Origin of the sequence: Pseudomonas sp. SO81 (genome assembly GCF_030374125.1) — a bacterium.
Lineage (GTDB): Bacteria > Pseudomonadota > Gammaproteobacteria > Pseudomonadales > Pseudomonadaceae > Aquipseudomonas.
The window spans coordinates 4,540,403-4,593,471 of the sequence record NZ_CP126126.1 but is presented as its reverse complement, the minus strand read 5'-3'; the positions used below and the strand labels follow the sequence as shown (position 1 = coordinate 4,593,471).

General features: G+C 65.7%; 61 protein-coding genes and 5 tRNA genes (2 of these 66 running past the window's edge). 37 read left to right on the top strand and 29 right to left on the bottom strand.

The features are described 5' to 3' along the window. A protein-coding gene (locus OH686_RS22015) for an acyl-CoA dehydrogenase (protein WP_289535227.1) crosses the window boundary here: on the top strand, positions 1-971 show its 3' portion. It extends 1,474 nt beyond the left edge of the window; the window shows 971 of its 2,445 coding nt (coding positions 1,475-2,445); the start codon falls outside the window, past its left edge; the stop codon is at positions 969-971. A 72-nt stretch (positions 972-1,043) separates the two neighbouring features. Next, positions 1,044-1,454 carry a PA2817 family protein gene (locus OH686_RS22010; RefSeq protein ID WP_137971950.1) on the top strand — a complete coding sequence of 137 codons (411 nt, stop codon included), beginning with the start codon at positions 1,044-1,046 and terminating at the stop codon, positions 1,452-1,454. A gap of 107 nt (positions 1,455-1,561) precedes the next feature. On the opposite strand, the gene OH686_RS22005 is transcribed toward OH686_RS22010, so the two are convergent. The 4 genes from OH686_RS22005 to OH686_RS21990 all read right to left on the bottom strand — a co-directional run bounded on the left by OH686_RS22005 (position 1,562) and on the right by OH686_RS21990 (position 1,989). Next, a tRNA-Gly gene (locus OH686_RS22005) sits at positions 1,562-1,637 on the bottom strand. 19 nt (positions 1,638-1,656) lie between these two features. Then, positions 1,657-1,732, bottom strand: a tRNA-Glu gene (locus OH686_RS22000). 103 nt (positions 1,733-1,835) lie between these two features. Further along, positions 1,836-1,911 (bottom strand) — tRNA-Gly (locus tag OH686_RS21995). A gap of 2 nt (positions 1,912-1,913) precedes the next feature. Then, positions 1,914-1,989, bottom strand: a tRNA-Glu gene (locus tag OH686_RS21990). Positions 1,990-2,210: 221 nt separating this feature from the next. On the opposite strand from OH686_RS21990, the gene OH686_RS21985 reads away from it, so the two are divergent. Continuing rightward, on the top strand, positions 2,211-2,975 hold the full coding sequence (locus OH686_RS21985; protein ID WP_289535226.1) for a hypothetical protein: 765 nt from the start codon (positions 2,211-2,213) through the stop codon (positions 2,973-2,975). 22 nt (positions 2,976-2,997) lie between these two features. After that, positions 2,998-3,660 (top strand): glutathione S-transferase family protein, encoded by a 663-nt coding sequence (locus tag OH686_RS21980; RefSeq protein ID WP_289535224.1) that lies wholly within the window; start codon positions 2,998-3,000, stop codon positions 3,658-3,660. A 57-nt stretch (positions 3,661-3,717) separates the two neighbouring features. Here the strand turns inward: OH686_RS21980 and msrC are convergent, their stop codons facing one another. Then, positions 3,718-4,200, bottom strand: a complete 483-nt coding sequence (msrC, locus tag OH686_RS21975) for a free L-methionine (R)-S-oxide reductase MsrC (RefSeq protein ID WP_289535222.1) — start codon at positions 4,198-4,200, stop codon at positions 3,718-3,720. Then, positions 4,197-5,087, bottom strand: a complete 891-nt coding sequence (locus OH686_RS21970; protein WP_289535220.1) for an ATP-binding protein — start codon at positions 5,085-5,087, stop codon at positions 4,197-4,199. Before OH686_RS21970 ends, msrC begins: the two co-directional genes overlap by 4 nt. 91 nt (positions 5,088-5,178) lie before the next feature. On the opposite strand from OH686_RS21970, the gene OH686_RS21965 reads away from it, so the two are divergent. Beyond that, positions 5,179-7,497, top strand: coding sequence for a response regulator (locus OH686_RS21965; protein ID WP_289535219.1), 2,319 nt, complete (start codon positions 5,179-5,181; stop codon positions 7,495-7,497). Here the strand turns inward: OH686_RS21965 and OH686_RS21960 are convergent. From OH686_RS21960 to msrB, 3 genes are all read right to left on the bottom strand, one after another. Continuing rightward, positions 7,481-7,948 (bottom strand): MarR family winged helix-turn-helix transcriptional regulator, encoded by a 468-nt coding sequence (locus OH686_RS21960; RefSeq protein ID WP_289535217.1) that lies wholly within the window; start codon positions 7,946-7,948, stop codon positions 7,481-7,483. The two genes, OH686_RS21965 and OH686_RS21960, sit on opposite strands and share 17 nt — an antisense overlap. Next, positions 7,945-8,430 (bottom strand): glutathione peroxidase, encoded by a 486-nt coding sequence (locus tag OH686_RS21955; RefSeq protein WP_137971943.1) that lies wholly within the window; start codon positions 8,428-8,430, stop codon positions 7,945-7,947. Before OH686_RS21955 ends, OH686_RS21960 begins: the two co-directional genes overlap by 4 nt. 127 nt (positions 8,431-8,557) lie before the next feature. After that, on the bottom strand, positions 8,558-8,950 hold the full coding sequence (gene msrB / locus OH686_RS21950; protein ID WP_137971942.1) for a peptide-methionine (R)-S-oxide reductase MsrB: 393 nt from the start codon (positions 8,948-8,950) through the stop codon (positions 8,558-8,560). Between the two features lie 169 nt (positions 8,951-9,119). Between msrB and OH686_RS21945 the strand changes: the two genes are divergently transcribed. The 6 genes from OH686_RS21945 (at position 9,120) to OH686_RS21920 (ending at position 13,645) form a co-directional block, all read left to right on the top strand. Further along, positions 9,120-10,331 carry a pyridoxal phosphate-dependent aminotransferase gene (locus OH686_RS21945; RefSeq protein WP_289535215.1) on the top strand — a complete coding sequence of 404 codons (1,212 nt, stop codon included), beginning with the start codon at positions 9,120-9,122 and terminating at the stop codon, positions 10,329-10,331. 5 nt (positions 10,332-10,336) lie between these two features. Continuing rightward, positions 10,337-10,789, top strand: a complete 453-nt coding sequence (locus OH686_RS21940; protein ID WP_289535214.1) for a hypothetical protein — start codon at positions 10,337-10,339, stop codon at positions 10,787-10,789. Between the two features lie 88 nt (positions 10,790-10,877). Continuing rightward, positions 10,878-11,753: a protease HtpX gene (gene htpX, locus OH686_RS21935; protein ID WP_289535213.1), complete on the top strand. Its 876-nt coding sequence runs from the start codon at positions 10,878-10,880 to the stop codon at positions 11,751-11,753. 124 nt (positions 11,754-11,877) lie between these two features. After that, a complete protein-coding gene (locus OH686_RS21930; protein ID WP_289535211.1) occupies positions 11,878-12,279 on the top strand; it encodes a helix-turn-helix domain-containing protein in 402 nt (133 codons plus the stop codon). A 95-nt stretch (positions 12,280-12,374) separates the two neighbouring features. Next, entirely contained in the window at positions 12,375-13,142 is a 768-nt protein-coding gene (locus OH686_RS21925) for a DODA-type extradiol aromatic ring-opening family dioxygenase (RefSeq protein ID WP_289535209.1), read from the top strand. A gap of 101 nt (positions 13,143-13,243) precedes the next feature. Then, positions 13,244-13,645 (top strand): hypothetical protein, encoded by a 402-nt coding sequence (locus OH686_RS21920; protein ID WP_289535208.1) that lies wholly within the window; start codon positions 13,244-13,246, stop codon positions 13,643-13,645. A 52-nt stretch (positions 13,646-13,697) separates the two neighbouring features. On the opposite strand, the gene OH686_RS21915 is transcribed toward OH686_RS21920, so the two are convergent. The 3 genes from OH686_RS21915 to OH686_RS21905 all read right to left on the bottom strand — a co-directional run bounded on the left by OH686_RS21915 (position 13,698) and on the right by OH686_RS21905 (position 17,446). Further along, entirely contained in the window at positions 13,698-15,395 is a 1,698-nt protein-coding gene (locus OH686_RS21915; protein ID WP_502942757.1) for a DEAD/DEAH box helicase, read from the bottom strand. A 330-nt stretch (positions 15,396-15,725) separates the two neighbouring features. Continuing rightward, positions 15,726-16,481, bottom strand: coding sequence for a spermidine synthase (locus OH686_RS21910; protein WP_137971934.1), 756 nt, complete (start codon positions 16,479-16,481; stop codon positions 15,726-15,728). Next, on the bottom strand, positions 16,478-17,446 hold the full coding sequence (locus OH686_RS21905) for an AraC family transcriptional regulator (protein ID WP_289535206.1): 969 nt from the start codon (positions 17,444-17,446) through the stop codon (positions 16,478-16,480). The genes OH686_RS21910 and OH686_RS21905 overlap by 4 nt, the downstream gene beginning before the upstream one ends. A 98-nt stretch (positions 17,447-17,544) precedes the next feature. On the opposite strand from OH686_RS21905, the gene OH686_RS21900 reads away from it, so the two are divergent. The 9 genes from OH686_RS21900 (at position 17,545) to OH686_RS21860 (ending at position 26,663) form a co-directional block, all read left to right on the top strand. After that, the gene (locus OH686_RS21900) at positions 17,545-18,885 is read left to right on the top strand and encodes a flavin-containing monooxygenase (protein WP_289535204.1); all 1,341 of its coding nucleotides are present in this window, start codon (positions 17,545-17,547) and stop codon (positions 18,883-18,885) included. After that, entirely contained in the window at positions 18,866-19,783 is a 918-nt protein-coding gene (locus OH686_RS21895) for a bile acid:sodium symporter family protein (RefSeq protein WP_289535202.1), read from the top strand. The genes OH686_RS21900 and OH686_RS21895 overlap by 20 nt, the downstream gene beginning before the upstream one ends. Continuing rightward, positions 19,780-20,562 (top strand): SDR family NAD(P)-dependent oxidoreductase, encoded by a 783-nt coding sequence (locus tag OH686_RS21890; RefSeq protein WP_289535201.1) that lies wholly within the window; start codon positions 19,780-19,782, stop codon positions 20,560-20,562. The genes OH686_RS21895 and OH686_RS21890 overlap by 4 nt, the downstream gene beginning before the upstream one ends. Beyond that, positions 20,562-21,302: a sulfite exporter TauE/SafE family protein gene (locus OH686_RS21885; RefSeq protein WP_289535200.1), complete on the top strand. Its 741-nt coding sequence runs from the start codon at positions 20,562-20,564 to the stop codon at positions 21,300-21,302. The genes OH686_RS21890 and OH686_RS21885 overlap by 1 nt, the downstream gene beginning before the upstream one ends. Then, a complete protein-coding gene (locus OH686_RS21880; protein WP_289535198.1) occupies positions 21,299-23,086 on the top strand; it encodes an N-acyl-D-amino-acid deacylase family protein in 1,788 nt (595 codons plus the stop codon). The genes OH686_RS21885 and OH686_RS21880 overlap by 4 nt, the downstream gene beginning before the upstream one ends. A 418-nt stretch (positions 23,087-23,504) precedes the next feature. After that, positions 23,505-24,848, top strand: coding sequence for a class II 3-deoxy-7-phosphoheptulonate synthase (locus OH686_RS21875; RefSeq protein ID WP_289535197.1), 1,344 nt, complete (start codon positions 23,505-23,507; stop codon positions 24,846-24,848). Positions 24,849-24,991: 143 nt separating this feature from the next. Beyond that, positions 24,992-25,336 (top strand): hypothetical protein, encoded by a 345-nt coding sequence (locus tag OH686_RS21870; protein ID WP_289535195.1) that lies wholly within the window; start codon positions 24,992-24,994, stop codon positions 25,334-25,336. A 126-nt stretch (positions 25,337-25,462) separates the two neighbouring features. Beyond that, positions 25,463-26,215 carry a metalloprotease LoiP gene (loiP, locus tag OH686_RS21865; RefSeq protein WP_289535194.1) on the top strand — a complete coding sequence of 251 codons (753 nt, stop codon included), beginning with the start codon at positions 25,463-25,465 and terminating at the stop codon, positions 26,213-26,215. Between the two features lie 49 nt (positions 26,216-26,264). Next, entirely contained in the window at positions 26,265-26,663 is a 399-nt protein-coding gene (locus OH686_RS21860; RefSeq protein WP_289535193.1) for a lysozyme inhibitor LprI family protein, read from the top strand. On the opposite strand, the gene OH686_RS21855 is transcribed toward OH686_RS21860, so the two are convergent. From OH686_RS21855 to OH686_RS21845, 3 genes are all read right to left on the bottom strand, one after another. Continuing rightward, the gene (locus OH686_RS21855; RefSeq protein WP_289535192.1) at positions 26,660-27,853 is read right to left on the bottom strand and encodes a winged helix-turn-helix domain-containing protein; all 1,194 of its coding nucleotides are present in this window, start codon (positions 27,851-27,853) and stop codon (positions 26,660-26,662) included. The two genes, OH686_RS21860 and OH686_RS21855, sit on opposite strands and share 4 nt — an antisense overlap. A 29-nt stretch (positions 27,854-27,882) precedes the next feature. Further along, complete coding sequence (locus OH686_RS21850) at positions 27,883-28,341, bottom strand: DUF3291 domain-containing protein (protein WP_289535191.1); 459 nt, start codon at positions 28,339-28,341, stop codon at positions 27,883-27,885. A 98-nt stretch (positions 28,342-28,439) separates the two neighbouring features. Beyond that, positions 28,440-28,676: a DUF1127 domain-containing protein gene (locus tag OH686_RS21845; protein ID WP_354005266.1), complete on the bottom strand. Its 237-nt coding sequence runs from the start codon at positions 28,674-28,676 to the stop codon at positions 28,440-28,442. Positions 28,677-28,770: 94 nt separating this feature from the next. Here OH686_RS21845 and OH686_RS21840 point away from each other — a divergent pair, with 94 nt between their 5' ends. Continuing rightward, complete coding sequence (locus OH686_RS21840; protein ID WP_289535190.1) at positions 28,771-29,625, top strand: LysR substrate-binding domain-containing protein; 855 nt, start codon at positions 28,771-28,773, stop codon at positions 29,623-29,625. A 21-nt stretch (positions 29,626-29,646) separates the two neighbouring features. Here the strand turns inward: OH686_RS21840 and OH686_RS21835 are convergent, their stop codons facing one another. Beyond that, complete coding sequence (locus OH686_RS21835; protein ID WP_289535189.1) at positions 29,647-30,399, bottom strand: sulfite exporter TauE/SafE family protein; 753 nt, start codon at positions 30,397-30,399, stop codon at positions 29,647-29,649. A 99-nt stretch (positions 30,400-30,498) separates the two neighbouring features. Between OH686_RS21835 and OH686_RS21830 the strand changes: the two genes are divergently transcribed. Next, positions 30,499-31,455, top strand: coding sequence for a LysR family transcriptional regulator (locus OH686_RS21830; protein ID WP_289535188.1), 957 nt, complete (start codon positions 30,499-30,501; stop codon positions 31,453-31,455). Between the two features lie 62 nt (positions 31,456-31,517). Here the strand turns inward: OH686_RS21830 and efp are convergent, their stop codons facing one another. From efp to OH686_RS21815, 3 genes are read right to left on the bottom strand one after another with little or no spacing between them, the layout of a single operon-like run. Further along, positions 31,518-32,093, bottom strand: a complete 576-nt coding sequence (gene efp / locus OH686_RS21825; RefSeq protein WP_137971918.1) for an elongation factor P — start codon at positions 32,091-32,093, stop codon at positions 31,518-31,520. A gap of 34 nt (positions 32,094-32,127) precedes the next feature. Next, positions 32,128-33,273 carry an elongation factor P maturation arginine rhamnosyltransferase EarP gene (earP, locus tag OH686_RS21820; protein ID WP_289535187.1) on the bottom strand — a complete coding sequence of 382 codons (1,146 nt, stop codon included), beginning with the start codon at positions 33,271-33,273 and terminating at the stop codon, positions 32,128-32,130. Between the two features lie 12 nt (positions 33,274-33,285). Continuing rightward, complete coding sequence (locus OH686_RS21815) at positions 33,286-34,212, bottom strand: LysR family transcriptional regulator (RefSeq protein ID WP_289535185.1); 927 nt, start codon at positions 34,210-34,212, stop codon at positions 33,286-33,288. Between the two features lie 100 nt (positions 34,213-34,312). Between OH686_RS21815 and OH686_RS21810 the strand changes: the two genes are divergently transcribed. Next, positions 34,313-35,155: a type 1 glutamine amidotransferase domain-containing protein gene (locus OH686_RS21810; protein WP_289535183.1), complete on the top strand. Its 843-nt coding sequence runs from the start codon at positions 34,313-34,315 to the stop codon at positions 35,153-35,155. Between the two features lie 44 nt (positions 35,156-35,199). On the opposite strand, the gene OH686_RS21805 is transcribed toward OH686_RS21810, so the two are convergent. Both OH686_RS21805 and OH686_RS21800 read right to left on the bottom strand, forming a co-directional pair. Then, entirely contained in the window at positions 35,200-35,445 is a 246-nt protein-coding gene (locus OH686_RS21805; RefSeq protein WP_256662119.1) for a DUF6021 family protein, read from the bottom strand. 61 nt (positions 35,446-35,506) lie between these two features. After that, entirely contained in the window at positions 35,507-36,472 is a 966-nt protein-coding gene (locus OH686_RS21800) for a DMT family transporter (protein ID WP_289535181.1), read from the bottom strand. Between the two features lie 99 nt (positions 36,473-36,571). Between OH686_RS21800 and OH686_RS21795 the strand changes: the two genes are divergently transcribed. Together OH686_RS21795 and OH686_RS21790 are read left to right on the top strand one after the other, a co-directional pair. Then, positions 36,572-37,456 (top strand): LysR family transcriptional regulator, encoded by an 885-nt coding sequence (locus tag OH686_RS21795; RefSeq protein ID WP_289535180.1) that lies wholly within the window; start codon positions 36,572-36,574, stop codon positions 37,454-37,456. Positions 37,457-37,579: 123 nt separating this feature from the next. Beyond that, the gene (locus OH686_RS21790) at positions 37,580-37,795 is read left to right on the top strand and encodes a hypothetical protein (RefSeq protein ID WP_289535179.1); all 216 of its coding nucleotides are present in this window, start codon (positions 37,580-37,582) and stop codon (positions 37,793-37,795) included. Between the two features lie 114 nt (positions 37,796-37,909). On the opposite strand, the gene OH686_RS21785 is transcribed toward OH686_RS21790, so the two are convergent. Further along, positions 37,910-37,999 (bottom strand) — tRNA-Ser (locus tag OH686_RS21785). 92 nt (positions 38,000-38,091) lie between these two features. Beyond that, positions 38,092-38,292 (bottom strand): hypothetical protein, encoded by a 201-nt coding sequence (locus tag OH686_RS21780; protein WP_289535178.1) that lies wholly within the window; start codon positions 38,290-38,292, stop codon positions 38,092-38,094. Positions 38,293-38,485: 193 nt separating this feature from the next. Between OH686_RS21780 and OH686_RS21775 the strand changes: the two genes are divergently transcribed. The 3 genes from OH686_RS21775 to OH686_RS21765 all read left to right on the top strand — a co-directional run bounded on the left by OH686_RS21775 (position 38,486) and on the right by OH686_RS21765 (position 41,087). After that, a complete protein-coding gene (locus tag OH686_RS21775) occupies positions 38,486-39,175 on the top strand; it encodes a crotonase/enoyl-CoA hydratase family protein (RefSeq protein WP_289535177.1) in 690 nt (229 codons plus the stop codon). A gap of 168 nt (positions 39,176-39,343) precedes the next feature. Next, complete coding sequence (locus OH686_RS21770; protein ID WP_137971909.1) at positions 39,344-40,066, top strand: 1-acylglycerol-3-phosphate O-acyltransferase; 723 nt, start codon at positions 39,344-39,346, stop codon at positions 40,064-40,066. Between the two features lie 52 nt (positions 40,067-40,118). Continuing rightward, on the top strand, positions 40,119-41,087 hold the full coding sequence (locus OH686_RS21765) for a magnesium and cobalt transport protein CorA (protein WP_137971908.1): 969 nt from the start codon (positions 40,119-40,121) through the stop codon (positions 41,085-41,087). Here OH686_RS21765 and OH686_RS21760 read toward each other — a convergent pair. Further along, positions 41,084-42,178, bottom strand: a complete 1,095-nt coding sequence (locus tag OH686_RS21760; RefSeq protein ID WP_289535176.1) for a sensor domain-containing diguanylate cyclase — start codon at positions 42,176-42,178, stop codon at positions 41,084-41,086. The genes OH686_RS21765 and OH686_RS21760 overlap by 4 nt on opposite strands. A 127-nt stretch (positions 42,179-42,305) precedes the next feature. Beyond that, positions 42,306-43,025 carry an amidotransferase gene (locus tag OH686_RS21755; RefSeq protein WP_137971906.1) on the bottom strand — a complete coding sequence of 240 codons (720 nt, stop codon included), beginning with the start codon at positions 43,023-43,025 and terminating at the stop codon, positions 42,306-42,308. 227 nt (positions 43,026-43,252) lie between these two features. Between OH686_RS21755 and OH686_RS21750 the strand changes: the two genes are divergently transcribed. Both OH686_RS21750 and ptrC read left to right on the top strand, forming a co-directional pair. Next, a complete protein-coding gene (locus tag OH686_RS21750; protein ID WP_289535175.1) occupies positions 43,253-43,354 on the top strand; it encodes a PA2485 family small membrane protein in 102 nt (33 codons plus the stop codon). Positions 43,355-43,388: 34 nt separating this feature from the next. After that, the gene (ptrC, locus tag OH686_RS21745) at positions 43,389-43,598 is read left to right on the top strand and encodes a type III secretion system co-regulatory protein PtrC (RefSeq protein WP_289535174.1); all 210 of its coding nucleotides are present in this window, start codon (positions 43,389-43,391) and stop codon (positions 43,596-43,598) included. A gap of 36 nt (positions 43,599-43,634) precedes the next feature. On the opposite strand, the gene OH686_RS21740 is transcribed toward ptrC, so the two are convergent. From OH686_RS21740 to OH686_RS21730, 3 genes are all read right to left on the bottom strand, one after another. Then, positions 43,635-44,411, bottom strand: coding sequence for a substrate-binding periplasmic protein (locus tag OH686_RS21740; protein ID WP_289535173.1), 777 nt, complete (start codon positions 44,409-44,411; stop codon positions 43,635-43,637). A gap of 103 nt (positions 44,412-44,514) precedes the next feature. Continuing rightward, positions 44,515-46,674, bottom strand: a complete 2,160-nt coding sequence (locus OH686_RS21735; protein ID WP_289535172.1) for a 3-hydroxyacyl-CoA dehydrogenase NAD-binding domain-containing protein — start codon at positions 46,672-46,674, stop codon at positions 44,515-44,517. Positions 46,675-46,690: 16 nt separating this feature from the next. Further along, entirely contained in the window at positions 46,691-47,896 is a 1,206-nt protein-coding gene (locus OH686_RS21730) for an acetyl-CoA C-acetyltransferase (protein WP_289535171.1), read from the bottom strand. A 641-nt stretch (positions 47,897-48,537) separates the two neighbouring features. On the opposite strand from OH686_RS21730, the gene OH686_RS21725 reads away from it, so the two are divergent. The 6 genes from OH686_RS21725 (at position 48,538) to OH686_RS21700 (ending at position 52,233) form a co-directional block, all read left to right on the top strand. Next, entirely contained in the window at positions 48,538-48,891 is a 354-nt protein-coding gene (locus OH686_RS21725) for a rhodanese-like domain-containing protein (RefSeq protein ID WP_289539114.1), read from the top strand. 1 nt (position 48,892) lies between these two features. Beyond that, positions 48,893-49,711: a c-type cytochrome gene (locus tag OH686_RS21720; protein WP_289535170.1), complete on the top strand. Its 819-nt coding sequence runs from the start codon at positions 48,893-48,895 to the stop codon at positions 49,709-49,711. A gap of 36 nt (positions 49,712-49,747) precedes the next feature. Further along, a complete protein-coding gene (locus OH686_RS21715) occupies positions 49,748-50,323 on the top strand; it encodes a hypothetical protein (protein WP_289535168.1) in 576 nt (191 codons plus the stop codon). Positions 50,324-50,978: 655 nt separating this feature from the next. Then, positions 50,979-51,287 (top strand): NIPSNAP family protein, encoded by a 309-nt coding sequence (locus tag OH686_RS21710; protein ID WP_289535167.1) that lies wholly within the window; start codon positions 50,979-50,981, stop codon positions 51,285-51,287. A 359-nt stretch (positions 51,288-51,646) separates the two neighbouring features. Further along, positions 51,647-51,805 (top strand): DUF2986 domain-containing protein, encoded by a 159-nt coding sequence (locus tag OH686_RS21705; RefSeq protein ID WP_192400358.1) that lies wholly within the window; start codon positions 51,647-51,649, stop codon positions 51,803-51,805. A gap of 26 nt (positions 51,806-51,831) precedes the next feature. Continuing rightward, positions 51,832-52,233: a GFA family protein gene (locus tag OH686_RS21700; RefSeq protein WP_289535164.1), complete on the top strand. Its 402-nt coding sequence runs from the start codon at positions 51,832-51,834 to the stop codon at positions 52,231-52,233. Positions 52,234-52,311: 78 nt separating this feature from the next. On the opposite strand, the gene OH686_RS21695 is transcribed toward OH686_RS21700, so the two are convergent. Then, positions 52,312-52,959, bottom strand: a complete 648-nt coding sequence (locus OH686_RS21695) for a TetR/AcrR family transcriptional regulator (RefSeq protein ID WP_289535162.1) — start codon at positions 52,957-52,959, stop codon at positions 52,312-52,314. Positions 52,960-53,033: 74 nt separating this feature from the next. Here OH686_RS21695 and OH686_RS21690 point away from each other — a divergent pair, with 74 nt between their 5' ends. Next, on the top strand, positions 53,034-53,069 hold the 5' portion of the coding sequence (locus OH686_RS21690) for a DUF2855 family protein (RefSeq protein ID WP_289535161.1). The gene runs 1,071 nt beyond the window's last position; only the first 36 of its 1,107 coding nucleotides appear in the window; the start codon lies at positions 53,034-53,036; its stop codon lies beyond the right edge, outside the window.

Sequence of the window (53,069 nt, the reverse complement as noted above, 5' to 3'; positions counted from 1 at the left end):
GGGTGCCGGTGTCGATCACGGTCGAGGGCGCCAACATCCTCTCGCGCAACCTGATGATCTTCGGCCAGGGCGCCATCCGCTGCCATCCCTTCGTGCTGGACGAAATGGCCCTGGCCGGCCGCGAAGACCATGAGCAGGCTCTGCTGGAGTTCGACGATCTGCTGCTCAAACACGTGGGCTTCGCCGTCGGCAACGCCGCCGGCGCCCTGCTGCATGGCCTGACCCTGAGCCGCTTCGGCAACGTGCCCGGCGACAACCTCAGCCGCCCCTACTTCCGCGCGCTGAACCGCCTGGCGGCGGCCTTCGCCCTGCTGGCCGACAGCAGCATGATGCTGCTCGGCGGCGAGCTGAAGCGTCGCGAACGCCTGTCCGCACGCCTCGGCGATGTGCTCAGCCACCTCTATCTGGGTAGCGCCGCGCTCAAGCGCTACCACGACCTGGGCAATCCCGAACCGCTGCAACCGCTGCTGCGCTGGGCGCTGGAGGAAAACCTCGGCCTCGCCGAGCAGGCGCTGGATGAGCTACTGAGCAACTTCCCCAACCGCCTGTTCGGCTGCCTGCTGCGCGTCCTGGTGTTCCCGCTCGGCCGCCGGCACAAGGGCCCGGACGACGAACTGGACGCCGAGGTCGCCGCCATCCTCGGCCGCCCGCGCGGCGACCTGGCGTTGGAGAGCCTGCTCGACGGCTGCTATCGGCCACAGGGCGCCAACGATCCGATCGCCGCCCTGCAGCAGACGGTCGATCTGCTCGACGGCGCCTCAGCCGTCCGACAGAAACTGCACAAGGCGCTCAAGGCTGGCCTGCAGCTGCAGCCCGGCGAGCATGAAATAGAGGCCGCCCTGCGTGAGCAGCAGCTGACTGCCGAGGAGGCCGAGCAGCTGCGCCAGGCCGAAGCGGCGCGGCGCCGAGTGATCGACGTGGACGACTTCGCCAAGGACGACATCAAGCTGAGCGACGGCAAGGTCCGCTGACCCCCCGTTCGGGACAGCACGGGCGCGGAGCCTTATACTCCGCGCCCGTTTTCGTTTTACAGGACATCCCTCATGGCCACTGCCTACCTCGACCACCACCTCGCCCTGCTCGCCCATCTGCGCGGCATCCTGGTCGCCCTGGGCGAGGCCGAGCAGGTGGAAGACGACACCCACGCCCTGTTCCTCGAGCGCTTCGACGAGCTGCTGGCGCAGCTGCCGGCAGATCCGGAGAGCAGCCAGTACCTGGGCCAGGACATCATCAGCCAGGTGTTCCACCGCTACCCGCAGATCGCCCATCTGGTCCCGCGCGACCTGCTGTGGTTCTTCGGCGGCGACTGCCTGCATTTCATGCCGGATGAAGAGATCGAACTGTTCCAGCGCCTCGACGAACGCCGCTTCGAGGCCGAGGAGAATGACGAGCCGTTCGACTGGAACCGCGAGAAGCAGCTGCTGGCCCTGCCGGACGACAGCGCCAAGCACTGAGTCGCCAGTAAACGAAAAGGCCCGCACGGCATCGCTGGCGGGCCTTTTTCATGGCTGAATCGCGCGCAAACGAAAACGCCACCCGATGGGGTGGCGTTTCGTGAATTTGGAGCGGGAAACGAGACTCGAACTCGCGACCCCGACCTTGGCAAGGTCGTGCTCTACCAACTGAGCTATTCCCGCGTGCAACTTGGTACAAAAATGGCGTCCCCTAGGGGACTCGAACCCCTGTTACCGCCGTGAAAGGGCGGTGTCCTAGGCCACTAGACGAAGGGGACGTGGCCCGGAGCTTACAACAGCTTCCCGGTGTTTCCAGCCGATGTTACCACCGGCCTTGGAACTCTAATCAAAACGCCGCTCGGTGAGCGGCGCTTCGTAAACTGGAGCGGGAAACGAGACTCGAACTCGCGACCCCGACCTTGGCAAGGTCGTGCTCTACCAACTGAGCTATTCCCGCAATGGCGTCCCCTAGGGGACTCGAACCCCTGTTACCGCCGTGAAAGGGCGGTGTCCTAGGCCACTAGACGAAGGGGACGTGGCCAGGAGCTTGTAACAGCATCCCAACTTCCCTCGAATCGGCTTTCGCCAACACGCTGAAAGTGGCGCGCATTCTATGGAGCCTTGGCCAGAGCGTCAACCCTCAATCAAAACTTTTTCTAAATCAAAGACTTCGCTTCAGAAACTCATACAGTGCTATCAGCATGATGGCTAACGCACTACACTCGGGTAAATAAGAAGCGTACGGGAGTTTTCCAGGTGTCCCCAATCGTCATCACTGCGCTAGTAGTCGCCGGCATCGTGGTGCTGTTCCTGATCGGTTACATCAACCATATGGTCGAGAACAGCAAGCTGGAGAAAGCCCGCCTGAAGGCCGATCTCAATGACCGGGTACGGCGTAGCCGTGACGTTTCCGAGAACATGCCGGGCCAGTTGATGAGCCCTGCGCTGAAACTCCTGCTCAGCCGCTTCGAGCTGCAGTTCGGTGAGCGCCTGCTGCAGCTGGACAAGCAGAACACCAACCTGAGGAACCGCCTCACCGAGCTGCGCGAGGCGGTGGCCAAGGGCGAAGCCATCCCGGTGCGCAACCCGCCACAGCAGATACTGACCGAGGCCAAGGCCAAGGACATCCGCTTCCTCCTGGAAAACTTCCACAGCCAGATCACCCGCGCCGCCCAGGAAAACCTGCTGCCGGCCAACGAGGCCAAGCGCTGGCTCGGCGAGATCCGCCACATGCTGGTGCAACTGCACTTCGAGTTCTTCAGCAACCTCGGCCAGCAATCCATGCAACAGGGCCAGCCCGGCCAGGCCCGTCTGGCCTATGAGCGTGGCGTGCAGTACCTGCGCAAGCAGTCCGACCCGGCGCGTTACCAGAACCAACTGCAGCAACTGGAAGAGCTGCTGGCCCGCGCCAATGCGGTGGTACTGGAAAAGGCCAAGCCCGCCGAGGAAGCCAGCGAGCTGACCGAAGGCCTCAAGTCCCTCGGCGAAGACGAGTGGAAGAAGAAGAACGTCTACGACTGATCTGCCCCCTACAAGGAATCCCATGAGTCTGATCGTCTACGGCGCGCCGCTATCTCCGTTCGTGCGCAAATTGCGCCTGTGCCTGATCGAGAAGGGCCTGGACTACCAGCTGGAGATCGTCACTCCGTTCGGCCAGCCAGACTGGTATCGCGAGCTCAACCCGCTGGGGCGCATTCCCGCCTTCCGTGACGGCGACCTGACCCTGGCCGACTCCAGCGTGATCTGCCAGTACCTGGAAGAACAGTACCCGCAGCGCCCTGCCCTGTTCGGCCAGGGCGCCGCACAGAAGGCCAAGGTGCGCTGGCTGGAGAAGTACGGCGACTACGAGCTGGCAACGCTGTGCACCTTCAGCGTGTTCCGTAACCGCCTGCTCAAGCCCATGCTGGGCCAGAGCTGCGACGAAGACGCCGTGCAGAGCGCCCTCCATGCCAAGCTGCCAAAGCATTTCGACTACCTGGAACAGACCCTGGGCGATGCCCCGTACTTCGTCGGCGACGGCCTGACCCAGGCGGACCTGGCTATCTACACCCAGCTGCAGAACATGGAGCACGGTGACGAACCGCTGAACGACCAGCGCTGGCCACGCCTGGCCGCCCACTACCGGCGCATCCAGGCACGCGAATCCGTGCAGAGCATATTGCCCGGCGAACGCAAGGTGATCGCTAAGATGACCGCCAAGGCCTGATTCACCCGTCCACAAAAAAGCCCGGCCAATGCCGGGCTTTTTGCTGAGCGTGAAAGATCAGCACTCGCTCAGGCGCAGGAAGATCGCCGCCAGTCGCTCGATGCCGAGCTGATCTTCCACGGCGAAGCGCGCCAGGCGTGGACTGTCCAGATCCAGCACGCCGATCAGCCGGCCGTCCTTGACCAGCGGCACCACCAGCTCGCTGTTGGAGGCGCTGTCACAGGCGATGTGCCCCGGGAAGGCATGCACGTCCTCGACCCGCTGGGTCTGCCGGCTACTGGCCGCCGCGCCGCACACGCCGCGACCGAAGGGAATGCGCACGCAGGCCACCTTGCCCTGGAATGGCCCCAGCACCAGTTCCTCGTCTCGGTTCAAATAGAAACCCGCCCAGTTCAGCCCTTCCAGCTCATGGAACAGGAAGGCCGCGAACTGCGCGGCGTTGGCGATGAAGTCACGCTCGTCGGCCAGCAATGACTCCAGCTGGGCCGCCAGCAGGTCATAGCCTTCGCGACCCTGCCCGGCCTGTTGCAGATCGATCATGGCGCCACCTCCAGCAATTGCTGGCCGACCCAGCTGCGCGCGAACTGGTAGGCGCAACGGCCGTTGCGATTGCCGCGCCCCAGAGCCCAGCGGATGGCGAGGATTTCCAGCTCGTGGCTCCACTGCCATTGCAGGCCGGCCTGGCCCGCCAGTACCTCGATCCAATGGCGCACCACGGCGAGGAAATGATCCTGGGTAAAGGGGTAGAAGGAGATCCACAGGCCGAAGCGATCGGACAGCGCGATCTTGTCCTCCACCGCCTCGTTGGGGTGCAGCTCGCCGTCGACCATCTGCCAGTGCTCGTTGTCGCTCTCCTTCTCCGGCATCAGGTGGCGACGATTGGAGGTGGCGTACAGCAACACGTTGTCCGGCGCGCGCTCCAGGGAGCCATCGAGCACGCTCTTGAGCACCCGGTAATCTCCCTCGCCGGACTCGAACGACAGGTCGTCGCAGAACAGCACGAAGCGTTGCGCCAGCCCGGTCAGGGCCTCCACCACCCTGGGTAGGTCGGCCAGATGATCGCGCTCGATCTCGATCAGGCGCAGACCTGCACCGGCGTGTTCGGCCAATAGCGCGCGCACCAGCGAGGACTTGCCGGTGCCGCGCGCACCCCACAGTAAGGCATGGTTGGCCGGCAGGCCAGCGACGAACTGGCGGGTGTTGCGCGCCAGCTGCGCGCACTGCGCATCCACCCCGACCAGGTCGGACAGTTGCAGGTCGAGACTGACCCGCAGCGGCTGCAGATAACCGGTGCGCCCCTCGCGCTGCCAGCGCGCGGCGATCACGGTATTCCAGTCCAGCGCCACCCGCGGCGCCGGCAACAGGGGTTCGAGGCGCTCCAGCACGGCATCGGCGCGCTGTAGAAAGCTGTTCAAGCGAGAATCCACGACTTACTCCTCATATCCGCCACTGCCGATCATCCGGCGCTATGGGCTATGCTTGGCAAGGCCAGAAACCAAGGACTCAGCCGCCGCACCGATGGATATTTCCCTGACCCATCGCCTGTCGTACAAGCAGGCCAGATTGACGGTGCTGGTAGCCTTCATCCTGGGTACCCTGCTGAGCCTGATCCAGGTCGGTCTGGATTATGCCAGCGAAGACGCCTCCATCGACCGGGAAATCCACTCCCTGCTGGAAATCAGCCACAACCCGGCGGCGCGCATCTCCTACAACATCGACGCCGAACTGGCCCAAGAACTTGTCTTGGGCCTGCTACGCTCACCGGCGGTGATGCGCGCCGAGATCATCGACAACAGCGGCCTGGTGTTGGCCTCGGTGGATCGCCCGCCGGTGCAGAGCCGCTACCGGGTATTCAGCGACTTCCTGTTCGGCGAGCGCCGCCACTTCGAAGATCCGCTGTTCGTCAACCACGCCCCGGAAGAATCCCTCGGCATCCTGCGCCTGGAGGTGGACACCTACGCCTTCGGCAGCCACTTCCTGCGCCGCGCCCTGCTCACCCTGGTCACCGGCTTCGCCCGCAGCCTGCTGCTGTCGCTGATCCTGCTGGTGCTGTTCTACGCCATGTTGACCAAGCCGCTGGTAGGCGTGATCCGTGCCCTCAGTGACCGCGACCCGCGCCGCGACTTCTCCCCCGTGCCCTGCCCTCCCGGCCATGAGCGCGACGAGATCGGCACCCTGGTGGCGGTGACCAACCAGCAACTGACCAATACCCACCAGGAGATCAGCCAGCGCCGCGAAGCCGAGGACCGTCTGACCCAGTACCTGGCCGAACTGGAGAACATCGTCTCGGCGCGCACCGCCGAACTCAAGGCGACCAACGCCCGCCTGACCCAGTCCAACCGCGAACTGGAACAGGCCCGTAGCACCGCCCTGGAAATGGCCCAGGCCCGCGCCGCCTTCCTGGCCAACATGAGCCACGAGATCCGCACCCCGCTCAACGGCCTGCTGGGCATGCTTGCACTGTCCCTGGACGGCCCGCTCAACAGCGAGCAGCGCCAGCAGCTGTCGATCGCCCATGACTCGGGCAAGGTGTTGGTCGACCTGCTCAACGACATTCTCGATCTGTCCAAGTTCGAGGCCGGGCAGCTGGAGTTGGAGCGCATCCCCTTCGATCTCGGCGCCCTGGTCGAGGAAACCGCCAGCCTGCTGTCGCAGAACGCCGGCCCGCACGTGGAGCTGACCTGCCTGATCGACCCGCAGTTGCCGGCCCTGGTGCTCGGCGATCCGACGCGGGTGCGCCAGGTGGTCAGCAACCTGTTGTCCAACGCCCTCAAGTTCACCCGCCAGGGCCGCGTCGACCTGCGCGTCACCCCCAGTGCCGGCGGCGTGCGCATCCTGGTCAGCGACACCGGCATCGGCATCGCCGAAGATGCCCAGACCCGCATATTCCAGCCCTTCACCCAGGCCGGCGCCGGGATCGCCCGCCAGTTTGGCGGCACCGGCCTGGGCCTGGCGCTGACCCGACGTCTGTGCGAAGCCATGAACGGACAGCTGACCCTGAGCTCGCAGGAGGGTGTCGGCAGCCAGTTCAGCGCGACCCTGCCGCTGCCAATCCATGCGCCCGCCGCACGCTGGCCGGCGCTGCCGGGGCAGATCGTGGCCTTCTGCGCAGCCGGCAGCGGCCTAGAGGAGCTGCTGGACAGCTGGTTGCCAACCTGGGGCCTGAGCTATCGGCGCCTGGATGAAAGCGCCATCAGTGCCGAGTTGCAGGCCGATCTGCTGATCTGCGACGACCCGAAACGCCTGCCGCGCCTGCGCCAGCAGCTCACCAGTCCGCTGCTGCTGGTCTCGGCCTACGGCACCTTCATCTCCGGCGAGCAGGCTGGCGCGCTGATCCCCTTCGAGCAGCTGCCGCGCCCGCTGGCCCGCGCCGCGCTGTACCAGGCCCTGCAACGTCTGCTGGCGCCACATCAGACGCAAGGCGTCGAGCCGGCCGCCAAGGTGCCGAGCCGCCCGCACCAGGCGCGCGTGCTGCTGGTCGAGGACAATCAGGTGAACCAGATGGTGGCCAAGGGCATGCTCAGCAAGCTGGGTTGCGAGGTGGCCGTCACCGCCCACGGCGGCGAGGCCATCGCCTATCTGGAGAAGCACCCGGTGGACCTGGTGCTGATGGACTGCAACATGCCGGTGATGGATGGCTACGAGGCGACCCGGCGCATCCGCCAGAGCGGTCGCTGGCCGAGCCTGCCGATCATTGCCCTGACCGCCAACGCCCTGCCGGATGAGCGCGAGCGCTGCCAGGCGGCCGGCATGAACGACTACCTGGCCAAGCCCTTCCGCCGCGAAGACCTGGCAGCCCTGCTGGACAGCTGGCTGCCGCTCACGACCGAGCCGTGACCAGCGCCAGCAGCTGACCCAGGCTCTGCCGCATACCTTCCAGCTCGCCCAGATCGACGCCGTGCTCGCAGAGCAGGCGGCTCTTCAGCGGCAACACCCGCTCACGCAACGCCAGCCCCGCCTCGCTCAGCGCCAGACGCAGCTCGCGCTCGTCGGCGCTGGATCGGCTGCGCCGCACCAGGCCGAGCTGCTCCAGACGCTTGAGCAGCGGCGTCAGGGTGCCGGAGTCGAGCATCAACCGCTCGCCCAGCGCCTTGACCGTGGCCTGCTCCGGCGGCGCCGCCTGCCACTCCCACAGCACCAGCATGGCCAGATACTGCGGGTAGGTCAGACCGAGCTCGTCGAGCATCGGCTTGTAGGCGCGGATCACCGCCCGCGAGGCGGCGTAGAGCTTGAAGCACAACTGGTTGTCCAGCAGCAGCTGCGCCTCGAGGTCATGCGATGCGGTCATTTCAGCAGCGCTTCGATCTCGGCGGTCAGCTCTTCCGGCTTGGTGGTCGGGGCGAAGCGCTTCACCTCGCTACCGTCGCCACTGATCAGGAACTTGGTGAAGTTCCACTTGATGCCCTGGCTGCCGAGCAGGCCCGGCGCGCGCTTCTTCAGCTGCACGTAGAGCGGGTGGGCATCGCTGCCGTTGACGTCGATCTTCTTGAACAGCGGGAAGCTGACACCGAAATTCAGCTCGCAGAACTCGCTGATGGCGCCCTCGTCACCCGGCTCCTGCTTGCCGAACTGGTTGCAGGGGAAGCCCAGCACCACCAGCCCCTTGTCCTTGTACTGCTGCCAGACGCTTTCCAGGCCCTTGTACTGCGGGGTGAAGCCGCACTTGCTGGCGGTATTGACCACCAGCACGGCCTTGCCGCCGAAGTCCTTGAGGGTCTTCTGCTCGCCCTTGATGGTGGTGACGGGGATATCGAAAAGCTTGTCGCTCATGGTCTGCGGCTCCGTTGCGGATGGAAAGTGAGGCGAATATAGCGAGCAATTAAATTGCACACAATTTATATGCAGCAAAATAAGGCCCGCTTGTCGGCGGGCCTCGCTTTGGTCGGGGAGCCTGGCCTTACCTGGGCACCAGCTTGAGCGATACCGAGTTGATGCAGTAGCGCAGCCCGGTAGGCCGCGGGCCGTCCGGGAAGACATGCCCCAGATGGGCGTCGCACTTGCCGCACTTGACCTCGATGCGGTGCATGCCGTGGCTGAAGTCCTCCTTCTCGGTGATCACCTCGCCGCTCACCGGCTGGAAGTAGCTCGGCCAGCCGCTGCCGGAATCGTACTTGGCGTCGGAGTCGAACAGCGCCTCGCCGCAGCAGGCGCAGTGGTAGATGCCGGGCACCTTGCTGTCGTGGTATTCGCCGGTGAAGGCACGCTCGGTGCCACCCAGACGGCAGACATGGAACTGGGCGTCGGAGAGCTCGTCGCGCCAGGCTTCCAGGGGTTTATCGATCTTTTCCATGGAGCACACCTCAGGGGCAGAAAAAAGCCCGACCTGTACCTTTTCCGGGCATCGGGCCGCACGTATCATGCGTCCCTCTTTGGACGCCAGTCTTTATGCCGCGTTACAGCCGGCAAGGACGAATTTTCCCTGCGCCGCCAGCGGCATCTTCACATCGGGACACAGCATCATGCAGGTCAGCAAATCGAACAAGCTCGCCAACGTCTGCTACGACATCCGCGGGCCGGTGCTCAAGCACGCCAAACGCCTGGAAGAGGAAGGCCAACGCATCCTCAAGCTGAATATCGGCAACCCGGCGCCGTTCGGTTTCGAAGCCCCGGAGGAAATCCTCCAGGACGTGATCCGCAACCTGCCCACAGCGCAAGGCTACAGCGACTCAAAGGGCCTGTTCAGCGCGCGCAAGGCGGTGATGCAGTACTACCAGCAGAAGAACGTGGAAGGCGTCGGCATCGAGGACATCTACCTCGGTAACGGCGTGTCCGAGCTGATCGTGATGGCCATGCAGGCCCTGCTCAACAACGGTGACGAGGTGCTGATCCCGGCGCCCGACTACCCGCTGTGGACCGCATCCGTGGCCCTGGCCGGCGGCAAGCCGGTGCACTACCTGTGCGACGAGCAGGCCGGCTGGTTCCCCGACCTGGCCGATATCAAGGCCAAGATCAGCAGCAACACCAAGGCCATCGTGCTGATTAACCCGAACAACCCGACCGGCGCCGTGTATTCCAAGGAAGTGCTGGAAGGCATCGTCGAGCTGGCGCGCCAGCACAACCTGGTGCTGTTCTCCGACGAGATCTACGACAAGATCCTCTATGACGACGCCCAGCACATCTGCACCGCCTCCCTGGCGCCGGACGTGCTGTGCCTGACCTTCAACGGTCTGTCCAAGTCCTACCGCGTGGCCGGCTTCCGCTCCGGCTGGGTCGCCATCTCCGGGCCCAAGCACAAGGCCACCAGCTACATCGAAGGCATCGACATCCTGGCCAACATGCGCCTGTGCGCCAACGTGCCGAGCCAGCATGCGATCCAGACCGCCCTCGGCGGCTACCAGAGCATCAACGACCTGGTGCTGCCGCAAGGCCGCCTGCTGGAGCAGCGCAACCGCACCTGGGAGCTGCTCAACGACATTCCTGGGGTAAGCTGCGTCAAGCCAATGGGCGCGCTGTACGCCTTCCCCAAGATCGACCCCAAGGTCTGCCCGATCCACAACGACGAGAAGTTCGTCCTCGACCTGCTGCTCTCCGAGAAGCTGCTGATCGTCCAGGGCACCGCCTTCAACTGGCCGTGGCCGGATCATTTCCGCGTGGTCACCCTGCCCCGCGTCGACGACCTGGAGCAGGCCATCGGCCGCATCGGCAACTTCCTCAAGTCCTACCGCCAGTAAGTCGCATGGACCTGCAGATCGACGAGTTCTACAAGGATGCCGCCAGCGGCATGCTGGCGCTCTACCAGGCCTTCCCGCGCAAGGTGGCGCTGTATGTGGAAGACCTGATCGGCCGCGAAGAACCCGACGAGTTCGGCCTGCCCAGCAAACGCCACCAGGCGTGCCTGGGCGCCCTGCTGTGGCTGGCCGAGGAAGGCTATGTCCGCTTCGAGTCGACCATCGCCTACGACGCCCTGGACCAGGCGGTCCTGACCGAGAAAGGCTTCATGCGCCTTTCCCGCGGCATTCCCCACGCCCTGCCGGACGGCGAGAGCCAGACCGCCAGTGTGCGCCGGGTACGTGGCACCCTCGCCTGGCAGCTGCGCGAAGCCCTCGGCCAGCACAACAGCGAGAAGGTCGCGCGCCTGACTCGCCTGCTCTTCGAAAGCACTCTCAATCAGACCAGCGACATAGTTTGAAATAGAGCCTCGGTTGAAGGCGGTGCGAGCGAACCTTATATAGCTCGCATACTTAGAACGTCTCTCGCCTGAGGAGAAGCTTCCTACCATGATGCGTATCGTGTTGTTCCTGGCCACCAACCTGGCGGTGCTGCTGATCGCCAGCGTTACCCTGAAACTGCTCGGGGTGGATCGATTCACCGGCCAGAACTACGGCAGCCTGCTGGTCTTCTGCGCCGTATTCGGCTTTGTCGGCTCCTTCATCTCGCTGTTCCTGTCCAAGTGGATGGCGAAGATGAGCACCGGCACCGAGATCATCACCCAGCCGCGCACCCGCCACGAACAGTGGCTGCTGCAGACTGTCGAGGAGCTGTCGCGCAACGCCGGCATCAAGATGCCGGAAGTCGGCATCTTCCCCGCCTACGAGTCCAATGCCTTCGCCACCGGCTGGAACAAGAACGACGCCCTGGTGGCCGTCAGCCAGGGCCTGCTGGAGCGCTTCTCGCCAGATGAAGTGAAAGCCGTGCTGGCCCACGAGATCGGCCATGTGGCCAACGGCGACATGGTCACCTTGGCCATGATCCAGGGCGTGGTGAACACCTTCGTGATGTTCTTCGCACGCATCTTCGGCAACTTCGTCGACCGCGTGGTACTGAAGAACGAAGGTGAAGGCCATGGCATCGGCTACATAGTGGCGACCATCTTCGCCGAGCTGGTCCTGGGCATCCTGGCCAGCATCATCGTCATGTGGTTCTCTCGCCGCCGCGAGTTCAAGGCCGACGACGCCGGAGCCCGTCTGGCTGGTACCGGTGCGATGATCGCCGCCCTGGAGCGCCTGCGCGCCGAACAGGGTGTGCCGGTGCAGATGCCCAGCAGCATGACCGCCTTCAGCATCAACGGCGGCCTAAAGAACGGCCTGGCCGGCCTGCTGATGACCCACCCGCCGCTGGAAGACCGCATCGAGGCCCTGCGCCGCCGCGGCTAAGCATCACCCGCCTCACGAGAAGGCGATCTACGGATCGCCTTTTTGTTGCCCGCGAAAAACCTCGAACCTTGGCCGACCGACACCAGTCGGAACCTGTAAGCCCAACGCCTACGGGAGAATCGCCATGGCTGTGTACCACTGGGACCTGATCGAACGCCTGCTGCACGAGGCGCAGAACTCCGCCGGCAAGCCCTTCGCCCCGCGCCATTACGCGGAGGAGCTGGCCGATGAACTGGGCCGCGCCGGCGAACAGGTGGAGAACCTCGACCACTTCCGCGCCGAGGCCACCCGCTACGAGTCGCTGCTGGTGGAGAACGGCTTCATCGTCACCCGCCCCGAGGAAGAAGGCGGCAACGGCGAGAACTTCGTGCTCACCCCGCGTGGCGCCCAGCTGCTGAGCATGCTCGACAGCAGCATCCCGGGCAGCGAACACCCGCGCGAAGTGCTCGACGCCGCCGGCGAGGCAGCGTTGACCCCCGAGGTGTTCGACGATATCGCGCCCAAGGCCAACCTCGAGACCGAGTGATCGAACGAGCCAGCCGATCGATATCACCTGAAAGTTATATTGGATATCGATAGGTCGGCCGGTCACCATGGCAGCATCATTTGGAGGAATCCTCGATGCTGCCCGCCCTGTTCATTTCCCACGGCTCGCCCATGCTCGCTCTCGAGCCCGGCGCCAGCGGCCCGGCCTTGGCCCGGCTGGCCGCAGAGTTGCCCCGCCCCCGGGCGATTCTGGTGGTATCCGCGCATTGGGAGAGCGACGAACTGCTGATCGGCAGCTCGGCGCAACCTGCTACCTGGCACGACTTCGGTGGCTTCCCCGCCCCGCTCTACGCCGTGCAGTATCCCGCACCGGGCGCCCCGGACATCGCAGAACAGGTGCAGCGCCTGCTGGCCGCCGCCGACCTGCCCAGCCGCCTCGACCCGCAGCGCCCGCTGGACCACGGAGCCTGGGTGCCGCTGTCGTTGATGTACCCGCAGGCCGATATCCCGGTGCTGCAGCTATCGCTGCCCAGCCATGCCGGCCCGGAACTGCAGGTGCGAGTCGGCCAGGCGCTGGCGGCCCTGCGCGAACAAGACGTGCTGCTGATCGGCTCGGGCAGCATCACCCACAACCTCGGGGAGCTGGACTGGCGCGCCAGGCCCGACGTGATCGAACCCTGGGCCGGCGAGTTCCGCGACTGGATGGTGGCGAAGCTGCAGGCCGGCGACCGCGCCGCCCTGCTCGACTACCGTCGCCAGGCACCCCATGCACGGCGTAGCCACCCCAGCGAAGAGCACCTGCTGCCGCTGTACTTCGCCGTCGGCGCCGGCAGCGCCTTCCGCATCGAGCACAGCAGCTTCACCTATGGCGCTCTGGGCATGGATATCTACAGCTTCGCCTGACCCAGGTCGCCTGCGAGCACGAACTCGGGCCCAAGGAATCCCGCTGCGCTTTGCCCAGCCAGCCGTTAGAGTAGCGATACCCTCCCAACAAGGACTGTTGCATGCTCGCCAAACTGCTGGTCACCGTAGGTATCGCCTTCTACGCCGTCGTGGTGCCGATCTTCGAGATCAACGCCAGCCATGTGTTCAACCCGGGCTGGGAAGCCCACGCCCGCCTGCACGAGGTCTGGCAGCTGGCGACCAACTGTGCGCTCGGCGCCTTCAGCCTGTGGCTGGTCTGGCGGAGGGGCGAGATACGCCTGAGCAGCCTGCTGACCCTGTTCGTCACCGGCGGTTTCCTCCTCGCCTACGCCCTGCGCGACAGCTACGGCGGCTCCATGGTGCTGTCCGACGGCTCGGAGAAGATGGTCTTCGGCATCAACCTGGGCCTGTTCGCCTACAGCCTGGCCATCGCCTTGGCCGCCGTCGCGGTGCTGCTCGACAGACGCCACACGAAACCCTGAACCGGCAACGAAAAAGCCCCGCAAATGCGGGGCTTTTTCTGATACGCGACGATCAGTCTTCGCGGTAGCGACGCAGCTTCAGGGCCTTGCCGGCGACGCGGGTGTCCTTGAGCTTGCTCAACAGGCGCTCGAGGCCGTCTTCCGGCAGTTCGATCAGGCTGAAGGTCTCGCGGATCTGGATGCGGCCGATGGCGTCGCGCTGCAGGCCACCCTCGTTGAGGATGGCGCCCAGCAGGTTCTTCGCGGCGATGCCGTCGCGAGCGCCCAGGGCGGTGCGGCAGCGTGCCTTGCCTTCGCTCGGTGCGGCCATCGGGCGGCGCTCGCGGACTTCGCCACGGTCACCACGATCGTAGGAACGCTCGGGACGGTCGCCGTCACGCTCGCGACGCTCGCGCGGGGCACCGACGCTCGGCACCAGCGGCTGCTCGCGCTCGACGCTGGCCAGATCCAGGGCCTGGCCACCGGTTGCCTTCTTCAGCAGGGCCGCGGCCAGGGTGCGCGGGCTGCAGCCGATGTCGGCGATCAGGCGGTCCAGCAGGGCGCCGTGGCTGGCTTCGGCGTCGGCGATCAGCGGGGTAAGGCTGGTGGTCAGCTTCTTGATGCGGGCGTCCAGCACCTGCTGCGGGTTGGGCAGCTTGACCTCGCCGACCTTCTGCCCGGTGACGCGCTCGATCACCTGCAGCATGCGGCGTTCACGCGGAGTCACCAGCAGCAGGGCGCGGCCATCGCGGCCGGCACGGCCGGTACGGCCGATACGGTGCACGTAGGACTCCGGGTCGTACGGCATGTCGACGTTGAGCACGTGGGTGATGCGCGGCACGTCGATACCACGGGCGGCCACGTCGGTGGCGACCACGATGTCCAGGCGGCCGTCTTTCAGCGATTCGATCACACGCTCACGCTGGTTCTGGGCGATGTCGCCGTTCAGCGCAGCGGCCTTATAGCCTTTGGCTTCCAGGGCGCTGGCCAGGTCCAGGGTGGCCTGTTTGGTACGCACGAAGGCGATCAGGGCGTCGAAGTCCTCGACTTCCAGCAGGCGGGTCACGGCGTTGATCTTCTGATCGGCGTGGATCATCAGATGCGCCTGCTCGATGCGCGACACGGTCTGGGTCTTGGCCGCGATCTTGACGTGCTTGGGCTCGCGCAGGTGCTTCTCGGCGATCTCGCGGATCGAGTGCGGCAGGGTCGCGGAGAACAGCACGCTCTGGCGGGTGGCCGGCATGGCCTGGAAGATCACTTCCAGGTCGTCCATGAAGCCGAGCTTGAGCATCTCGTCGGCTTCGTCCAGCACCAGGTGGCGGATGGTCGACAGCAGCTGGTCGTTGCGGCTCAGGTGATCGACCAGGCGGCCCGGGGTGGCCACGATGATCTGTGCGCCCATGCGCAGGGACTTCAGCTGCGGGCCCATGGGCGCACCGCCGTAGACAGCCACCACGGACACGCCGGGCATCTGCTTGGAATAGGTTTCGAAGGCGGTGGCCACCTGCAGGGCCAACTCGCGAGTCGGCGCCAGGATCAGCGCCTGGGGCTCGCGCTTGGCCGGGTCGATCTTGGACAGGATCGGCAGGGCGAAGGCGGCGGTCTTGCCGGTACCGGTCTGGGCCTGGCCGATCATGTCGTGGCCGGCCAGGATCATCGGAATGGCCTGGGCTTGGATGGGGGACGGCTCTTCGTAACCGACTGCGGTCAGCGCAGCGAGAATGGAAGGATGAAGGCCGAGATCGGCAAAGGTGCCGGTTTCCTGAGTCATGGGTCTGCCTCTATGTGCATCCGCAAAAACCCAGGAACAAAGGCTGCGCGCGCCGTGAAGGACCTTGTGGGTCACCCTGGCAGCCAATCAGCGGGTAGTTGCGAAAACGTGATGAATGAAACGTCAAGGGTAGTCCGCATGGCGGACCAGCAGCGAAGCCGTGCTTCGTGAATTGACGAGGCCAGTTTTGGCCGGGCGCGAATCATACAGGAAAAGCCGAACCGCTGGGCAGGTTTTTTGCTAGAAAGGGACGACGGGCCGTCCCGAGATGCCCGAGCGTCCATTACCCGCCTGAGCGGCCCATCTCTCGGGTGCCAAAACTACGGAGCCTCAGCTGGCCGGACGTAGCTCATCCAGCAATGGCTGCAGCGAATAACCCAGCCGCGGTGCAAGTGCCTCGGCGCGGGCCTTGAGGCCGTCGAAGTCGAGTTGCTGGTCGAGGTCGGCCGGCACCAGCAATGTGACGTTGCCCTCCTTCACCGGAATCTCCCAGTAGTGACGGTGGTAAAGGCCACGCAGCAGTGCGGCGCCGAGCGGCCGGCCGTCGTCGGTGCCCCACTGGTTGATCACCAGCCAGCCACCGGGGTTGAGGCGCTTCTGGCAGTTTTCCAGAAAGCGCCAGGCCAGGTGCCCGGCGGCCGGACCGGTATCGGTATAGAGGTCGACGAAGATCAGGTCGGCGGTCTCGGCGCTGTCGAGCAGCTCCAGGGCATCGCCGATGCGCATGGTTAGGCGCGGGTCGTCGGCCAGCCCCAGGTACTGCATGGCCAGGCGCGGCACGTCGGGGCGCAACTCGATGACTTCGACGTCATCCAGTTCGAGGAACTTCAGGCAGGCCTGGGTCAGGGTGCCACCGCCCAGACCGAGGAACAGCGCCGACTCCGGCGCCTCGTGGCACAGCGCGCCGATCAGCATGGCGCGGGTGTAGTCGTACTCCAGCCAGGCCGGGTCGCGGGTATAGGTGCAGCTCTGCTCGATGGCCTCGCCGAATTCGAGGAAGCGGTAGTCGCCGATTTCCAGCACGCGGATCACGCCCCAGGCGTCGCGCACCTCTTCCAAGAGGATTTCCTCGTGATCCAGGTTCATCCGTCCAGCCCCTGGCGGAACTGTCCCGGCGTGGTGCCGCTCCAGCGGCGGAAGGCCTTGGCGAAGGCACTCTCGTCGGAGAAGCCGAGCCGCTCCGCCACTTCGGCCAGGCGCGGCGACTCGCGCAGCAGCTGTTCGGCCATCTGGTACAGCACCTGGTCACGCAGCAGCTTGAAGCTGGTGTCCTCCTCGGCCAGCTTGCGGTTCAGGTGGCGACCGCTCAGTTCCAGCTGCTCGGCGACGCGCTCCTTGCCCCAGCGCGGCTGGGCGCGCAGCAGCTGCTGCACGCGCACCGCCAGGCTCTGCTGGCCGAGGCGCTCGAGCAGGCTGTCGGCCAGGCCGCGCAGGTGCTCGCGCATCGGCGCGTTGGCCTGGATCAGCGGCATGGCCAGGTCGGCGCGATCGAACAGCAGGCCATTCTCGCCGGCGGCGAATTGCAGCGGGCAGCCGAGCAGCTCGATGTAGCGTGCCTCGGCCGCACGCGCCGCATGTTCGAAGCGTAGTTCCAGCGGCTGGATGCGCTCGCCGGTGATCCAGCGCGACAGGTGCACCAGGCTGCCCAGCACCGCCTCCACCCGCTCCTCGCGGCGCGTCTGGTAGTGCGGCTGGTAGGCCAGGCACAGCTGGCCGCCCTCGTCGCACAGGGCGAATTCGCCGCCCTCGCCGACGATGGGGTAGTACTCCAGCAACGCTTCCAGCGCCTCGCCCAGAGTCTCGCAGCTCATCAGCAGCGCGCCGACCATGTCCAGGTGGCCGACCTGCAGGGCATTGCCCAGGCGCAGGCCGATCAGCGGGTCCTGGGCGGCGGCGCAGAAGGCCTCCCACAGGGCGTCCTGGCGCGCCAGGGGAATACGCGCCTCCTGGCCCAGCTGGCGCAGTTCAGCAGGCAGCGGCAGGGCCAGGCGCTCAGCGGCCTGGAGGATGGCCTGGGCGTAGTGGACGGTGACCGATGGGGTACTGCTCATGGAGTCCTGAATTAACCGGAAGTGGTCCTGTTTGAGCCGTTACGGCATGCAGGGGGCTGCATATGCTTGCGGAACATAACCAGAAAGACAAACCTTGCATGCATGCCATCATCGGAGCCGGTCCCATGGGGCTGGCCGCTGCGCGCCAGTTGCAGCGCCATGGTATCCCCTTCGTCGGCTTCGAGCTGCATTCCGATGTCGGCGGACTGTGGGATATCGCCAACCCGCACAGCACCCTGTACCAGTCCGCGCACCTGATCTCCTCGAAAGGCGCCACCGCCTTCGCCGAATTCCCCATGCCGGACGCGGTGCCGCCCTACCCGCACCATAGCCAGATCGGCCAGTACTTTCGCGACTACGCCGAGCACTTCGGTCTGCGCCAGCACTACCAGTTCAACACCCGCGTGGTGCGCCTGGAACGCCTGAGCCAGGGCTGGCGCCTGGTCAGCGAGCAGGATGGCACGCTGCGCGAGTGGCAGTTCGAGGGCGTGCTGATCGCCAACGGCACCCTGCACAGGCCCAACCAGCCGGCGCTGCCCGGCCGGTTCACTGGCGAGCTGCTGCACTCCTCGGTCTACAAGAACGCCGAGCTGTTCGCCGACAAGCGCGTGCTGGTGATCGGCTGTGGCAACTCGGCCTGCGATATCGCGGTGGATGCCGTGCACCGGGCCAAGTCCGTGGACCTGTCGGTGCGCCGCGGCTACCACTTCCTGCCCAAGTTCATCCTCGGCAAGCCCACCGATACCTTCGGCGGCGCGATCAAGCTGCCGCGCCGGCTCAAGCAGCTAGTCGATGGCCTGCTGGTGCGCGCCCTGCTCGGCAAACCCTCGCAGTACGGCCTGCCTGATCCGGACTACCGCCTGTACGAGTCGCACCCGGTGATGAACTCGCTGGTGCTGCACCATATCGGCCATGGCGATATCCAGCCGCGCGGCGATATTCGCGCGGTGGACGGCAAGCGGGTGACCTTTGCCAACGGCGACAGCGCCGAGTACGACCTGATCCTGCAGGCCACGGGATATCGACTGGATTACCCCTTCATCGACCGTGCCGAGCTGAACTGGCCACTGGAGGCCGACGCGCCACAGCTGTACCTCAACGTCTTCCACCCGCTGCACGACGACCTGTTCATGCTCGGCATGATCGAGGCATCCGGCCTGGGCTGGCAGGGCCGCGCCGAGCAGGCCGAGCTGGTGGCCCTGGTGATCGCCCAGCAGCAGCGCAACAGTGCCTCGGCCAGGCGTTTCCGCGATCTCGTGCTGGATCGCGCCGGCCAGCGCCTGGACGGCGGCTTCGCCTATCTCAAGCTGCCGCGCATGGCCTACTACGTGCACAAGAACAGCTACCGCGCCGCACTCAAGGCACATATCGCCGAGCTGAGCCGCGACCTCACCACCACCCAGACCGAGGAGCGGCTCGATGTCCAGCGTCAATCTTGAGTTCTCGCCCACGGCGATGATCGCCCTCAACGCGATCATCGCGCTGATGATGTTCGGCGTGTCCCTGGAGCTGCGCGCCGGCGACTTCAGCCGCATCCTGCGCTCGCCCAAGGCACCGGTGATCGGCATGCTGGTGCAGTTCCTGCTGCTGCCGGCAGCCACCTGCGGCCTGACGATGCTGCTACCGATCGAGCCGGAGCTGGCCTTGGGCATGATCCTGGTCGCCACCTGCCCGAGCGGCACCTTCTCCAACATCATGACCTGGCTGGCGCGCGGCAACGTCGCCGTGTCGGCCAGCGTCACCGCGGTGTCCAGCCTCACCGCCGGGATCTTCACCCCGCTCAACTTCGCCCTGTACGCCGGGATCAATCCCGAGACCCGCGCGCTGCTCACCGAGATCAGCGTCGACCCGGTCGAGCTGCTGGCCATGGTGGTGCTGGTGCTGATCCTGCCGATGCTCGCCGGCATGGCCCTGGGCAAGCGCCGCCCGCTGCTGGCGCGCAAGCTGGAAAAGCCGCTGCGGCACTTCTCCCTGCTGGTGCTACTGGCCTTCGTCGGCGGCGCCTTCGTGAAGAACTTCGACCAGTTCATCGAGCACTTCCACCTGTTCTTCTGGCTGGTAGTCACCCTCAACACCCTGGCCCTGGGTCTCGGCTACCTGTGCGCCAAGCTGTGGCGCCTGAGCGATGCCGACGTGCGTGCCGTGACCCTGGAGAGCGGCATCCACAACTCGGCCCTGGGCATGGCGCTGATCTTCACCTTCTTCCCGCAGGCCGGCGGCATGCTGCTGATCGCCGCCTTCTGGGGCTGCTGGCAATTGCTGGCCGGCCTGATGCTGGCCCTGCTCTGGGGGCGCCGGGCGCCGACCGGCGCGGTAGCCGGCGAGGTGGTGCGATGAGCGTCACCCTGATCACCGGCGCCGCCAGCGGTCTGGGCTGGGAGCTGGCCAAGGCCTGCCACGCCCGCGGCGACAGCCTGCTGCTCACCGACATCGATGCCGCCGGCCTGGCCGCGCGAGTGGCCGAGCTCAACAGCGAGCGGGTCGAGGCGCTGTCCGGCGACATCACGGACCCGCTGCTGCACCGCCAGCTGGTCGACGCCTGTCGCACGGTATTCGGCCGCCTCGATCTGCTGATCAACAACGCCGGCATCACCCATCGCTCGCCCACCCTGCTGACCCGTCCCGAGGTGCTGCGCAAAGTAATGGCGGTGGACTACCACGCCCCGCTGGAGCTGACCCTGGCCGCCGCCGAGCTGCTACGCGAGAGCCGTGGCCAGGTCGCCGCCATCGGCTCCATGGCCGGCTGGATGCCGGTGCTCGGCCGCGCCGGCTACTGCGCGGCGAAGAGCGCCCTGGCCCAGGCCTTCGAGGTGCTGCGTGCGGAGATCGCCCGAGATGGCATCCATACGCTGCTGGTCTACCCGAGCTTTCTCGACACCCCCATCGAGCGTAACGCCCTGGGTGGCGACGGTCAGCCGGCCAACCACGCGCGCTCGACCGTCGGCCGGGTGCGCGGCGCCGACTGGATGGCCGGGGAAATACTCAAGGCCCTGGACGGTGGCCGCCAGCGCCTGTTCCCGGACCGCGGCAGCTGGCTGGCCAGCCTGCTCTGGCGCATCGCCCCGGCGCTGTATTACCGGCAGATGAGCAAGCGCTTCGCCGGGGAGATCGGCTGATGGCCTACGCACCCTACGCCCTGGGCGCCTTCATCCTGCTCGCCTACACCCTGGAGGCCGTCACCGGCTTCGGCAGCATCGTTATCGCCCTGTCTCTCGGCGCGCTGCTGCTGCCCATCGAGCAGCTGCTGCCGGTGCTGGTGCCGCTGAACATCGGCATGACCGGCTACTTGGTGTGGCGCCACCGCGCGCAGATCGACCGCCACCTGCTGCTCGGCACCATCCTGCCGGGCATGCTCGCCGGCACCGCGCTGGGCTACCTGCTGCTGCCCTATCTGGACGCGGCGCTGCTCAAGCGCGGCTTCGGCGCGCTGATCCTGTGGTTCGCCGGGCGCGAACTGTGGCGCCTGCGCCATGCCACCACGCTGCCGGTACGCCCGCAGTGGTTGACCCGCCTACTCACCCTTGGTGCCGGCCTCAGCCACGGTCTGTTCGCCTCCGGCGGGCCGCTGCTGGTCTATGGCCTGGCTGGCACCACGCTGGACAAGGCGCGCTTTCGCGCCACCCTGGTCAGCGTCTGGTTTACCTTGAACAGCCTGCTGACCGCCGCCTTCCTGGTCGACGGCCGCCTGCAACCGGTCCTGCCCCAGGTGCTGGCCTACGCCCCGCTGCTGCTGGTCGGCCTGTGGCTGGGCGAACACCTGCACCGGCGCTTCGACGAACGCCACTTCCGTATCGCCATCTACGCCCTGCTGCTGGTCACCGGCACGCTGCTGCTCGCCCCCTGGAGCCTCGCATGAGCTACGACATCATCATCAAGAACGGCCTGTACTTCGACGGCAGCGGCGCGCCCGGCGTGCCGCGCCATATCGGCATCCGCAATGGCAAGGTCGACGCAGTAAGTCTCAGCCCCTTGGATGAAAGCGGCGCCGAGGTGCTGGACGCCGCCGGCAAGTGGGTCACCCCGGGCTTTCTGGAGATCCACTCGCACTACGACGCCGAAGTGATCGTCGCCCCCGCGCTCAAGGAATCCGTACGCCACGGCGTGACCAGCGTGACCATCGGTTCCTGCTCGATCAGCATGGTGCTGGCCGACGCCGAGGACTGCTCGGACCTGTTCACCCGCGTCGAGGCGGTGCCGCGCGAATACGTGCTGCCGATCCTGCAGGAGAAGAAGACCTGGCGTGATGCCGCCGGCTACCGCGCCTTCTATGACCAGTTGGCGCTGGGTCCCAACGTCAGCTCCTTCCTCGGCCACTCCGAGTTGCGCGTGGCGGTGATGGGCCTGGAGCGCGCCACCAGCGACGTGGTGCCGAGCGAGGCCGAGCTGCAACGCATGGAGCAGCTGCTGGAAGAAGCACTGGACGCCGGCTGCATCGGCCTCTCGGTTATGACCACGAGACTGGACAAGATGGACGGCGACCGCGCCTGGTCCAGCCCGCTGCCCTCGACCTTCGCCAGCTGGAAGGAATTCTCGCGTCTGTTCGCCATCCTGCGTCGCCGTGGCGCGGTGATGCAGGGTGCGCCGAACGCAGTGACCAAGGTCAACGTGTTCGCCTTCCTCTGGCAGGCCCACGGCTGGTTCCGCACCCCGCTCAAGTGCTCGATGCTGACCGCCCTGGACCTCAAGTCGCAGCCTCTGCTGCACCGCTTCACCCGTTTCTCCGGCTGGCTGGCGAACACCGTGCTGCGCGGCAACTTCCGCTGGCAGACCCTGCCGGCGCCGTTCACCCTGCGCCTGGAAGGCCTCAACGTGAACGCCTTCGAGGAATTCGGCGCCGGCGAGATCCTGCGCAACATCAAGGACCCGGACGAGCTGTACGCCAAGGTGCTGGAGCCGGAATTCCGCGCCCTGTTCAAGAAGCAGGTCAAGGCCGTGCTGACCAAGGGTCTGTGGCACCGCGACTTCTCCGACTGCTGGGTGACCGAATGCCCGGACGCCTCGCTGGTCGGCAACAACTTCAAGCAGCTCGGCCAGGCCCGAGGCCTGGACGCGGTGGACGCCTACTTCGAGCTGGCCTGCCAGTACCGCGAGGCGCTGAAGTGGACCACCTGCTACGGCAACCAGCGTCTGCCGGTGATGCACAAGCTGCTGTCCAGCCCGTGGACCCAACCGGGCTTCGCCGACTCCGGCGCGCACCTGCGCTCCATCGCCCAGTACAACTTCCCGCTGCGCTTCCTCAAGTACGTGCGTGATGCGCAGCTGGCCGGCACCCCGTTCATGGAGCTGGGCCAGGCCGTGCGCCGCTGCAGCGGCGAGCTGGCCGACTTCATCGGCATCGACGCCGGCTACCTCCGTGTCGGCGACCGCGCCGACCTGGTCATCGTCAATCCGGCCGGGCTGACCGATGAGCTCGACGCCATGCACGAGGCACCCATGGAAGCGCTCGGCCTGGAGCGGGTGGTCAAGCGTAACGACGACGCCGTGGACGCTACCCTGATCAATGGCCGTATCGCCTACCGGCGCGGCCTGGAATACCCGGCCGAGCTGGGCCAGGCCCAGGGCTACGGGCGTTTCCTCGCCGGTCGCGACGTGCTGCCGCGCGCCGAAGCGGTACGCGCCTTCCAGCCTGCCACGGCCTGATCCGTAACGCGCAGCGCAATGTGCGGGTTTCACCCTCCCTACGCGCTGACGTAGCCCGGATGCAATCCGGGAAGCAGGCCGGTCCCGGATTGCATCCGGGCTACGACGCTGAACTATCCCCTCTCCCGTTTAGTGGGAGAGGGTTAGGGAGAGGACCCTCCTCATTCATCAGGTGCCGCCAAGAGCATCGTTCCAAGCGCAAGCGCTGTCCCAGCCAGGCTTTCGGGACAGCCGCGCTCGCTTCGCATCCGTTCGTGGCCGCCGTGCCGGCAGCCGAGTTTTCGCCGGCAGGCCGGCCGCGACGGATGCCCCTTCCCTTTCTATTTGCCCGCTCTATGAGGCTTATCGGCTGACCTGCCGTGGTCCGCGGGGTTAACATGCCGGCACAATCCGAATCAGCCGAGCGCAGAGAAGCCCGATGTCCGCCTGGAGCCCCGATAGCTGGAGAGGCAAGCCCATCCAGCAGCAGCCGCAATATCCCGATGCCGCCCACCTGGCCCGCGTGGAGCAGACCCTGGCCGGCTATCCGCCGCTGGTGTTCGCCGGCGAGGCCCGCGAGCTGCGCCGCCAGTTCGCCGAAGTGACCCAGGGCCGCGCCTTCCTGCTGCAGGGCGGCGACTGCGCCGAGAGCTTCGCCGAATTCTCCGCCGCGAAGATCCGCGACACCTTCAAGGTGATGCTGCAGATGGCCATCGTCATGACCTTCGCCGCCGGCTGCCCGGTGGTGAAAGTCGGGCGCATGGCAGGGCAATTCGCCAAGCCGCGCTCGGCCAACGACGAGACCATCGGCGGCGTGACCCTGCCGGCCTACCGCGGCGATATCGTCAATGGCATCGGCTTCGACGCCGCCAGCCGCGTGCCGGACCCGGACCGTCTGCTGCAGGCCTACCACCAGGCCACCGCCAGCCTCAACCTGCTGCGCGCCTTCGCCCAGGGCGGCTTCGCCGATGTGCACCAGGTGCACCAGTGGAACCTGGACTTCATCGCCAATTCCGCCCTGAGCGAGAAGTACCACCAGCTGGCCAACCGTATCGACGAGACCCTCGCCTTTATGCGTGCGGTCGGCATGGACAGCGCGCCGCAACTGCGCGAAGTCAGCTTCTTCACCGCCCACGAGGCCCTGCTGCTCGGCTACGAGCAGGCCTTCGTGCGCCAGGACAGCCTCACCGGGCGCTGGTACGACTGCTCCGCGCACATGCTGTGGATCGGCGACCGCACCCGCCAGCTGGACGGCGCCCACGTCGAGTTCATGCGCGGCGTGGAGAACCCCATCGGGGTCAAGGTCGGCCCGAGCATGGACCCGGACGAGCTGATCCGCCTGATCGACATCCTCAATCCGGACAACGATCCGGGGCGCCTCAACCTGATCGTGCGCATGGGCGCCGACAAGGTCGAGGCCAACTTCCCGCGCCTGCTGCGCAAGGTGAAGGAGGAAGGCCGCCAGGTGCTGTGGAGTTCCGACCCCATGCACGGCAACACCATCAAGGCCTCCAGCGGCTACAAGACCCGCGACTTCGCGCAGATCCTCTCCGAGGTGAAGCAGTTCTTCCAGGTCCATCGCGCCGAGGGCACCGTGGCCGGCGGCATTCATATCGAGATGACCGGGCAGAACGTCACCGAGTGCATCGGCGGCTCGCGGCCGATCACCGAGGACGCCCTCTCCGACCGCTACCATACCCACTGCGATCCACGGATGAACGCCGACCAGTCGTTGGAGCTGGCCTTCATGATCGCCGAGACGCTGAAGCAGGCGCGCACCTGAGGCAACGTCGGTAAAACGACGGGGCCTGATGGCCCCGTTGTTGTTCCCACCCGCACATTCCCGAACGGCGACGCTTTCCTTTCCGGGGCCAGCGGCGTTTCATCGACTTTCCTTCGAACATTCCTCCGCACGGACGCACCGCAATGCTCTCCCTAAGTCGCATCCTCGCCCTGCTTCTGCTCGCCGGCCCGACGGCCTGGGCCGCCGGCGGCACCAATGAATACGAGCTCGACTGGCCGCAGCAGAACGAGGCGCTGATGTACCGCTCCTGCGGCTGCGCCGATGCCTGCTGGGTAGCCGAGGTGCGTGAGCGCGACAGCCAGCAGGTCAAGGCACGCCTACGCTGCGACTGCAGCGAGCTGAGCTACAGCGCCGACGGGGCGGCGGAACAACCGCTGGCCGAGTCCTGCGCCGCCATCAACGCCGGCCCGGACAAGGGCGCGCTGATCGGCGCCAAGCTGCGCGAACTGCACGAGGCGCAGCGCTAAGACGCTGCGCCGCCCCGTACTGCGACCCGCTTCACGCCCTCGCCCGCCCCGATCGCCGAAAATGCCGCGCCGGCCGGATGCCGACGCCTCTGGCCACCCATTGCCTCACCTTCAAGGACGATGACCATGAAACTGCAGTTCTCCCTTTCCGCCCTCGCCCTGGCCACCCTGCTGAGCGGCTGCCAGAACATGAGCCCGGACGCCATGCTCAGCACCGGCATGCAGGCCATGCAGGCCGCCACCCTGAGCGACGCCGAAGTGAAGGCCATGGCCGACGAGGCCTGCGTGCAGATGGATGCCGAAGCCCCCATCGCCCCGGCCGACAGCGAATACAGCCAGCGCCTGGAAAAGATCGCCGCCAACCTCGGCAGCCAGGTCAACGGCACCCCGGTCAACTACAAGGTCTACCTGACCGACGAGGTCAATGCCTGGGCCATGGCCAACGGTTGCGTGCGCGTGTACAGCGGCCTGATGGACCTGATGAATGACAACGAAGTGGAAGGCGTGCTCGGCCACGAGATGGGCCACGTCGCCCTCGGCCACACCAAGAAGGCCATGCAGGCCGCCTACGCCACTTCCGTGGCACGCGGCGCGGCAGCCTCCTCGGGCAACGGAGCCGTCTCCGCGCTGTCCAGCTCGCAGCTCGGCGACCTCGGCGAGGAACTGGTCAACGCCCAGTTCTCCCAGTCCCAGGAAAGCGACGCCGACGACTTCTCCTTCGACCTGCTGAAAAAGCGCGGCATCCCGCTGGACGGCCTGGCCAGCGCCTTCGACAAACTGGCCCAGCTGGGCGGCGGCGACAGCAGCATGTTCGACTCCCACCCGGGCTCCGCCGACCGCGCCGCGCATATCCGCCAGCGCATCGCCGACGAGAAGTAAGCAACCGAGGGGCCGCAGCAGCGGCCCCTTCTGTTTCAGGAGCTATCTCATGCTCAGCCTGCGCACCCTGTCGATCTGCCTTCTGCTGCCACTTGCCTTACAGGCAGCCGCCGATACGAAGGACTTCTCCGCTCGCTATGACAATTGCCTCAAGGCCAATCAGGCCCTCAACAACAGCGTGGTGGCGTTCTGTGCCGACGAAGCCTCACAGATAGCGAAGAAGGAAATGAACCGCGTCTATCAGCATCTCTACCTCAAGCTGCAGCAGACCTCGCAGGAAGGTGCTCAGCAACTCGAAGACGCGCAAAAGGCATTGCTTGTCTATCGCAACGCGCATTGCGACATGCAGGGCAAGCATGTCGGTTCGCCGATGTACCACACCTGTCCGATGGAGCTGAACATCGACAGGGTCGCCGAGCTGCAATTCCTGCTCGACAACGGCAGCTAGGGCTCCAGCCCGCGGCCTGCTACCGCAGGCCCGAGCCAAACTTCGTCTAAACCCAGCCACTGCGCCAGCGCACGCAACTCGGCGGCCAGCGCCAGCAATGCCTCCTCGCTCAACACCGCGTCCTCCAGATGCACGGCATGCACCGCCAGGCGGCCCTGGGCGCGCTCGCTGCGCAGGTCGACCCGTGCAAGCAGGCGTTCGTGGTGCAGGAACGGCAGCACGTAGTAGCCGTACACCCGCTTGTGCGGCGGCGTGTAGATCTCCAGGCGATAGCGGAAGCCGAACAGCCGCTCGGTGCGTTCGCGCTCCCAGATCAGTGAATCGAAGGGCGACAGCAGCGCGCTGGCCGGCACCCGGCGCGGAATGTTCGGCTCGCCGCGGCAGTAGGCAATCTGCTTCCAGCCCTGCACCGCAACCGGCTGCAGCTCCCCGGCCTCGACCAGCTCGGCGATGCGCGCCTTGGCGTCGGAGGCGTCCAGGCGGAAGTAGTCGCGCAGATCGCGCTCGGTGGCCACGCCGAGCGCAGCGGCCGAACGCAGCAGCAGCTGGCGCTGGGCCTCGGCTTCGTCGAGTTCGGGGTGATTCAGCAGATCGGCGGGAATCACCCGCTCCGGCAGATCGTACAGGCGCTCGAAACCACGGCGCCCGGCCACCGTCACCTGGCCGGCGGCGAACAGCCACTCCATCGCGTGCTTTTCCGCGCTCCAGTCCCACCAGGGCCCGGCGCGCTCGGTGCGGGTGCTGAGGCTGCCGGCGCCCAGCGCGCCCTGCTCGCGCACCGCCTGCAGCACGCGCTGGATCACTGCCCGCTGCTGGCGGCCGAACTCGGCCAGCTGGCGATAGATGCCCTGGCCATCCGCCGCCCGCTGCATGCGCCAGCGCAGCAGCGGATACAGCTGCAGCGGCAGCAACGAGGCCTCGTGGCCCCAGTATTCGAACAGGCTGCGGCGCTTCGGCTTGCCCCAGGCCAGCTCGTCCAGCAGCTCGGGCTCGTAGTGGCCCAGGCGCGAGAATGCCGGCAGGTAGTGGGAGCGCACCAGGGCGTTGACCGAGTCGATCTGCAGCACGCCGAGGCGCTCGATCTGCGCCTGCAGCTGGCGGTGGCGAATGGCGCCGCGCGGCGCGCGGGCGAAGCCCTGGGCGGCCAGGGCCAGGCGACGGGCTTCGGCGAGGGACAGTGTGAGCGTCATGCGCCCAGACTAGCAGGCTGCCTGAAAACCTATGCGAGCTCCTCTTCCGGCGCGGCGAAGGCATGGCGGAAGCTGAAGGCATGGGCGCTGGCGCCGTGCGTGCGGAAGTGCGCCAGGCGCTCGGCCGCTTCGTCCACGCTCGGTAGATGGCCGGCCGGCACCCACCAGAGCACCATGTGCGCCTGCTCGACCTTGTCGAACCACTCGCGGCGGCGCTTGAGCATCTCGGTATGGGCGGACTTGTAGACGTAGTCGCTGAGCGACTGCACGTCGGCCCACAGCGACATGTTGACCAGCACATCCTCGCCGAACGGGCGCAGCGCGGTGGCGTCGCCAGCCTCGTCTTGCAGGCGCCAGACATAGCCGGGCGAGGCCTCGGCCAGGGCGTTGATGCGCTCCAGGTTGTTGACGAAGTCGGCCATGCCGGGCGACTCCAGTGGCTCGCGCATGGTGGCGATATTGAGCTGGGCCAGGTGGTAACGGGACATCGGAACTCCTTGTAGTACTGCCATCTTCTTTGAATAGCCGCGCGTCTGCGCGCTTGCAAACTGGCGCCGCCGGGCGCAACCCGGCGGCGCATAGTCCATCAGCGCTTGAGCGGATCATCCCAGAACGGGCGTTCGCTCTCCTGCATCACATCGGCACGGCTCAGGCCGATATCCTTGAGCGCCGCGTCGTCCAGCATAGCCAGCTGCCGGCGTTGCCTGGCCAACTGCTGCCAGCGCTTCACGCGCAACCACAATGCTTTCAGGCTGATGGCCGGCAGCGGCCGATCGAAAGACACCGACCGAGCGATTGCATAACCTTTTTGACCTTTCATCATCACGCCCTCCCTGTGGGGTTGGCGCCAGTTTCGGTTCGCGCTTAAGATCAATCCAACGAATGTTTCTTATGCAAGGCATCTTGGAGATTGATGAATGGCCCACTACCCCAGCATCGACACCGAATTGCTGCGCAGCTTCGTCGCCATCGCCGATAACGGCGGCTTCACCCGCGCGGCGGAAGTGGTCAACCGCACCCAGTCCGCTGTCAGCATGCAGATGAAGCGCCTGGAGGACGACGTGGTGCAGCGCTCGCTGTTCGAACGCGACGGCCGCCAGGTGCGCCTCACGCCCGAAGGCCAGGTGCTGCTGGGCTATGCGCGGCGCATCCTCAAGCTGCACGGCGAGGTGCTCAACACCCTGCGCGAACCGCACATGGTCGGCGCCGTGCGCATCGGCACGCCGGACGACTACGTGATGCGTTTTTTGCCGGACATCCTCTCGCGCTTCGCCCAGGCCTACCCGCTGGTGCAGGTGGAAGTGCATTGCGAAACATCCGGCCAGTTGCTGCAACGCCAGGACCTGGACCTGACAATCGTCACCCGCGAGCCGGGCAAGGAGATCGGCCAGCTACTTCGCCAGGAGCGCTTCGTCTGGGCCGAAGCTCAGGGCTTCACGCCCCACGAGCAGAACCCCATGCCGCTGGCCATGTTCAACTCCGGCTGCTTCTGCCGCGCCTGGGCATGCAACGCGCTGGACGCCATGGAGCGGCCCTACCGCATCGCCTATACCAGCCCCAGCCTGTCGGCGATCTTCGCCGTGGTCGGCGCCGGCCTGGCGGTCACCGCCCAGCTGCGCAGCCTGATCACCCCGGACATGCGCATCCTCGGCGAGGCCGAGGGCCTGCCCACCCTGCCGATGACCAGCATCGTCCTGCTGCGCCATCCACAGCGCCAGTCGCAGGTCATCGATACCCTGGCCGAGCACATAGTCGAAGGCTTCCGTCTGTAGAGGCGGGCTCGGCCGCGGGCCCTACTCCAACGCCAGCAGCACCGCGCAGAGCACCAGGAAGCCGCAGAACAGGCCACGCAGCACCTTCTCCGGCAGCGCGTGGGCCAGCTTCACGCCCCAGCTGATGCTGAGCAGCCCGCCCACCGCCAGCGGCAGGCCCATGGCCCAATCGACGTGGTCGTGGAGGGCGTAAGTCAGCAGCGTCACCCCGGTGCTGGGCAGCGCCAGGGCCAGCGACAGGCCCTGGGCCACCAGTTGCCCGGCGCCGAACACGTTGGTCAGCACCGGCACCGCCAGTACCGCGCCGCCCACGCCGAACAGCCCACCCAGCGCGCCCGCCGCGCCCCCCAGCACACCGAGCCAGGGCCAGGGGTGGCGTAGCTCCTTGGATACCGGCGCATTGTGCATAAACAGCCGCACTAGGTTGTAGATCGCCAGTACCACCAGGAAGCCGACGAAGGCCATGCGCATGCTCTCGGCATGCAGCTCCACCGCATACAGCGACGCCAGCCAGGCGCAGACGAAGCCGCAGGCGCTGAGCAGCAGCGCATGCTTGGGTTCGATGCGGTTGCGCTGGTTATAGCGCCACAGGGCCAGCACCACATTCGGCACCACCATCACCAGCGCCGTGCCCTGGGCCAGCTGCTGGTCCAGACCGAACAGCACGCCGAGGGCCGGAATCGCCACCAGGCCGCCGCCGATACCGAACAGACCACCCACGGTACCCAGTACCAGACCGAGCAACAGGTTCAACAACAGATCGATTGGACTCATGAAACCTCCGCCGGGATGGCCGCATGCTAGTCAGCCTTGCCTGGAACGGAAACGCATAGCCGCGCACAATGGCTTTGCATAACTCGCACAGGCAGCCCCATGAACCCCGATGCCCTCACCGATCAGCTCAGCCTCTACCTGGATGTGCTGGAGGCCGGCAGCTTCTCCGCCGCCGCCCGACGCCAGCCCCTCACACCCTCGGCCGTGGCCAGGCGCATCGACGCCCTGGAGCGCGCCATGGGCTGTGCGCTGGTGGTCCGCAGCACCCACGCGGTGCGCGCCACGCCGGCCGGCCTGGCCTTCGCCGAGCGGGCCCGGCGCATCCTCGCCGAACTGCACCAGGCTCGTGCCGAAGCCGTATCGCTGACCAGCGCCCCCGAGGGCCTGATCCGCATCGATGCGCCGGCGCCGTTCGGCCGCCGCCATCTGGCCCCGGCCATCGCCGACTTCCTCACCCTGTACCCCGGCCTGGACGTGCAGCTACGCCTGATCGACAGCTTCGTCGACATGCACGGCGAGCACCTGGGCGAGGTGGACCTGGTGCTGCGCATCGGCCCGCTGGCCGATACCCGCCTGGTCGCCACGCCGCTGGCGCCGATGACCCGAATACTCTGCGCCAGTCCCGACTACATCCGCCGCCGTGGCCTGCTGCGCGACCCGCGCGAGCTGCCGGAACACGACGGCCTGGACTGGGATGCCCTGTCGCCGCCGCATGCCTGGCGCTTCGAGGTCGACGGCCGCCTGCAGCTGCTGCGCCCCGGCCGCCTGCGGATGACCGCCAACAACGCCGAGACCCTGCTGTTCAGCGCGCTGGCCGGCCTCGGCATCGCCCACCTGCCGACCTGGCTGATCAGCGACTACCTGTTGCGCGGCGAGCTGGTGCCGCTGCTGTGCGACGACGGCCTGCCGCCGGCCGAGCCCAGCGGCATCTATGCCCTGCGCCTGGCCAGCGACGCCAGCTCGCGTTCGCGCCTGCTGCTGGAATTCCTCAAGCAGCGCTTCGGCCCGATCCCGCCCTGGGACCTGGCCCTGCAGCGCGGCCTCAAGCGCAACTGACAGGCAACAAAAAGCCCGGCACTTGGCCGGGCTTCCTGGGTACCGCGGTACAGCGCTTAGGCTTAGGCCGACGGCGCCTGGGTACGGCTCTTGTAGGAACCGTCGCGGGTGTCGATCTCGATCCAGTCGTCGATGTTGCAAAAGTCTGCAACCTTGACTTCGGTACCGTTGCTCAGCTTGGCCGGCTTCATGACCTTGCCGGAAGTGTCGCCACGGGCGGAGCCTTCGGTGTAGGCGATCTTGCGCACGATGGTGGTCGGCAGGTCGACGGAGATCACTTTGCCTTCGAAGAACACTGCTTCGCAGACGTCGGTCATGCCTTCTTCGATGAACGGCAGAACGCTTTCCAGGTCTTCGGCGCGCAGTTCGTAGGAGTTGTACTCGGTGTCCATGAAGACGTAGTCGTCGCCATTGATGTAGGACAGGGTCACTTCCTTGCGCTCAAGGATGACCGGCTCCATCTTGTCGTCGGCCTTGTAAACGGTCTCGGTCTTGGAGCCGTTGATCAGGTTCTTCAGCTTCATCTTGACGATGGCGCTGTTACGGCCGGACTTGGTGAATTCGGCTTTCTGAATCAGCCACGGGTGGCCGTCGATCAGAGCCACGCTGTTGGGCTTCATTTCTTGTGCGGTTTTCATACGAGTATCCGGGTTTGGATGGAGGTACAAATTTCTAGGCCGCGCATGATAGCCAATTTCGGTGAAACAGCACCAGAGCCGCGGCAAGATCAGGACGAGAGGCCTGTTCCCGGCACCAGTTGCCGGCGTGTTGCTCCAGCGTGGCGGCCTGCAGCTGCACGGCAGCCCAGGCCGCAGCCATATCGCCACGGCCGTTCCAGGCATGCCACAGCGCCGTCAGCGCGTCGGCAGCGGCCGCTGGCAGATCCGCCTGATAGAGACCGAGGAAGGCGTCCAGCTTGTCCCAGTGCGCGCCCTCCTCCTGCTGGTAGATGTGCCAGAGCAGCGGCCGCCCGGCCCACTGGGCACGAACGAAGGAGTCCTCGCCGCGAATGGCGTTGAAGTCGCAGCTCCACAGCAACCGGTCGTAGTCGGCCTGGCTGAGGAACGGCAGCAGATGCACCTGCAGGTTGCCGCGTCGCCAGCTGCCGCCCTCCTCCAGTTCGCCCACGCCCAGCCAGCGCTGCACGTCAGCCTCGATGCGCCCGCGCGGTACCAGCAGCTGGGTCGGCGTGGCTTGCTGCGCCAGCGCATCCAGCCAAGCGGCCAGCGCTGGGTTCTCGTAGGCGAACAGGGAAATCAGCCGAGCGTCGGCGAGCAGCGCCACGCCGATCTCGGCGAGAAAGGCCCGGCGTGCCTCGGCGTCTGCCTGGAAGGCCTGACGGAGTTCGATCAACCCGGCCTCGCGCAGCAGGCCACCGGTGCCGGCGGTGAAGCCGGGGAAGAAGAAGAATTTCTGCAGCCCGCCCGGTTGCGGCGACGGCAGGCCATGGCAGCCGGCGACCCACTCCTCGGCGCTGAGGTATTCCAGGTTCAGCCACAGCGGCTTCGCCGGCCGCGCGCCCATGGCCGCGACATAGCTGGCCGGCAGCGTACAGGCGAAGGCCTCGATCACCACATCGGCCGCCTCCACCGCCGCGAATTCGCCCAACCAGTGGCAGACCTCCACGCCCTCGACGCACTGACGCGCCAGCGTCGCATCGGCCTGCGGGCACAGGCGCCCGAAGGCCGCCGGCTCGTCCACCCACAGGCGCACGTCCAGGCCATGCTCGGCCGCCAGCTGGCGCGCCAGGCGCCAGGTCACGCCGATGTCGCCGTAGTTGTCCACCACGCTGCAGAAGATGTCCCAACGGGCGCCCATGAACCGCTCCACTCAGTTTGCTGCCGCGGATGTTACGTCATGCGCCTCGCGCACCAGAAAATCGATCAGCACCCGCGAGGCCGGCGACAGCTGGCGGTGCGGCGGATAGATGATCGAGAACGGCCGGCTGCGCCCCTCCAGCTGCGGTAGCAGACGGACCAGGCGGCCCTGGTCGAGCTTGTCGCGCAGGATGAACTCGTACGACTGGCAGAGGCCCAGCCCGGCCTCGGCCAGCGACACGGTGCCCAGCACATCGTCGGTGACCAGCACCTTGCCCTTGGGCTGCCAGTCCAGCTCGCGGCCTTGGTCGAGGAACAGCCAGGGCGCCACCTTGCCGCTGCTGGGCATGACGAACGGCAGACAGGCGTGCTGCGCCAGTTCGTCGAGATTCGCGGGCGTGCCCGCCCGTGCCAGGTACTCTGGCGCCGCCACCAGGCACAGCCGCGCATCCTCCAGCTTGCGCCCGACCAGCCCGCTGTCCGGCAGGCGGCCGAGGCGAATCGCCAGGTCGTAGCCCTCGGCCACCAGGTCGACATTGCGGTTGGCGATGCTCAGCTCCACCTGCACCTGCGGGTATTGCCGGGCGAAACCGGCCAGCAGCGCCGGCAGGCGGAAGTGGCCATAGGTGGTCGGCGCGCTCAGGCGCACCAGGCCGCTGACCTGATGGGCATCGCCCTGGATGCGCCGCTCAGCATCGTCGATCAGCGCGAAGGCGGCGCGGGTCTGTTCCAGATAGAGCCGGCCGTCCTCGGTCAGGCTCAGGCGCCGGGTGGTGCGGCGCAGCAGCTGGGTACCCAGGCGTTGCTCGAGACGGGCGATGGCCCGGCTGATTACCGAAGGCGTGGTGCCGAGCGCCACGGCGGCGGCACTCAGGGTGCCCTTCTCGACCACACAGAGGTAGGCCTCGACATCGCCGAGGTGATCGAAGCGCCGCGCCATTCTTGCCTCCAGAGAACAGATCATTTCCCTGGCAGCGAGTTTATCGCCCCACCTGGCAGCAATACAGTGCGCTCACCCCAGCGCTCAACGGAGCAGAATTATGCGTACCTTCGCCAAGACCATCCTCGCCAGCGGCCTGCTGGCAGCCAGCCTCGGCGCCCAGGCGGCCAATGTGCTGGTCGTGCTGTCCGATGCTAACCACCTGGACCTCAAGGACGGCAAGGTCTACCCGACCGGCTTCTACCTCAACGAACTGATGCAGCCGACCAAGCTGCTGCTGGACGCCGGCCACAGCCTGACCTTCGCCACCCCCAGCGGCCTGGCGCCGACCATGGACGTGACCTCGGACGCGGCCCAGTACTTCGGCGGCGACGCCGCCAGCCTAGTGGAGCACAAGGCGCTGCTGGGCAAGCTGAAGCTGACCGACGCCAATAGCTCGCCGGTGATCAGCCTGGCCCGCGTCGAGCAGATCGGCTACCAGCACTTCGACGCCTTGTACGTGCCCGGTGGCCATGCGCCGATGCAGGACCTGCTGCACAGCCCGCAACTGGGCAAGCTGCTGCGCGCCTTCCATGCCGAGGGCAAGACCACCGCGCTGGTCTGCCACGGCCCCATCGCCCTGCTCTCCGCCCTGCCGGATGCGCAGCGTTACGTACAGGCTCTGGAACGCGACAACGCGGCCAAGGCGGGCCAGGACTGGATCTATGCGGGCTACAGGATGACCGTGATCAGCAATCAGGAAGAGGAGCAGGCCAAGCAGGCGCTCAAGGGTGGTGAGATGAAGTTCTATCCGCAGACGGCCCTGCAGCAGGCCGGCGGCAGCTACAGCAGCAACAGTTCGCCCTGGGCCGCCAACATGGTGATCGACCGCGAGCTGATCACCGGGCAGAACCCGGCGTCCGCCCTACAGGTCGGTCAGGCGCTGTTGCAGCGCCTGAAATAACAGCCTGCGCGGGGCCGATTGCCGCCCGAGCAAGGGCCGAGCGGCTATCCGCCATAGGGCGGATACTGCTCACCTGGCGCGCGCTTGACCGCTGCGCCGTTGCACTCCGGAATGCGCGCCGGCCATGGCGGGTCGATCTGCGGATCGCCCAGGTCCGGCGAGTCGGGGTCGAAGCCCAGCTCGCGCTGCACCTCGCTCTCGCTCAAGCTGCTCTCCCGCCCCGGATAGCCCGGCAGGCCGCGTGCATCGTTCGGCGAATCACGCCTGCCCCACAGTGTCAGCAATCCCATCTCGTCTCTCCTCTCAATTGCCAATAAGACTGAGAGGAGCGCAGGCGGCTATGAGTTCGCTCTATTTCACCGCAGCGGCAGACCGATCGTCAGCCGACTTCACCTCGGCTTGGCGAGCCGGTTTCAGCCGCGTCACACCGAACAGCACCAGTGCCAGCCCCACCACCTGATACAGCGATACCGACTCGCTCAGCAGCAGCCATGAGGCGAAGATCGTGAGCACCGGCCCCAGGTTGCCGATGGCCGCCGTGTGAGCCGCGCCCATGCGCTGCACGGCCAGGGCCATCCAGTAGATCGGCAAGGCGGTGGACAGCACCGCCATCAGCGCCGCATACAGCCAGATATCCCCAGGCAGGTCCGCCAGCTGCGCCGTATCGCCGGTCACCGCATAGTGCGCCAGCACCATCAGTGCCGAGGCGCCGCCGGCTAGCCCGGCCAGGCGCAGGGAGCCGAGACGCTGCACCATGACGCCGGTGCCGAAGTAATACAGGGCATAGGTCACGGCACTGGCAAACACCCAGGCCGCGCCGAGCATCACCTGCTCGCCGCCACCCATGGCGCTCACATCGTGGAAGAAGGCCACCGCCAATCCGCAGTAACAGATGCCCATGGCCAGCAGCATCTGCCGGCTGGGCCGCTGGCGCGTGGCGGCGGCCTGGAGCAGCAGCACCAGGGTCGGGTAGGAGAACAGGATCAGCCGTTCGAGGCCGGCGCTGATGTATTCCAGCCCATAGAAGTCGAACAGGCTCGACAGGTAATAGCCGAGCATGCCGAGCAGCAGGATGCGCAGCACGTCCACGCCACCCAGCCGGGCGCTCGCGGCGCCGCGGCTCAGCCACACCAGCCAGAGAAACAGCGGCAGCGCCAGGCCCATGCGCAGCGTCAGTAGGGTGATGGCATCCACCGGTCCCGCCGCATAGGCGAGCTTGACGAAGATGGCCTTGAGGCTGAAACCGGCCGCGGACAGCACCGCGAACAGGCGACCATCGTTCTGGCCGCGCCGATAGAGGGAATACAAGGTGTTCATGGCAATCCAGGCAGCTGGGCAAGGCCTTATTCTGAAGATAACGCCACTTCGCTAGAATCGCTTTTTAACGAACGAAGCTTTCTATAAAGGAGAAAGCCTGTGCATTTCGATCTGGCCGACCTGCGCCTGCTGGCAGGCATCGCCGCCACCGGCAGCCTGAGCAAGGCCGCCGCCGCAGTGCCGGTCGCCGTGTCCGCGGCGAGCACCCGCCTGCGCCTGTTCGAGCAACGCTGCGGCCTGACTCTGTTCACCCGCAAGGCCGACGGCATGCGCCTCACCCCAGCAGGCCGGCTGATCCTGGAGGGTGCGCGCAGCGTGCTCAGCGAAGCGGAGAAACTCAAGGAAACGCTCAAGGAGCTCTCCGGCGAACGGCGCATCGCCCTGCGCCTGTCGGCCACCACGGTGGCGAACAGTACCTTCCTGCCCGCCACCCTCGGCCCCTTCCTCGCCGACTACCCGGAAGTGGACCTGCAACTGGTGGAGCAGAAGAGCAGCGAGGTACTGCGCGCCGTGCAGTCAGGCGAGAGCGAGATCGGCGTGTACGACGGCAACCTGTCTACCGGCGGGCTGCTCTCCCTGCCCTTCCGTGACGACAAGCTGGTCATGCTGGTGCCCCGCGACCATGCGCTGGCCGACCACCAGGTGACACAGCTGCGCAATGCGCTCGGCTTCGCCTTCGTCTGCCTGCCCGCCGAGCGAGCCATGCAACGCTTCATCGAGGAGATGGCGACCAAGTACGCCATGCCGCTGAAAGCGCGGGTACGCGCCCCGAGCTTCGACGCCATCGCGCAACTGGTGGCCCAGCGCGTCGGCATCGCCCTGCTGCCCGAGGCGGCCGCCGTGCGCTTCGTCCAGGAACTGCCAGTGCGTATCGTCGCGCTCGAAGACGCCTGGGCCACGCGGGAGCTGCGCATCTGCATCCGGGACTGGGAGTCGCTGTCATCCCACGCACGGCAACTGGTGACCTTTCTGTCGAGCCGTTGAGGCTGTCATAGCGCGGCGCTGGCGATGCAATTCACAGCGAATTCATCTGATCGCAAGTTACCGAAACAAAAGGGAAATATCGATGGTCTAGCTTTCAGGCTCCTCAGTGAAAGGTGAACCATCTTGTCCCGCACGGCCCGTACAACCCGCAAGACCATCGATGTCATCGCCTCCCACAACGAGGACGCCGCCCTGACCGTAATGCGCGCCGCCGAGCGCATGAGCGACGAACTGCTCAAGCAGCAACTGTTCAAGGTCATCCACCGCCTGAACCAGGACGCCGCTGAGCTGCGCCTACTGCGCGAAACCCTGCCTTTTGAAGAGCCAAAGCGGGCTTGAGGTAAGCAGCCCGAGTCGGCTAACCATTCGCAGGCGGCTCGCCAGGCTCTGAAAAACCACAACCCAGAAAGCAAAAAGCCCCGAGAACTTTCGCTCTCAGGGCTCTTCAGGGTCTGGCGGTGAAGGTGGGATTCGAACCCACGATACGGTTTCCCGTATACACACTTTCCAGGCGTGCTCCTTCAACCGCTCGGACACTTCACCGGATCTCGGCGAACCAGTCTGGTCCGTCGAGGCGCGCTAATGTAGCCGAACGTCCTTTCGAATGCAAAATTTTTTTCAGGCGATTCATGTGCTTATGCAGAGCTGCCGGTTTCCCCGTCGCCGTCGAAGCGCTGGCCTCCGTATAGAAGGAAGCCGAGGGATATGAACAGGCTGAACAGGAACAGCTGCAGCACTCCGGCCGGGCTGTGGCTGGCGGGGCTGGTGGCGAACAGGGTCAGGCCTATCAACAGCAACAGCGGGCCGAGACGCAGGACGATGTGGGGCAGACGCATGAAGGGCACTCCTCAGGTTCGCGGCTAACCTAAGTCACTGCTCGGTATAGCAGCCAATTGAGCCTGCCGATGGCGACGATAGCCCGGCAGCGACGGGCGGATGACCCTCCGGTCAGCCAAAGCGCTTTACCCATGGCCTCGCGCTGGGTAACGTCAGCGCCACTTTCCGCAACCCTGGACTAGGACTTCCGCCATGAGCGACCTGATCAGCTACCAACTCGAAGACGGCATCGCCACCCTGACCCTCAACAACGGCAAGGTGAACGCCATCTCCCCGGACGTGATCGCCGCCTTCAATGCCGCCCTGGGCCAGGCCGTGCAGGATCGCGCCGTGGTGATCATCACCGGCCAGCCGGGCATTCTCTCTGGCGGTTACGACCTCAAGGTGATGACTTCCGGCCCGCAGAACGCCGTGGCCCTGGTCACCGCCGGCTCCACCCTGGCCCGCCGCATGCTCAGCCACCCCTACCCGATCGTCGTCGCCTGCCCGGGCCACGCCATCGCCAAGGGTGCCTTCATCCTGCTGTCGGCTGACTACCGCATCGGCGTGGAAGGCCCGTTCAACATCGGCCTGAATGAAGTGCAGATCGGCATGACCATGCACCACGCCGGCATCGAACTGGCCCGTGACCGCCTGCGCAAGTCCGCCTTCCACCGTTCGGTGATCAATGGCGAGATCTTCGACCCGGCGGGCGCCGTGGATGCCGGCTTCCTCGACAAGGTGGTACCGGCCGAGCAACTGCAGGCTGCCGCCCTGACCGCTGCCCAGCAGCTGAAGAAGATCAACATGACCGCGCACAAGAACACCAAGCTGAAAGTGCGCAAGGCCCTGCTGGAGACCCTGGACAAGGCCATCGAGCTGGACCAGCAGCACCTGGGCTGATAACCCTGCTTACCCGAGAAGCCCGGCCCAGTGCCGGGCTTCTGCTTTTGGGTGAAAAGTCGGCAACGCCGTGGAAACGCCCGGTAATAACCTCTGATCGGCGTCAATTGCCGAAAGAAGTGCACACCCGTACACTGCGCGCCTTTTTGTCTGCCTGAAGGCTTACCGATGCTTTTCCTCGCGCGCATGTTGTTGATGGGGTTGCACTTCATCATTGCCGGAACCCTTGGCCTGATCCTTGGCCTGTGCCGCCCGTTCAACCCTGACAACAGCCGCCTGTGCGCGCGCCTGTATTCCCTGCCGGCCCTGTGCATGCTGCGCCTGCGGGTGAAGACCGAGGTCAGCAGCCTGTTCGGCCATGACCGGCCCTGCGTGATCGTCGCCAACCACCAGTCCAACTACGACCTCTACGTGCTTGGCCGCGTAGTGCCGCCGCGCACCGTGAGCATCGGCAAGAAGAGCCTGAAGTGGGTGCCGTTCTTCGGCCAGCTGTACTGGCTGGCCGGCAACGTGCTGATCGACCGTGGCAACGGCCGCAAGGCCAAGCAGGCCATGCTGCAGACCACCGAGACCCTGCAGAACCGCGACACCTCCATCTGGGTGTTCCCGGAAGGCACGCGCAACCTGGGCAAGGGCCTGCTGCCGTTCAAGAAGGGCGCGTTCCAGATGGCCATCGCCGCTGGCGTGCCGATCATCCCCGTGTGCGTCAGCAGCTACGCCGGGCGCCTCAAGCTGAACAGCTGGAGCAGCGGCAAGGTGCTGATCAATTCGCTGCCGGCCATTCCCACCTTGGGCCTGACCCTGGACGACCTGCCGCAGCTGATGGAGCGCTGCCAGCAGCTGATGCGCGAGTGCATCGAGCAGCTCGACCAGCAACTGGCCAAGGCCTGACCGCCCGCCGCCCATGGGTTAAGCTGCGGCATCGCCACGCAGAGGACAGTCCATGGGTCAGGTCGTTGCCGCCGTCGCTTACCACAAAGGCAGGAAAGTCGCCGATATCGCCCTGAACGAGGGCTGCCAATGGGCTACCAAGCCCGACCATTTCGTCTGGATCGGCCTGCGCGACCCCGACAGCGAGCTGCACACCCTGCAGCAGCAGTTCAACCTGCACGAGTTGGCGATGGAAGACGCCATTGCCCAGCACACCCGCCCCAAGCTGGAAACCTTCGGCGACGCCCTGTTCATGGTGCTCTACTCGCCGATCCGCCAGGGCGAGCGCCTGGAGTTCGTCGAGACCCAGATCTTTGCCGGTAACGGCTACGTGATCAGCGCCCGCTATGGCGACTCCGCGCCCTACTCCACCGTGCGCCAGCGCTGCGAGGCGCGGCCGCTGCTGCTGGAGCACGGCGAAGACTTCGTGCTGTATGCCCTGCTCAGCTTCGTGATCGAGAACTACCGGCCGCTACTGGACTGCGTCCACACCGAGCTGGAAGACATCGAGCAGACCGTGCTGGACCGCCCGCTGACCCAGGGCGACGTGGAGCGCATCCACGGCCTGCGCCGCGATCTGCTGCGCCTGCGCCGCCAGGTAGCGCCGCTTTCGGAGATCTGCCAGGAGCTGCAGCAGCTCGACTTCCCCTTCATCGACAAGCACATGCGCCCGTACTTTCGCGACATCACGATTCACGTCAATCGCCTGCTGGAAGACCTCACCGGACTGCGCGAGATGGCCGACCACGCCATCGAGATCGGCCTGCTGCTGGAGTCCTCGCGGCAGAGCCTGACCCAGCGCAAGTTCGCCGCCTGGGCAGCGATCCTGGCCTTCCCCACGGCGGTGGCCGGCATCTACGGGATGAACTTCCAGAACATGCCGGAGCTGACCTGGCACTACGGCTACTTCGGCGTGCTCGGCGTCATCGGCCTGGGCTGCGTGGCTCTGTTCGCCAACTTCAAACGGATGGGCTGGCTCTAGCGGTCGGCGCGGCCGGCGCGACGCCTGCGCTTATCCTCGTACATGCGCTCGTCGGCCAGGGCCAGCAGGCTGTCCAGCGAGGCCTCGGCGCACTCCTCCAGCTCGGCGCAGCCGAGGCTGGCGGACAGGGCGAAGGGCTGCGCGGCGCTGCCGTTGAAGGCAGCGATGGCCTGCTGCAGACGCTGCTGCAGGGATTTGCCGGCATTCCCCAGCGCCACCACGCAGAACTCGTCGCCGCCCATGCGCGCCGCCACATCGGCCTCGCGCAGGGTGCGCCGGAGAATCTCGGCGGCCTGGCGGATCATCGCGTCGCCGGCCTCATGGCCGAGGCGGTCGTTGATCTGCTTGAGCCCGTCCAGGTCCATGAACATCACCGTGCAGCCACCGCCGTAGCGGGCCGCGTGCAGCAGGGTCTGCTCGGCCAGCAGATAGAAGCCGCGGCGGTTGCACAGGCCGGTGAGCTCGTCGGTCATCGACAGGCTGTGGATGCGGTCGTAGGCCTCCTGCAGCTCGCGGGTACGCTCCTCGACGCGCTGTTCGAGGCTGCGGTAGAGCTGCACGTTCTCGATGGCGATCGAGGTGGAGTCGGCCAGGGCCTGCAGCAACTGCACCTCCTCGGCACAGGGATGGTGATGCTCGGCCCAGTAGTTGCCGATGGCGCCGACCGGCTCGCGGGTGCGGATCGGCACCATCACCAGGCTCTTTACGAAGGTCGGCCGATAGGCGTCGTGGGGAATGCGCGGGTCGACGTAGATATCCGGGATCACTGCCTGCTGGCGGTTGAGCATGGCCCAGCCGCTGATGCAGGTCTCCAGGGGAAAGCGCTTGCCCTTCCACAGCGGGCCGACCGCGTCTTCGTCGGCGTAGTGGCAGAACGGGCCGTCGCGCAGCACGAAGGTCGCGCCATCGCAGCCGGTGAGTCGGCGCGCGGCGTGGCGGACGATCTCCTGCACGGTGGCCAGATCACGCGCCAGCGACAGTTCCTGGACCACATGCAGCAGGTGCTGCATGCCCTGCTGGTAACGCTCGCTGCTCCACGGCCGCGCCGTGACGTGCAGCACCGGGGGCTCGCTGCTGATCTCGCTGTACATGATCCTGTCCGCCGTGGCATGTCCGCCGCACGCTGAAGAACGCGGCCGCACGCGGCAATCGATAAAGTCGGGGTAGTTGATGGCTGAAGGCGCGACCGGGCGATGCCGGTGCGCACCATCAGGATGCTTAGGCGCCCTTGCCCTGGGCGACGAAGCGCATCATCCACTCGGCCACGGTTGCGCCCTGGTGGTCATGCACCAGGCTCTCCACAGCCTTGCTGTAGACCGGCTCGCCGATGCACTTCTGGCGGATGTCGAGCAGCGTGCGCGAGTAGTCGTGGATGAATTCCGGGTGGCCCTGGAAGCACAGCACCTGGTCCTCGATGCAGTACGCGGCCACCGGGCAGAACTCGCTGGAAGCCAGCAGCGTGGCCTTCTCCGGCAGCGCGGTGACCTGGTCCTGATGGCTGATCAGCAGGGTGAACTGCTCCAGCGCCGGGCTCATCCACTGGGGCTGCTGCTTGATCTCGTAGTGATGGATGCCCACGCCCCAGCCCTGGGTCGCGCGCTCGGCACGCCCGCCCAGCAGCAGCGCCAGCAACTGATGGCCGAAGCAGATGCCGAGCAGCTTGTCGCCGGCCTCGTAGCGCTTGAGCAGATAGGTCTTGAGCGTCTGGATCCACGGGTCGCTGCCGAAGGAGTCCGCCTTGCTGCCGGTCACCAGGTAGGCGTCATAGCGCTCCGTGTCGGCCGGGTAGTCGCCCTGTACCACATTGAACACCTCGAAGCTGGCCGCCAGCGGCTGCTGGGCGAACAGGCGCTCGAACATGCGGCCATAGCCCTGGTATTGGTCGATCAGTTCGGGGCGGAGTACATCGGTTTCCAGAATGCAGATACGCAATGACATGGAGCGGATTACCTGAGACAGCAAGGGTTGCAGGAGAGGTCGCTAGCGTGCCTCGAAGCGGCACCGGACGCAACAGCGGCGCGGCCCGCAGCGCCGTTGAGGCGATGTCCGGCAACCATTACCGCCATCGATACCTACCATGCTCAGCCTTCACTTCTGTCGATGGAGCGGCTCGGCAACTATGCAGCCACCGGGTTCACCCCCATCCCAGCCAGAGGAGTAACACCATGAGCAGCTTCGCCGCCATCGCCAGCCTGATCGCCGCCTCCGCCTTCCATAGCGTGCCGGCCACTCCCCAACAACCGCAACAGGCCCGTCCCCGCCAGTAAACCACTGGCGGCAACCACTCTCGGAGGATCAGCCATGTCCATCACCGAAGCCTTCGCCAGCAGCAACAGCTACGGCGTCACCTACGTCAGCCTGAGCGACTCCGGCCTGCACTTCGAGTCCGAAGCCGCCGTGCACATGGAAGACGGCAGCCTGCTGACCCTGCGCATGCCGACTCGGCAGAGCGAGAAGATGGCCATCCACAGCGTGGTGTGCATGCAGAACGGCTGGTGCCAGGCCGCCTGAGCATTCGTTCGCGGGACGATGAACGCCCGCGACCGATCAGGGCGCGCTCAGGCGCACGGCCAGGTAGTCGCCCAGGTGCCGGGCGAGGATGCGCCGCCAGCTGTCGTCGCCGTGCATGGCCACGAAGGCCTGCTGCATCTGCGCGCCCAGCTCCGCGGCACCTTCCAGCACCGGGCTGCCGGCAATGAAACTGTGCGCCGAGCCCACCGAGCGACCGGCCTGTAGCTGGTCGGGCGCGTAGCCCAGGCGCCGCCATAGATAGTGCACGCGCAGGTCGATCTCGTACCAGGCCAGCACCCGGCCGCCCTGCAGCATGCGCGCCGCCTGCTCCGGGTCCGTCACTTCCACCACCTTCTGCCCTTCGCGCTTCAGCGCCAGCGCTTCCAGCGCCCGTGGCGTACCGCCCATCACCACCAACGGGCCGGCGGCCAGGGCATCGCCCAGGCTGTCGAAACGCTGCTTCGGGCTGGCCAGCACATAGGACGTGGAGACCACGTCGAGCAGCCAGACGAAGCCCTTCTCGCGCTCGGCCGTGCGCCCCAGGTTGAGCACGATGCCGTGCGGGTCGCCGGCCACCGCCAGTTGCACGCGCTTCCACGGCACGCTGTGGTAGCGGCACTCGCGCTGCAGGCGCTTGCACAGCTCGTCCATCAGGTCGCCGAACAGGCCACGGTTATCCGCTTTGTCATCGGCGAAGGGCATCTGCCCCTGGCCGATATAGATATTGAGGGGCTCGGCCGCACTGGCAGGCCCCAAGGCCAAAAGCAGAGTCGCCGCCAGCAGCATCGATACGATTGTCGGATTGGTCGTCACGCGCCTCTGCACTCCCCGATAGCGCTGGGGGAAGAGACTGCCAGAAAGGCTCTGGAAAGCAAAACCGGCCACGAGGGCCGGTTCTGTTTGTAGCGAGGCGCGATCAGAAGCCCTCGCCCTTGGCCGCCTTCTCCAGCAGCAGGGCCGGCGGCAGGAAGCGCTCGCCGTACTGCTCGGCCAGGTACTGGGCGCGGGCGACGAAGTCCTTCACCCCGTACTGGTTGATGAACTGCAGCGCCCCACCGGTCCAGGCGGCGAAGCCGATGCCGAAGATCGAGCCGATATTGGCGTCCGCGACAGACTTCAGCACGCCCTCCTCCACGCAACGCACGGTCTCGATGGCCTGGATAAACAGAATGCGGTCACGCACGTCTTCCTGGGAAATCTGCGCGTCAGCTTTCTCGAAGCGGGCCTTGAGCTCCGGCCACAGGCGCTTCTTGCCGCCCTCGGGAGCGCCCGCCGCGGGGTAGTCGTAGAAACCACCGCCGGCCGCCTTGCCCGGACGCTTGTACTCCTTGAGCATCAGCTCGATGACGTTGAACGCCGGGTGCTGCGGGATCTGCTTGCCCTCGGCGGCCAGGTCGGCAACGGTCTGCTGGCGGATGTGCTCCATCAGGCTCATCGACACCTCATCGCTGATCGCCAGCGGGCCCACCGGCATGCCGGCCTTGCGCGCCTCGTTCTCGATCATCGCCGCGCTCACGCCTTCGCCGAGCATGGCGATGCCTTCGTTGGTGAAGGTGCCGAACACCCGCGAGGTGAAGAAGCCGCGGCTGTCCTCGACCACGATCGGGGTCTTCTTGATCTGTAGCACGTAGTCGAAGCCACAGGCCAGGGTCTCGTCGCTGGTCTTCTCGCCGCGGATGATCTCCACCAGCGGCATCTTGTCGACCGGGCTGAAGAAGTGCAGGCCGATAAATTTGTCCGGACGCTGAACTGCAGTCGCCAGGCCGGTGATCGGCAGGGTCGAGGTGTTGGAGGCGATGACCGCATCGCTCAGCGCCGCGCTTTCGGCAGCCGCAGTGACCTTGGCCTTGAGGCCGCGATCCTCGAACACCGCCTCGATGATCAGATCGCAACCGGCGAAGTCCGCCTCGCTGACGGTCGGCTTGATGCGGGCGAGGAAGGCGTCGCGCTTCTCAGCCGTCATGTGGCCCTTGCTGACCTTCTTGTCGAGCAGCTTGGCCGAGTAAGCCTTGCCCTTCTCCGCCGCTTCGATGGACACGTCTTTCAGCACCACCTCGATGCCGGCAGCCGCCGACACATAGGCGATGCCGGCGCCCATCATACCGGCGCCGAGCACACCGACCTTCTTCGTCACGTATTGCGGGATGCCCTGCGGGCGCGAGCTGCCGGCGTTGATCTCGTTGAGCTGGAACCAGAAGGTGCCGATCATGTTCTTCGCCACCTGGCCGGTGGTCAGCTCGGTGAAATAGCGCGCCTCGATGATCTGCGCGGTGTCGAAGTCGACCTGGGCGCCCTCCACGGCGGCGCACATGATCTTCTCCGGCGCCGGGAAGCAGCCCTTGGTCTTGTCACGCAGCACGCTCGGCGCGATGGCCAGCATCTGCGCGACGTTCGGCGAGCTCGGCGTGCCGCCGGGAATCTTGTAGCCCTGCACGTCCCACGGCTGCTTGGCGCTCGGATTGGCGGCGATCCAGGCGCGCGCCTTGGCCAGCATCTCCTCCGGAGTGGCGGCGATGTCGTGGATCAGCCCGGCCTTGAGCGCGGCGTCCGGGCGCACCTTCTTGCCTTCGGCCAGGTACGGCAGCGCCTTCTCCAGGCCGAGCAGGCGCACCATGCGCACCACGCCGCCACCGCCCGGCAGCAGGCCGAGGGTCACTTCCGGCAGGCCCAGCTGCACGTTCGAATTATCCAGGGCGATGCGGTGGTGACAGGCCAGGCAGATCTCCCAGCCGCCGCCCAGGGCGGCGCCGTTGATCGCAGCCACCACGGGCTTGCCCAGGATCTCCAGGCGACGCAGCTGGCCCTTGATGTTGAGGATCATGTCGTAGAACGGCTTGGCGTCGGCCTTGGTGACCTTGATCAGCTCGTTGAGGTCGCCGCCGGCGAAGAAGGTCTTCTTCGCCGAGGTGACGATCACCCCGGCGATGGAGTCCTTCTCGGCTTCCAGGCGCGCCACGGTGGCGCCCATGGCCTCGCGGTACACCGCGTTCATGGTGTTGGCGCTCTGGCCGGGCATGTCGATGGTCAGGACGACGATATTGTCCTGGCCCTTTTCGTAACGGATGGCGTCAGTCATTTTTCTTATCTCCGCCTCAAACTCTTTCAATAATCGTCGCGATGCCCATGCCGCCGCCGACACACAGCGTGGCCAGGCCGTAGCGCAGCTCGCGCTTCTCCAGCTCGTCGAGCAGGGTGCCGAGGATGGCGCAGCCGGTGGCGCCCAGCGGGTGGCCCATGGCGATGGAGCCGCCGTTGACGTTGACCTTGTCCTCGCTCACGCCCATGTCCTTCATAAACTTCATGACGACGGACGCAAAAGCCTCGTTGACCTCGAACAGGTCGATGTCCTCCACCGAGAGTCCGGCCTTGGCCAGCGCCTTGCGGGTGGCCGGCGCCGGGCCGGTGAGCATGATGGTCGGGTCGGTACTGGTCACGGCGGTGGCGACGATGCGCGCACGCGGCTTCAAGCCCAGCTCCTTGCCCTTGGCCGGGCTGCCGATCAGCATCAGCGCCGCACCGTCGACGATGCCCGAGCTGTTGCCCGGGGTATGCACGTGCTCGATGCGCTCGACGTGGCTGTACACGCGCAGGGCGGTGGAGTCGAAGCCCATCTGGCCCATCATCTCGAAGCTCGGCTTGAGCTTGCCCAGGCCCTCGAGCGTGCTGTCGCCGCGGATAAATTCGTCGTGGTCGAGGATGACGATGCCGTTCTGGTCGGTCACCGGAATCAGCGATTTGTTGAACGAGCCATCAGCGCTGGCGCGTGCGGCCTTTTGCTGCGAGCGCAGGGCGAAGGCGTCCACGTCGCTGCGGTTGAAGCCTTCCAGGGTGGCGATCAGGTCGGCGCCGATGCCCTGCGGCACGAAGTTGGTGTGGATGTTGGTTTCCGGGTCCATCACCCAGGCGCCGCCATCGGAGCCCATCGGCACGCGCGACATGGACTCCACGCCGCCGACCACCACCAGGTCCTCGAAGCCCGAGCGCACCTTCATCGCGCCCATGTTCACCGCTTCCAGGCCAGAGGCGCAGAAACGGTTGAGCTGTACGCCGGAGACGCTGACGTCCCAGTCCGCCACCATCGGCGCGGTCTTGGCGATGTCGGCGCCCTGGTCGCCCACCGGCGTCACGCAGCCGAGCACGATATCGTCGACCTGGCGGGTATCCAGGCTGTTGCGCTCCTGCAGCGCACGCAGCAGGCCGGCCACCAGATTGACTGGCTTGACGCTGTGCAGCGCGCCGTCCTTCTTGCCCTTGCCGCGCGGCGTGCGCACGGCGTCGAAAATATATGCTTCGGTCATGACGTCCTCGGAACATGGCAGCGGCGGATGCCGGGTGGCCTTACCTTAAATCCCTGCCCCGTGGACTCAATGACCGATTCGCTCAGGCCTATTGACCGTTGGGCCCAGACGAGCGGTCCCTTTTTGCTACTGCGTTTCGCTGCAGGCCGCGGCGTGTCTGGCTCAAGGTGTGCGGCCTCATGGAAAGCCCCGAGCCAATAACTACGCGATTCTGCCGATGCCTTTGTAGAAGCGAAGTTGTCTAAGCTGGAAGTGACGAGGCCCCTAGGATTAACGGTGCAAGGTGCCGCCGCCGGGTTTTGCCGGGGCGGCTTTTTTGTCCGAGCCACGGCTATTCTGGCCTCGTCCTGCGACGCAACTGCAGGCCACCGGCCGAAATACCAACAAGAACAAAGGCAGTAGCATCATGTTCAAACAAGCCAAGTACCGGCAGGCGAGCCTCATCGTCCTTGCCACCACCGTTATCCTGATCCTGCCCAACGTGACTCGTCTGGTCGGCTGATCGTTCTTTCCCCGCCGTGGCCCGATGCCGTAGCGCTCGGGCCGCGGAACAACCCCCTCCTGCAATCCACCCTTCCTACTCTCTGCCGCAGACGCCGCTGTGCTAGCGTGGAATTCCGTCCATGCCCGAGGCCATCGCCATGCGTACCCTGCTGCTCAGCCTGTGCCTGTGCCTTCCGCTCGCCGCCCAGGCCGGCGAAATCAACCAGCCCGCCGCCCTGAAAGCCCTGCAACGCAGCGATGCGGTGCTGATCGACGTGCGCACTGAAGAAGAGTTCGCCAGCGGCGCCCTGCCCGGCGCCCACCTGATCCCCCACGAACAGATCGCCCAGCGCATCGCCGCCGTGGCGCCGGACAAGAACGCCCCCATCGTTCTCTACTGCCGCAGCGGCCGCCGCTCCGGCATCGCCCAGGACAACCTGCAGGCACTGGGCTACACCCAGGTGATCAACGCCGGCGGCTACGAACAACTGCAACCCGCACTCAAGGACTGATATGCGCAACCCGCTCAAACACCTCGCCCACCTGCCCCTGCTCGCCGCCCTGCTGGCGCCCGCCGCCTGGGCCGCCGAGCTCAAGCTGGAGCTTGCCGGCGGCAACCGCAGCTGGAGCACCGAACAGCTGCTGAACCACCCGCAGGCGCAGAAGATCGAGATTCCGGCCGATGTGGCCTACAAGCGCGACATGACCTATCGCGCCGTGCCGCTGGCCATCCTGCTCGACGGTGTGCAGCCCGGCGACCACCTGCAAGCCGTGGCCCTGGACGGCTTCGCCGCCGAGCTCCCGGCCGCCCCGCTACTCAGCAACCAGGGCGCCCGCGCCTGGCTGGCGGTGGAAGACCCGGCCCAGCCCTGGCCGGCCCTGGCCACCGGCAAACCCAGCGCCGGGCCCTTCTATCTGGTGTGGCAACACCCGGAAGCCGCGCAGATCGGCCCGGAGCAATGGCCCTTCCAGGTCTCCCACATCCGCCTGCTCAGCCCAGTCGCCCAACGCTTCCCCGCCCTGCTGCCGGCGGCCGACGCCAGCGCCGAAGTACAGGCGGGCTTTGCGGTGTTCCAGAAGAACTGTCTGGCCTGCCACCGCCTGAATGGCGCGGGGGATTCGCACTTCGGGCCGGACCTGAATATTCCGCATAACCCGACGGAGTATTTCTCGGGGGATTTTTTACGGCAGTACATTCGTGATCCGCAGAGCCTACGGAAGTGGCCGCAGGGGCGGATGCCGGGGTTTAGTGAGGAGGTTTTGAGTGATAAGGAGTTGGGGGAGTTGATTGGGTATTTGGGGCATATGGCGGCGCGTAAATCTACTAATTAATAATTCATAACGAACAATCTAGCGACACATATCCTGATGAATCTAAAAATATCCCCGCATGATCCGGAAAAGATTTTGGCGAACCTTCGCTGGATTCAAGAGAGCCTCCCTCTAGCCGAGTTGCCAGAAAAAGTTAGAAACCTCCGAACACGAGCGCTTCGCCAAGCCTTGGAGATGAGACAAGCGGCTCTGTTTTCCCATGGCATGTCCGCCGTCATTCAGAAAAAAGTCAGATTCGCGTTGAAGGAGGAAGCAGACTTCGACGCCATCTGCACATTCGAGCATGAGGGAAAGCAGCTTTTCGCCCCGCTGCAGTTAAAGGAATTAGTCCCTGAACGACTAAATCCCAATAGCAGCTTACAAAGCGAACTAGAAAAACTCCAAAAGTATAAAAACTCTAAAGATCTAATAATCGCATACCATCTAAACAGAAGCTGCAACATAGATATAAGCAAATTGAACCCTCCCAAGGACATTGTTTCCGAGATCTGGATATTCGCAGCCAACAATCCGGAGCAAACCGAATGGTCTCTAACTGGAAACATTCTCTCTAAAAATTACCGTACATATAAATTTGAGCATCCCGCAGCACGAAAACCCGAATGGATTTGAAGCTCCTCTTTTCGCCCTTACGGCGAGTCACTTTCTCTTGTTTGCCCAAGAGAAAGTAACCAAAGAGAAGGGCACCCCGGCATCCGGGTTTCGCTACGCGAAACTTCCCTCCCTCCGGTGCCGCTCCGGGGGCCGGCTTACAAGGGCCGTCCCTGGCCCTTTAAGCCTCTCGCCGCATCCATGCGGCTCGTCCCCCTACGCAACACCTCCACTCGGCCTCCTGACGGGGACTCGGGCTCCGAGTTGCTGGGCAGATTTTTAATCGTTTCGCAGGCTCTGTAAGGGCGAGGTATCCATCACCATTAGGAGAGCACTCACAAACTGTCAGGCAGCGCCAAACGCCCCTTCAGAAGGGTGAGCGGAATCGTCGTGGAAGGGGTTGAGCGGCATGGATGCCGCGAGAGGCGCGATGGGCCAGGGATGGCCCTTCGCGCCGGGCCCCTGGAGCAGCGATGGAGGGAACGAACCCGGAGCGAAGCGCAGGGCCGGATGACGGGGCAAGACCTTTTGGTTCCTTTTGGGGCGACTGCCAAAAGGGACCCGCCCAGCAGGGCGGAACAAATGCTCCAACAAACACGAAAACGAGCAACGGCACGAAACTAGTAACATCGCCGACTCACGGCATCAGCCCAGCCATACAAACAAGGAGATTTAAGTGGTCACCTGCTACCTCAAATACATCCTCGACCCGCAGAAACTCAAAAAATTCGAGCACTACGGAAAGCTCTGGATACCGCTGGTGGAGAAATTCGGCGGCCAACACCATGGCTATTTCCTGCCATCGGAAGGGGCCAACAACATCGGCCTCGCCATGTTCACCTTTCCCAGCCTGGCCGAGTATGAGCAGTATCGAATCAAGTCGGCTGCAGATCCGGAGTGCATTGCCGCGTTCAAATATGCCGCAGATACCCAATGCATCATCAGCTACGAGCGCTCGTTCTTCCGGCCGGTATTCACCGCCTGATATCTAGCAAAACGCCACCCACGAAAAACTATCAGGCAACTCCAAACGCCCCTTCAGGTGGGTGAGCGGAATCGTCGTGTAAGGGGTTGAGCGGCATGGATGCCGCGAGAGGCCCGATGGGCCAGGGATGGCCCTTCGCGCCGGGCCCCTGGAGCGGCGATGGAGGGAACGAACCCGGAGCGAAGCGTAGGGCCGGATGGCGGGGCAAGACCTTTTGGTTCCTTTTGGGGCGACTGCCAAAAGGGACCCGCCCAGCAGGGCGGAACCAACGCTTCAATCAACACGAAAAAGGGCAACGCCTCGATCTGCCACATACTCCAAGCCAACGATGTCCAAACATCTACAAGCCGAGCTGAACCATGAATCGCCGTAAAAAAATCAACCAACTGCTAAAGGCCCACGCCAAAAAGGCCAGCGCCAAGCTCGCTCCCAAGAGCAAAAACAAGTACATCAGCAAAGCCGATCGATTGAAGCTCGCTGCCGAAACCGCTCCGGAGTCAGCAACTCCCGAGAGCTAAGCCCGCCAAGAGTTGGAGACCCACCCATGCACGTTCATGGAAGCTGCCACTGCGGTGGCGTTCAGTACCAAGCCCTGGTCGACCCCGAGCGCACCACCATCTGCCATTGCACCGACTGCCAGAAGCTCACCGGCTCGGCCTACCGCGTCTCGGTGCCGGCGGTCGAAGGCTCGTTTCAGCTGGTCAGCGGAGAGCCGTCCATCTACGTGAAAATCGGCGATGCCGGATCGAGGCGCGCCCAGGCGTTCTGCCCGAATTGCGGCTCGCCGCTTTACACCTATGACGCAGACCAGCCCAAGATCTACGGCCTGCGCGTCGGCTGCCTCGAAGAGCGCCAGGCACTGGTCCCACGCCAGCAGAAATGGTGTCGCTCCGCACTGCCATGGACGCAAAGCCTGACGGCCATGACCCGGCGCGAAGCCGAGTGATCAACCCGGCATAGCCCAGCGCTTTAGAACCAGCAGGCAGCGGATCAGCAAGCGGGCAACGCCTCACGGCTGCCCACCCTACCCTGCACCCTCGGCTCCCGAGGTAATGGCCAGCGCACAGAAGCGCTCCATCTCCCCCGCCCACGCCACCATCCTCTCCGGCTCCAACTGCACCAACATCGCATAGCGCCGCCCACCCCAGACGGCCAGATGCAACGCCTCCAGCGTCCCCACAGACGGCCGCACTGGCAGGTCGACCGAGGCCTGCATCACCCGCTGCCAGGCGCCGAGCAGATCCTCATAGGCACGCCGCTGGTGCTTGCGCTCCGCCACCTGGGATTCCAGCTCCAGCATGTCCGGGTGGAACCAGGGCAGCTCGCCATCCAGGCCAGCCAGCAGCTGCACCAGGCGGCCGAGACGCTCGCGCCAGCTCAGCCCCGCTGGCTGCACTGCCTGCGCCTCGATGCGCTCCAGCAGCGCCTCGATGCAATGCCGCACATAGCCCGAGTGCAGCGCGTGCTTGCTGGGGAAATAGTCATACAGCGTGCCCACCGCCACGCCCGCCTCCAGGGCAATGGCGCGGGTGGTCAGGCGCTGCCAGCCATCGCGTTGCCAAATCCGAACATAGGTGTCGAAAATCGCCTGCACGGTGACCTTGGCGCGCGCCTGGGTCGGTCGCTTGAGCGGCTTGGCGCGTTGTTGCTGGGCGGGTGGTTTGCTGGTCATGGAATCCGAACCCGGGGCTGGGAAGCACAGGCTACAGTCATTTCCCCGTCGACTCACGAGCCCGAGGTGCCCAGATGACCCTGATCAGCCAGCTGCAGAACAACAAGGCC

Bases quoted from the DNA above. Each gene is read 5' to 3' on its own strand.
- OH686_RS22010 (WP_137971950.1), top strand. From the start codon at position 1,044: ATGGCCACTGCCTACCTCGACCACCACCTCGCCCTGCTCGCCCATCTG.
- OH686_RS21980 (WP_289535224.1), top strand. From the start codon at position 2,998: ATGAGTCTGATCGTCTACGGCGCGCCGCTATCTCCGTTCGTGCGCAAA.
- msrC (WP_289535222.1), bottom strand. From the start codon at position 4,200: ATGATCGATCTGCAACAGGCCGGGCAGGGTCGCGAAGGCTATGACCTG.
- OH686_RS21965 (WP_289535219.1), top strand. From the start codon at position 5,179: ATGGATATTTCCCTGACCCATCGCCTGTCGTACAAGCAGGCCAGATTG.
- OH686_RS21960 (WP_289535217.1), bottom strand. From the start codon at position 7,948: ATGACCGCATCGCATGACCTCGAGGCGCAGCTGCTGCTGGACAACCAG.
- OH686_RS21955 (WP_137971943.1), bottom strand. From the start codon at position 8,430: ATGAGCGACAAGCTTTTCGATATCCCCGTCACCACCATCAAGGGCGAG.
- msrB (WP_137971942.1), bottom strand. From the start codon at position 8,950: ATGGAAAAGATCGATAAACCCCTGGAAGCCTGGCGCGACGAGCTCTCC.
- OH686_RS21945 (WP_289535215.1), top strand. From the start codon at position 9,120: ATGCAGGTCAGCAAATCGAACAAGCTCGCCAACGTCTGCTACGACATC.
- OH686_RS21940 (WP_289535214.1), top strand. From the start codon at position 10,337: ATGGACCTGCAGATCGACGAGTTCTACAAGGATGCCGCCAGCGGCATG.
- htpX (WP_289535213.1), top strand. From the start codon at position 10,878: ATGATGCGTATCGTGTTGTTCCTGGCCACCAACCTGGCGGTGCTGCTG.
- OH686_RS21930 (WP_289535211.1), top strand. From the start codon at position 11,878: ATGGCTGTGTACCACTGGGACCTGATCGAACGCCTGCTGCACGAGGCG.
- OH686_RS21925 (WP_289535209.1), top strand. From the start codon at position 12,375: ATGCTGCCCGCCCTGTTCATTTCCCACGGCTCGCCCATGCTCGCTCTC.
- OH686_RS21920 (WP_289535208.1), top strand. From the start codon at position 13,244: ATGCTCGCCAAACTGCTGGTCACCGTAGGTATCGCCTTCTACGCCGTC.
- OH686_RS21915 (WP_502942757.1), bottom strand. From the start codon at position 15,395: ATGACTCAGGAAACCGGCACCTTTGCCGATCTCGGCCTTCATCCTTCC.
- OH686_RS21910 (WP_137971934.1), bottom strand. From the start codon at position 16,481: ATGAACCTGGATCACGAGGAAATCCTCTTGGAAGAGGTGCGCGACGCC.
- OH686_RS21905 (WP_289535206.1), bottom strand. From the start codon at position 17,446: ATGAGCAGTACCCCATCGGTCACCGTCCACTACGCCCAGGCCATCCTC.
- OH686_RS21900 (WP_289535204.1), top strand. From the start codon at position 17,545: ATGCATGCCATCATCGGAGCCGGTCCCATGGGGCTGGCCGCTGCGCGC.
- OH686_RS21895 (WP_289535202.1), top strand. From the start codon at position 18,866: ATGTCCAGCGTCAATCTTGAGTTCTCGCCCACGGCGATGATCGCCCTC.
- OH686_RS21890 (WP_289535201.1), top strand. From the start codon at position 19,780: ATGAGCGTCACCCTGATCACCGGCGCCGCCAGCGGTCTGGGCTGGGAG.
- OH686_RS21885 (WP_289535200.1), top strand. From the start codon at position 20,562: ATGGCCTACGCACCCTACGCCCTGGGCGCCTTCATCCTGCTCGCCTAC.
- OH686_RS21880 (WP_289535198.1), top strand. From the start codon at position 21,299: ATGAGCTACGACATCATCATCAAGAACGGCCTGTACTTCGACGGCAGC.
- OH686_RS21875 (WP_289535197.1), top strand. From the start codon at position 23,505: ATGTCCGCCTGGAGCCCCGATAGCTGGAGAGGCAAGCCCATCCAGCAG.
- OH686_RS21870 (WP_289535195.1), top strand. From the start codon at position 24,992: ATGCTCTCCCTAAGTCGCATCCTCGCCCTGCTTCTGCTCGCCGGCCCG.
- loiP (WP_289535194.1), top strand. From the start codon at position 25,463: ATGAAACTGCAGTTCTCCCTTTCCGCCCTCGCCCTGGCCACCCTGCTG.
- OH686_RS21860 (WP_289535193.1), top strand. From the start codon at position 26,265: ATGCTCAGCCTGCGCACCCTGTCGATCTGCCTTCTGCTGCCACTTGCC.
- OH686_RS21855 (WP_289535192.1), bottom strand. From the start codon at position 27,853: ATGACGCTCACACTGTCCCTCGCCGAAGCCCGTCGCCTGGCCCTGGCC.
- OH686_RS21850 (WP_289535191.1), bottom strand. From the start codon at position 28,341: ATGTCCCGTTACCACCTGGCCCAGCTCAATATCGCCACCATGCGCGAG.
- OH686_RS21845 (WP_354005266.1), bottom strand. From the start codon at position 28,676: ATGATGAAAGGTCAAAAAGGTTATGCAATCGCTCGGTCGGTGTCTTTC.
- OH686_RS21840 (WP_289535190.1), top strand. From the start codon at position 28,771: ATGGCCCACTACCCCAGCATCGACACCGAATTGCTGCGCAGCTTCGTC.
- OH686_RS21835 (WP_289535189.1), bottom strand. From the start codon at position 30,399: ATGAGTCCAATCGATCTGTTGTTGAACCTGTTGCTCGGTCTGGTACTG.
- OH686_RS21830 (WP_289535188.1), top strand. From the start codon at position 30,499: ATGAACCCCGATGCCCTCACCGATCAGCTCAGCCTCTACCTGGATGTG.
- efp (WP_137971918.1), bottom strand. From the start codon at position 32,093: ATGAAAACCGCACAAGAAATGAAGCCCAACAGCGTGGCTCTGATCGAC.
- earP (WP_289535187.1), bottom strand. From the start codon at position 33,273: ATGGGCGCCCGTTGGGACATCTTCTGCAGCGTGGTGGACAACTACGGC.
- OH686_RS21815 (WP_289535185.1), bottom strand. From the start codon at position 34,212: ATGGCGCGGCGCTTCGATCACCTCGGCGATGTCGAGGCCTACCTCTGT.
- OH686_RS21810 (WP_289535183.1), top strand. From the start codon at position 34,313: ATGCGTACCTTCGCCAAGACCATCCTCGCCAGCGGCCTGCTGGCAGCC.
- OH686_RS21805 (WP_256662119.1), bottom strand. From the start codon at position 35,445: ATGGGATTGCTGACACTGTGGGGCAGGCGTGATTCGCCGAACGATGCA.
- OH686_RS21800 (WP_289535181.1), bottom strand. From the start codon at position 36,472: ATGAACACCTTGTATTCCCTCTATCGGCGCGGCCAGAACGATGGTCGC.
- OH686_RS21780 (WP_289535178.1), bottom strand. From the start codon at position 38,292: ATGCGTCTGCCCCACATCGTCCTGCGTCTCGGCCCGCTGTTGCTGTTG.
- OH686_RS21775 (WP_289535177.1), top strand. From the start codon at position 38,486: ATGAGCGACCTGATCAGCTACCAACTCGAAGACGGCATCGCCACCCTG.
- OH686_RS21770 (WP_137971909.1), top strand. From the start codon at position 39,344: ATGCTTTTCCTCGCGCGCATGTTGTTGATGGGGTTGCACTTCATCATT.
- OH686_RS21765 (WP_137971908.1), top strand. From the start codon at position 40,119: ATGGGTCAGGTCGTTGCCGCCGTCGCTTACCACAAAGGCAGGAAAGTC.
- OH686_RS21760 (WP_289535176.1), bottom strand. From the start codon at position 42,178: ATGTACAGCGAGATCAGCAGCGAGCCCCCGGTGCTGCACGTCACGGCG.
- OH686_RS21755 (WP_137971906.1), bottom strand. From the start codon at position 43,025: ATGTCATTGCGTATCTGCATTCTGGAAACCGATGTACTCCGCCCCGAA.
- OH686_RS21750 (WP_289535175.1), top strand. From the start codon at position 43,253: ATGAGCAGCTTCGCCGCCATCGCCAGCCTGATCGCCGCCTCCGCCTTC.
- ptrC (WP_289535174.1), top strand. From the start codon at position 43,389: ATGTCCATCACCGAAGCCTTCGCCAGCAGCAACAGCTACGGCGTCACC.
- OH686_RS21735 (WP_289535172.1), bottom strand. From the start codon at position 46,674: ATGACTGACGCCATCCGTTACGAAAAGGGCCAGGACAATATCGTCGTC.
- OH686_RS21730 (WP_289535171.1), bottom strand. From the start codon at position 47,896: ATGACCGAAGCATATATTTTCGACGCCGTGCGCACGCCGCGCGGCAAG.
- OH686_RS21725 (WP_289539114.1), top strand. From the start codon at position 48,538: ATGCGTACCCTGCTGCTCAGCCTGTGCCTGTGCCTTCCGCTCGCCGCC.
- OH686_RS21720 (WP_289535170.1), top strand. From the start codon at position 48,893: ATGCGCAACCCGCTCAAACACCTCGCCCACCTGCCCCTGCTCGCCGCC.
- OH686_RS21715 (WP_289535168.1), top strand. From the start codon at position 49,748: ATGAATCTAAAAATATCCCCGCATGATCCGGAAAAGATTTTGGCGAAC.
- OH686_RS21705 (WP_192400358.1), top strand. From the start codon at position 51,647: ATGAATCGCCGTAAAAAAATCAACCAACTGCTAAAGGCCCACGCCAAA.
- OH686_RS21700 (WP_289535164.1), top strand. From the start codon at position 51,832: ATGCACGTTCATGGAAGCTGCCACTGCGGTGGCGTTCAGTACCAAGCC.
- OH686_RS21695 (WP_289535162.1), bottom strand. From the start codon at position 52,959: ATGACCAGCAAACCACCCGCCCAGCAACAACGCGCCAAGCCGCTCAAG.